Here is a 41,771-nt window from a genome sequence, read left to right as displayed (position 1 = left end):
ATTTTTTTTATTTTGAGAGTTATTATTTAAAGCCGGCTGTTTGAGCAGTTGATATAACAGAAAAGTCGGCTGGATAGCTATTGAAAGTTCCGGCCGACTTTTGTTGAAAAAATATCGCGTCTGGTCTTATTGCAATTTCTCACTGATCTTTTCCATTATCTTTTTCAGTGCGCCTGCATTTTCGCGCACGTAGGTGTAGGCCGATTTTCCGGTTTCTTTGAGAAACTCCTTGTTCGTTATCAGTCTGTCTGCAAGTTCCTTGAAATCTTCCTTGTCGTGGATTTCAAATCCCCCTTCACAAGCTAAAAGTCCCAGGGCTTCCCTGAATTTTCTGTTGTTGGGGCCGAAAACAACGGGCATGCCATATACAGCCGCCTCCAGCACATTGTGTATGCCAACGCCGAATCCTCCTCCGATATAGGCGATTTCTCCGTACCGGTAGATGGAAGAAAGCAGTCCGAAACAATCGATTATGAGGCAGTCTGCTTCGGCGATTGTTTTTTCATCGGCCTGCGTGTATCTGACAACTTTGCGTGTTATTTTTTCTGTGATTGACTTCAAGTGGCTCTCGTCTATCACATGAGGTGCGATGATGAGCTTTAGTTCAGGATGCGAGTTGAAATAGGGTATGAAGATGTTTTCGTCCGGTTCCCATGAGCTTCCGGCAATCAGCGTGAAAGCATCGCTCTTGAATTTTTCGACTAGAGGCAATTCTTTTGCCCGTTTATAGATTTCGATTACGCGGTCGAAACGAGTGTCGCCAACGATGGTTGTATTGTTCACGCCGATTTTTTTGAGCAGTTCTACCGATATCCGGTTCTGGACAAACAGGTGGGTGAATGTATGCAGCACTTTGCTGTATTTTCTGCCATACCATTTGAAGAATATCTGATCTTCGCGGAAGATAGAAGAAACGCTGTATGTTGGAATGTGCCGGCGGTGAAGCTCGTTCAGATAATTAGTCCAGAACTCATACTTTATGAAAAAAGCCATATAAGGCTGTGCCAGTTCGATGAACCGTCTGGCATTGTGAGGCGTGTCAAGAGGGAGGTAGCAGGTGATGTCGGCCCCTTTGTAGTTCTTTCTCACTTCGTAGCCTGATGGAGAGAAGAAAGTCTGAAGAACCTTATATTGCGGGTAGTTCCGCTTGATTTCTTCTATCAGCGGCCGTCCCTGCTCGAATTCTCCCAGCGAGGCCGCATGAAACCAAAGATACTTTTCCCCCTTTATGATATTTTTTTCCAGAATGGCGAAAGCTTCCTTTTCTCCTTTTTGCATCAAGGAAACTTTTTTGTTGAAGGGTGCAGCCATTCTGACTGCACCTGCATATATGTGTATAGCTAAATTATAAATCATGTCGTCCGGATTATTTGAGCACCTCAATGGCACGGCGCATGCGCTGTATCGTTTCTTCTTTGCCCAGTACTGCTGAGATGTCAAACATGTGCGGTCCTTTTCCTTCTCCTACCAGCGTTAGCCGGAAAGCGTTCATGATATTTCCCAGGTGGTAGCCTTTGTCTTCAATCCATTTCATGACCACTTCTTCCTGATGGGCCAGCGAGAAATCGTCAAGTGATTCGAGCAGGTCTGCCAGTTCGGTCATTCTTTCGGCAGAATCCTCTTTCCAGCGTTTCTTTACTGTCTTTTCATCATAGGCTGCAGGTGCTACGAAAAAGAACTTGCATGTGTCCCAAAGCTCGTTGATGAAGCTTACCCGTCCTTTCATCAGTCCGACAACTGTCACCACCTTGTCCATCGGCGCATGAATGCCGTGTTCTTCGAGAACAGGTGCGAACATGGATGCAACTTCCTCGTTGCTTTTCATCAGGATATATTCGTGGTTGAACCATTTGGCCTTTTCATAGTCGAAGCGCGCTCCGGCCTTGCTGCACCGGTGCAGGTCGAATTGTTTCACCAGCTCGTCCATCGACATGATTTCCTGGTCGTTTCCCGGATTCCATCCCAGAAGTGCGAGGAAGTTGATGACAGCTTCCGGCAGGTAGCCCGATTCGCGGTATCCTGAAGAAACCTCTCCGGTTTTCGGGTCGTGCCATTCGAGCGGGAATACCGGAAATCCCAGCCGGTCGCCGTCGCGTTTGCTCAGTTTCCCGTTTCCTTCGGGCTTCAGTAGCAGCGGAAGATGGGCGAACCGGGGCATAGTGTCTTCCCATCCGAACGCACGGTATAGCAATACGTGCAGCGGTGCCGACGGAAGCCATTCTTCTCCGCGTATGACGTGTGAAATCTCCATCAGGTGGTCGTCTACGATATTTGCCAGATGATAGGTCGGCAGTTCGTCGGCTGATTTGTAGAGCACCTTGTCGTCCAGGATTGACGAATTGATGACCACGTCGCCGCGGATGATGTCGTTTACATGAACTTCTTCGTCCGGTTCGATCTTGAAGCGCACGACGTATTGTTTGCCTTCGGCTATCAGCCGGTTCACTTCATCTTCTGGCAGCGTGAGCGAGTTGCGCATGGCGTTGCGCGTAGAAGCGTCGTACTGGAAGTTCGGGATTTCCTTCCGTTTGGCTTCCAGCTCTTCCGGCGTGTCGAAAGCAATGTAGGCTTTTCCGTTGTCGAGCAAGACCTTCACATATTTCTTGTAGATCTCGCGTCGTTCCGACTGACGGTAAGGGCCGCAGTTTCCTCCAAAGCTGACGCCTTCGTCAAATTCGATTCCCAGCCATTTGAATGATTCAAGTATATATTCTTCCGCTCCCGGAACGAAGCGGTTTGAATCGGTATCTTCTATGCGGAAAACCAGATCTCCGCCATGTTGTCTTGCAAACAAATAGTTATACAGAGCGGTGCGTACACCGCCGATGTGCAGTGCGCCAGTCGGACTGGGCGCAAAACGGACTCTTACTCTTCTTTCTGACATAATGGACTTTTCTAAAAATACATCGCAAAAATAATCTAAATTTCCCGTTTTTTTCCTTATTTTGCGGTAAAATATCCTTGCCGATGAAAACTTTATCGTCAGAAAAAAACTTCTCTTACCGGGAGTTTCTTTATAAATGTGTCATATTTGCTGTCACATTGTCGGTTATCGTTTACTTTTTGCCGCGTGAAGGCAAATTCAATTATCAATTTGACATCAACAAGCCATGGAAGTATGGCTTGCTTCAGGCGTCGTTCGATTTCCCGATATATAAGCCTGATACTGAGATGCAGAAGGAGCAGGACAGTATCATGAAGCGGTATGTCCCTTATTTCCAGCTGGACAAGAGCGTTGGCGAGTCGATGATTGCCAAGTTCAGAAAGGATTATGCCGAGAATCTGAAGACGATCATTCCCCATCCGGCTTATGAGCGGCATATTGAAAATGCGCTGAAGAACATTTATTCGGCGGGGGTCATCGCTTCGAACGACCTGGCGCTGCTGGACAGGGATTCGGTTGCAAAGATACAGGTGATAGACCGAAACATGTCGAAGCAGGAGGCGGTGTCGGACGTGTTTACTTTCAAGCAGGCTTATGAAAAGCTGATCGGGGCAGATACGGTGCGTTACCGGAAATCGCTTTTGCAGAAATGCAATCTGAACGATTATATCACGCCCAATCTCACGTATGACGCCGAACGGTCTGAAACGGCGAAGCAGGAGCTGTTCCGCGAGCTTTCGTGGGCAAACGGATTCGTCATGAACGGCCAGAAAATCATTGACCGCGGCGAGATTGTGGATGAAAACACCTACAACATCCTTAAGTCGCTTGAAAAAGAGTGGGACAAAAGAAGCGAAACCGTCACAGAAAAGCGGCTGACGCTGCTGGGGCAGCTGCTGTTTGTCGCCATACTTGTGGGATGCTTCATGACATACCTGGAACTGTTCCGCCACGATTATTACAGCAAGCACCGGTGTCTTGCACTGCTGTTCATTATCATTACGGTTTTTCCGGTCATCACTTCCTTGATGATGGAACAGTCGTTGCTGAGCATCTATGTCGTTCCGTTTGCCATGATTCCGATGATTATCCGTATATTTCTGGATTCGAGGACGGCGTTTATGGCGCATGTGATTACGGTTCTTTTATGCTCTGTCTGCCTGCGCTCGCCCCATGAGTTTATCTTGTTGCAGACGCTGGCCGGCATGGTGGGAATATACAGCCTGCGCGAGCTTTCGCAGCGTTCCCAGCTGCTGCGCAGTGCGGTTCTGGTTGCCTTTTCGTATGCGGTGATGTATCTGGCTCTTGATCTGATCCATGTCAGCGAATGGGAGCAGCTGAACACGCGCATGTATGTCAATTTCTTGCTCAACGGCGCGCTGCTGCTGTTCACCTACCCGCTGCTGTTCATCCTGGAGAAACTTTTCGGATTCACTTCGAATGTAACGTTGGTAGAGCTTTCAAACATAAACAACAAGCTGATGAGGGAGATGTCGGAGGTTGCTCCCGGAACTTTCCAGCATTCGTTGCAGTTGGCCAATCTCACGGCAGCGGCAGCTAACCGTATCGGAGCCGACAGCCAGCTGGTGCGTACGGGAGCCATGTATCATGACATCGGGAAAATGCTGAATCCCGTCTTCTTTACGGAAAACCAGTCGGGAGTGAACCCCCACGACCAGCTGAGCTACAAGCAGAGCGCGCAGATCGTGATTAACCATGTGACAGACGGCATGAAGCTGGCAGACAAGAACAATCTGCCTCAGGTGATAAAGGATTTCATACGGACGCACCACGGGAAAGGGCTGACGAAATATTTCTACATTTCTTATAAGAACGAACATCCGGATGAGGATGTGGACATGTCGGTGTTCCGCTATCCCGGACCGAATCCCTTTACCAAGGAGCAGGCCATATTGATGATGGCTGATTCGGTGGAAGCGGCTTCAAGAAGCCTGCCTTCGTACACCGAAGACAGCATATCCTCGCTGGTCGACAAAATTGTAGATGCCCAGGTGCAGGAGGGCTACTTCAAGGACTGCCCGATAACGTTCAGGGATATTGAAACGGTGAAGACGGTGTTCAAGGAAAAGCTGAAGACAATGTATCATACGCGCATCCAATATCCGGAACTGAAGAAATAGGCCGGTCTGCAAGACCCGTATTCCCGCCTCTTCGGGTATTGAAGGCAAGAATCGAAATGCAAAAGAATATGCCGCAACAGCTTCCACAGCACAAAGCTTTTATGCTTTCGGATTTTGGAGTGCGTCTTCGCAGAATCGCTCCTCCGCAGACCGGCAGCGGACCTGTGGCTTATGCCCATCAGGACGACTATTATATTGTCGGTCTGGTGGAAAAAGGGACGGGGCGCGGCATCATAGATTTCAAGGAATGCAGCTTTGCCCAAGGCGAAGTGTTTCTCATACAGCCGGGGCAAGTGCACCGTTTCATCGGTTCGGAAGATGCAGAAGGATGGATGCTTTTTGCTGACAGCAGCTTTGTCGGAAGCGAGGAAAAGAATATCTTCGACAATTTCCTTCTGTTCGCTCCGGCGGTGAAGATCGACGGGAGGCGGATGGGCGAACTGAAGCAGCTTGCAGGCATCCTTGCGGGCAGAGTGGACTGCATCACGGGTGAGCAGGCCAAAGCAACGGCAAGGCGGCTGGCGGAAACTTTTATCGGCATTGTGGCAGAAGCCGTGCAGGAGGCCGGTTTGAATCGGGCGAGGCATAGCCGCAGGCATGTTGAAATCGTCTTGTCGTTCCGCAGCCTGCTTGCCGGACACCTTGCCGCAAACCGCTATCCCTCGTATTATGCCTCGATGCTGAACATTTCGCCTGTATATCTGAATGAGGTGGTGAAAGAAGTCACGGGGATGAGTGCCAGCTCATATATCCGCAATGAAATGGTATTGCAGGCCAAACGGATGCTTGTCTACACCGGCCTTTCTGTCAAGGAAATATCCAACCGCCTCGGCATCGAAGACTGTGCCTATTTTTCCCGCCTGTTCACACGGACAACTGGCCTGCCTCCAAGCCTCTTCAGGCAAAAGAACCTTGAATAGTCCAAGTGCTTCCTCGCTCTGTCTATCTTCCTTTTGCGCTGGTCTGCCTAATTTGGCAGCAAAAAAGGAGGTGAGATGAAAAGAACGGAAACAAAGTATGTCGCGATGGATCCATGCCGCTGTGTGGCATGCTGGAAGTGTGTGGATCAATGTCCGCGGAATGTGATCGGCAAGGCCGGCTTTTTATGGCACAGGCATGTGGCATTTGAAAATGCGGATGGCTGTATCGGTTGCGGCAAATGTGTGAAGACCTGTCCTAACGGTGTGTTTTTCAGGCCGGATGAAGCGGATCCTGTCCGTCGGGAGAGCAGGAGCGTGTTGTTCCGCATGGAGCGGTTGCAGCCATTAGCTTTTCTGGCATCAGCCGTAACCGGCATCGGGCTGCATGTAGCCGGACATGGAGCCGGGCATGAGTTGTGGCACAATTGGGGAGTGGCGCATGTGCTGGCCAGCCTTCTTTGGCTTTTGTCTGCGGGGATTCATCTCAGGCGGCACGGGGACTGGTATAAAAAGCTTGTTTTACGGGGCATCGCTAAAAAAGAGTGGGCAACTCTTGTCTTGTCGGCTGTTTTTCCGGCGGTGACGGTTACAGGTGTCGTACTTTTATGCTGTGTCGACGGACCGGATTCTGCTGCTGGCTTGTGGCACTATCAGCTCGGCATCCTGTTGCTGCTTTTTTCTTTGTTTCATGCTTTCCGCCGGAGATAGCGGGAGTGCATTTCTTTGCAGAGAGGCATCAGCTTGTCGGTGCGGTGTCTGAATGAATGTGTCCGGATGTCTTAAGAATGCCGGAAGAATTCGTCAGAAACTGTATTCCACATCGTGGAATGTAGAAACGGCACTGTGGAATGTGCAAACCACGGTGTGGAATATAGAAACCGAAGTGTGGACTAAAGTTTTTTGCCGGTATCAGACTTCTTTGTCAGGGATTTCCGGCTTTGGCGCAGTGGTTCGCGGCTTATTCTTTCGCGCACTTATAGATGAAAAGAGTGGGGCCGCTTTGAAAAGATTGCAGTCCTTTCATGAGCGGCCTCACTTTGCTGTTTGTCGGTGAGCTTTTAGGAACGTAGCCTTACAGCTTGACCAGCTTGTATTTCGGTACAAACGCTTTCATTACGCACCACGCCAGCAGATAGGCTACGGCGCAGATGCAGAAAATGATGAAGTAGCCTGCCTCTTTGCCTTCAAATCCCATGAATGTCAGATGCGTCTTTGCCGCATAGTCAAACAGCATCCCCGATCCCATGTTGATGAGAAACGAACTGACTCCGCCCGCCATGCCGTTGATTCCGGTAATGGTGGCCATGGCATTTTTAGGGAACATGTCGCTTCCCACCGAATAGAGGTTGGCCGACCATGACTGGTGTGCAGCTCCGGCTATGCCGATGATGATGATCGGGAACCAGCAGGAGATGCTTCCGAGGGGCTGTGCAAAGAGTGCGAGCACCGGGAACACTGCAAAAATCAGCATGGCCTGCATACGTGCCGCATACGGGTTTTTCCCCGTCCTGTTGATGATGATGCTCGGAAGTTTCCCTCCGAAGATTGAAAGCATGGTGATGGCGTAGAGTACAAATATGAGCATTTGTGCCATGCTGCTGTCCGACGAGTAGCCGTATACGTCGGAAATGTAGGCGGGAGTCCAGAAGAGGAAGAACCACCATACGCCGTCGGTCATGAATTTTCCCAGGGTTATGGCCCATGTCTGCCGGTAGGTGAAGCATTTCCATAGCGACAGTTTCGGTCCGTTTTCGCCGGTCTGCGGCGATTCTTGTGCAGGTTCGCTGTCTTTGTCCTGCTGTATGTATGCCAGTTCGGCAGCATTCACGTGCGGATTGTTTTCGGGCTTCTTGTATACGAACACCCAAAGCCCCATCCAGATGAATCCCAGTCCTCCGATTATGACGAATGCCATTTCCCAGCCGTTGCCGACACCGATTCCCTGGAAGTAGCTGGCCAGCGTGGGAATGCTGACAGGAGCTATCAAGGCTCCCACCACGGCTCCTGCATTGAATATTGCTGTCGGGAACGCCCGGTCTTTCTTTGGGAAGTATTCTGCCGTAACCTTGACCGCAGACGGAAAGTTGCCCGCTTCTCCTATGGCCAGTATGATGCGTGCTGCTATGAAATAATACACGCTGGTGATTGCTATGGTCGATGCGATCCCTCCCGAAGCGGCGATCATGCCTGTCACGTCGCTTATGCCGAGTGACATTTCGGTAGCCCATCCGCACAGGGCGTGCAGGCATGCGCCCACAGACCAGATGGCGATGGCCCATAAATATCCTTTCCGGCTTCCCAGCCAGTCGATGAAACGTCCGGCAAAGAGGTTGGCGATGGCATAGACCAGGGAAAATACGGCCGCTATTGTTCCGTAGTTTGTGTCAGTCCAGTGAAATTCGGGTGCGATAAAGTCTTTCCAGGTGAGAGAAAGTACCTGTCTGTCAAGGTAATTGACTGTTGTTGCGAAAAAGAGCATGAAACAGATTATCCATCTGTAGTTCGTCTTTTTCCCGTCTGTTCTTTCGAGTGCATTCATGATAAAAGATATTGGTTGTGTATTCTTCTGTTCCAGATTGCGTCTGGTCGGCAAAGGTTGTCCGGACATGCAGGTTTGGATGGGGCATTCAAAAAAGAGAATCTCTGAAGATTCTCCTCAAAGATTCTCTTTTTGTTTATGCAAGTATCCTTCCGTTACCTGCATGGCTGCATTATCTCATTTCTGTGTAAGGGATCTTGTCCATGTCATTGTAGTCCAGGTTCTCTCCGGCCATACCCCAGATAAACATGTAGTTGCTTGTTCCGGCTGCTGCGTGGATTGACCATTCCGGCGACATGATAGCCTGTTCGTTGGCCATCCATACCAGGCGTTCTTCCTGGGGCTGTCCCATCAGGTGGCAGATCATGTTTCCTGCGGGCACGTTGAAGTAGAAGTATGCTTCGATGCGGCGGCTGTGAGTGTGAGCCGGCATGGTGTTCCATACGCTTCCCGGCTTCAGTTCGGTCAGTCCCATTTGCAGTTGGCACGGGCCTTCTTCAAGCACGTTGTTTACAATCAGCTGGTTGATTACGCGGTCGTTGCTTTCTTCCATTTTTCCTGCAGGGAAAGAGTTGGCCTTCAGCGAGCCTTTGCGTCCGTCGATGGTGATCAGCTGAGTCTTGTAGGCTTTATGCGCAAGTGCAGAGTTGATGTAGAATTTTGCAGGCTTGCTGGCGTCCTTGCTCTTGAATGTAACTTTCTGGTTGCCGCGTCCTACATACAGGGCTTCCTTGAATCCCAGCTGGTATTCTTTGCCGTCTACGGTAACGATGCCTTCGCCGCCGACGTTGATTACGCCCAGCTCGCGGTTATATAAGAAATAAGGAGCTTTCAGTGCGTCGAATGTATCGAGCGACAGCTCTTTTGTTGCCGGAACAGCTCCTCCGAAGATGAAGCGGTCGTACATGGAATAAGTCAGGTTGATCTGGTCGGCAACCATCACTTTTTCCATCAGGAAGCTGCTGCGCAGTCTTTGAGTATCATACGTTTTTACATCAAGCGGATGACATGCGGTCTGCATGCGTACATTAACTTGAGCGTTTGCTGCAAGAGCGGCTACGCCCAGCATCATTGCGATTGCAAATTTTTTCATAAGCTTTTTATTGTTATTGTTGGTTAGTTTTCATTCGTTGTCAAGATGCTTTGCTTCTTTGATGATACGGGTGCGGTTGTAGATTGCCATGCCGAGCGCAAGGATGACGAGGACGGCTGAACCTACCCATTTGAAGCTGTATACCGCGTGGAAGATAAGCCATGAGAAGAGGCTTGAGGCGAAGTCGAGGGCACCGCCGTGGAATCCGTCAGGAATCTGTACGGCAGCGTCGCCTGTTCTTACAAACACATCCTGGGCGGCCTGAGTGAAGAAAGGAGCCAGGTCTGTCACGAAGTACAGTCCCACTACCAGTCCTACCAGTCCGATGATGAATGTTTTCAGCACATTGCCTTTTGTTATAGGCAGAACGGCAGGGAACAGATAGAACATGCCGGCCAAAGAAGCCAAAGGAAGGAACTGGTTGCCCGGGAGCACGACAGAGAGGAACAGTGCAACGGGTATCAGGAGCAGCGATACGACCAGTGTGGTCGGGTGTCCGATAACCAGTGCCGGACTCATGCCGATGTTCAGGTTCGCGCTGTTCTTGAATTTGCGGGCCACAAGTTCGCGTGTAGCGTCTGAGATGGGACGCAATCCTTCGATGAACAGTGATGTGATGCGTGGAATCAGCTCCATAACGGCTCCCATCTTGATGCCCAGTCCCAGAATGGCAGGGATTCCGTCAACGAGTTCGTCTGTGTTTTTGCATGCCAGTGCTCCAATGGCGCAGCCCACAATCACTCCCAGAAAGAGCGGGTCGCCCATGATGCCGAACTTGCGCTTCATGCCTTCCGCGTCAATGTTCAGCTTGTCAAATCCCGGAATCTTGTCCAGCACCTTGTTGATGACCAGCGCAAAGGGCACGAATCCCTGGCAGAAAGGCTGCGGAATGGAGATTCCGTCCATCTTGTCATAATATGACTGGAATTGCTTGCAGGTCAGGTCGGCCATCACCAGTGTTATGATGTAGCAGATGATAGCGGCAAAGAATCCCCACCAGATGTTGTCGGACGCGAAGTAAACCACCGCTCCGATGAAGGCGAAATGCCAATAGTTCCAAAGGTCGATGTTGACTGTTTTTGTGGTTTTTGTCAGAAGCATCAGGATGTTTATCCCCAGGCAGACAGGAATGATGAATGCTCCCACCGAAGTGTTATATGCCACCGAAGCTGCTGCCGGCCATCCCATGTCAAAGATTTGAAGGCTCAAGCCGTAAATTTCCGTCACTTTCTTCAACGGTTCCCCCAAGCTGCTTGTAAGCAGTGCCGTAACAACAGAAAGTCCGACGAATCCGACTCCAACAAGAAGACCGCTTTTCAGCGCTTTCCCGAATTTGATTCCAATACATACCCCCAGAATAGTAAACAAAATAGGCATCATTACGGCAGCTCCCAGCCCAATGATATAACTAAATACTTGTTCCATCTTTTCCTTTTTTCTTTTTTAATTTATGGATTTTAAGTTAATGATATTTTCATGCACTGCCAAAAATAGTGCCTTTTATTCAAATATGCAATTGAAAGTCAAATTATTTCAAAACTTTACCTATTAAATAACATTATTTTGTTATCGCACACGGAAAATGAGATTCGCCAAATAAAAAAGGATTACTGCTCACGCGGTAATCCTTTTTTTATTTGAGTTAGTAAATCAAATAGAGAGAATTGAAACTTCACAGCCTCGTTTGGTGTTTTAATTAATTTTTATAAGCACTAACTGTTTATATAAAAGCAAATGAAAAATGTTCGTCTATTGCTTGTGCTCCCGTTCCACCTTCGGTTTGCTGGCGGTGCCGGGAATGATGGATTTCAGCGAATCGCCTTCGTAAGCGACCTGAGGGTTGTCCGAGCGGTTGTCAAACTGGTCATAGATGTAGACAATCTCGTTCGAATCGCTGTAGGCCGCATATTTTACCAGCCCTCCCAGTGTGAGCAGCAGGCACAGCATGGCGGCTGCCTTGAACAGAGGCATGAACCGTGTATAAAGTGTCAGATGGCGTGCCTTGACTACCGGACGTTCAATCTCTTGCAGAATCCGCTGGTCGAAGTCCTCTCCCAACTTCACGTCTTCAGCCTTTTTCTGGTAGGAGAACAGGGGCTGATAGGTACGCAGGTGCAACGGTATTTCTTTCTGTTGAAAGAAAATGCGCAGAATCTGTTCTTCTTCAGCCGAAGTTTCGCAGTTCCAGTAGCGTTCCAGAAGTTGTTCAATGTACTTATAATCCATAATTGTTTATTTCTGTCATTTTACTTTTGATATGCTGGCGGGCTCTGAAGAGGTTCACTTTTACCTGCTCTTCGCTTATTTCCAGTATATCGGCTATTTCCTTATAGCTTTTGCCTTCAATGTCCCTGAGCTGGATGATTGTCCGCTGCTTTTCGGGAAGTCCGTTTATCAGCCGGTGCACGAGCCGGAGCTGCTCATCGCGCTCAAGTTCTTTCTCAGGAGTCAGTGCATCGGGCATTTCCTGCGTTTCGGATGTCAGCTCAACGCTCCGTGCTTCCATCTTCTGGCTTCGGTCGATGGCCAGATTGCGTGCGATTGTCAGGCAATACGCTTCAGCCGAATCTACGTTGGCCCATTCATCACGTTTGTTCCATACCCTGATCAATGTGTCCTGAACAATGTCTTCCGCCTCAGCTCTGTCGAGCGTGATGCGTAATGCCAGCCTGAAGATTTTGTCTTTCAGCGGCAATATATCGTTTCGGAAACTGATCTCATGCATTGCTTTCTATAATGAAGACGGGTGAGTGGCAGAAAAGTTACACTCACCCGTTGTTTTTTTTGAATTATTTTTTGACGGTAGTTCCGCCGTTCTGTCCGATTGCTTTTGCAGAAGTGATTATAACCTCTGTTACTCCGGCATTTATGGCTTCGAAGGCATTCTCAAGCTTGGGTATCATTCCTTCTTTGATGACTCCTTCTTTTACGTATTGCCGGAAAAGGTCGGGAGTCAGTACGGGAATGACGCTGTTGTCGTCGCTTTCATCGCTGAGGACGCCCCTTTTTTCGAAACAGTACACAAGCGTTACGTCAAAAAAGCCTGCCAGCGCCTTGGCTGTTTCTCCGGCAATGGTGTCGGCGTTGGTGTTGAGAATCTGTCCTTTGCCGTCGTGTGTGAGCGGAGCCATCACCGGTATCACATTTTTCCGGATAAGTCCGGCCAGCGCTTCGCCATCCACCTTCTTCACGTCGCCTGCATATCCGTAGTCAATGTCCTTTACCGGGCGTTTGACAGAACGGATGACATCCATATCCGCTCCTGTCAGTCCGATGGCATTCACGCCTCTGGCCTGTAGTCCGGCTACGATGGTTTTGTTTACCAGTCCGCCGTACACCATTGTGACCACTTTCAGCGTTTCGGCATCGGTTATCCGCCTTCCGTTGACCATTTTGCTTTCAATTCCCAGCTGCGCTGCGATCTGTGTTGCGGAACGTCCGCCTCCGTGTACCAGCAGCTTGTGTCCGGGAAGCAGGGAGAAGTCATTCAGCAGTTGGCTGAGCGTATCGGCCTCTTCGACGATTTTTCCGCCTACTTTTATGACAGTCAGTTTTTCTTTCATTGTCGTATGCACCTTTATGTTATTCCAGATAGGTATATCCGTACAGTCCCGAGCGGTAGTTGGCAAGGAACTCTTTTCCTTCTTCCAGCGAGATTTTGCCTTCTTTCACCGACTTGGTGACCCATGTTTCAAGCGTGCGTACCAGTTTCTTCGGGTTATACTGCACGTAATCGAGCACTTCCGCCACCGTTTCGCCGTCGATCACCTGATCGATGGTATAGCCTTTTTCGTTTACGCTGACGTGCACTGCATTCGTGTCGCCGAACAGGTTGTGCATGTCGCCCAGAATTTCCTGATAGGCTCCTACGAGGAAGACTCCGATGTAGTATGATTCCTTGGCCTTGATCGAGTGAACCGGCAGGTCGTGCGACACGTTGCGTGTGGACACGAAGTTCGCTATTTTGCCGTCAGAGTCGCATGTGATGTCCTGCAGTGTCGCCGTACGGTCCGGACGTTCGTCAAGCCGCTGTATCGGCATGATGGGAAATATCTGGTCGATGGCCCATGAGTCCGGCAGGGACTGGAACAGCGAGAAGTTGCAGAAATACTTGTCGGCAAGCAGCTTGTCGAGATTCCGGAACTCGTCGGGAGCATGTTTCAGTCCCGATGCGATCTGGTTAATTTCCCGCGTTACCGACCAGTACATCCGTTCGATCTGGGCGCGTGTCTTCAGGTCTACGATGCCGTGGCTGAACAGGTCGAGGCTTTCCTCCCGAATCTGCTGGGCATCGTGCCAGGCTTCCAGCATCCGGCTTTGATTGAGGTTGTCCCAGATTTCATACAGCTCATGCACCAGTTCGTGGTCGTCGGGGCTTACTTCAAAGTCTTCGTCCATTGAAGGGAGCGAAGCCGTTTCCAGCACTTCGAATATCAGCACAGAATGGTGCGCTGTCAATGAACGTCCGCTTTCCGTGATGATGTTCGGGTGAGGTATTCCGTTCTTGTTGCTTGCGTCTACCATGATGGAGATCGAGTCGTTCACATATTCCTGAATCGAATAGTTTACGCTGCTTTCGCTGTTGGAAGAGCGTGTCCCGTCATAATCCACTCCCAGTCCTCCGCCGATGTCTACGAACTCCACGGGGAATCCCATGCGGTATAGCTGCACATAAAACTGCGAAGCCTCTCGCAGTGCAGTCTTTATGCGCCGTATCTTTGTCACCTGGCTGCCTATGTGGAAGTGAATCAGCTTCAGGCAGTCCTGCATTTTCTTTTCTTCGATGAAGTCAAGCGCTTCCAGCAGTTCGCTTGACGTCAGTCCGAACTTGCTTGCATCTCCTCCGCTTTCTTCCCATTTTCCGCTGCCTGAGGATGCCAGCTTGATCCGGATGCCTATGTTGGGCCGCACGTTCAGCTGCTTTGCCATTTTTGCGATCAGGCGCAGCTCGTTCAGCTTTTCTACAACGAGAAAGATCCGTTTCCCCATCTTCTGTGCAAGCAGAGCCAGCTCGATGTAGCTTTCGTCTTTATATCCGTTGCAGATGATGAGAGAGTCAGAATCTGTATTGATGGCAATCACTGCGTGCAGTTCGGGCTTCGAGCCGGCCTCCAGTCCCAGATTGAATTTTTTCCCGTGGCTGATGATTTCTTCGACTACCGGCCGCATCTGGTTTACTTTGATGGGGTAGATGATGAAGTTTTCTGCATTGTAGCCGTATTCCTCCGCTGCCAGTTTGAAGCAGTTGGATATCTTTTCGATACGGTTGTCAAGAATGTCAGGGAAGCGTACCAGCATGGGGGCGGTTACATCCCGGAGCTGGAGTTCATCGACCAGTTCCTTCAGGTCGACGGCTACTCCGTCTTTTCTTGGTGTTACCACTACATGACCTTTGTCATTGATACTAAAGTACGAAACGCCCCACCCCGTGATGTTGTAGAGCTCTTCTGAATCTTCAATACGCCATTTTCTCATTTCACAACATAGTCTATATTTATACTGTATCTTAAATTGTTTGGTTGTTAAGCAGCTGGTCTAAAAGTTTTACAGACCTTTCAATCTGCCGGTGACTTTCAAGCTGTTCTGCATTGAAATGGTATTTAGCCTGCAGGTAATAGGGCAGACGTTGGCTGAGTGCCGAATTTATCGTTTCGGTCAGTTCGTCGTCTGTCTTGTCTGCCAGCAGCGGACGTTTCATTTTCGCGATTTTAAGCCGGCGGAACAGGACTTCCGGGTCTACGTCCAGAAATACGGTTGTTCCGACGCTGTTCATGTACGGCATGTTGTCGAAGAAGCATGGAGTCCCTCCTCCGCAGGCGATAACTACGTTTTCAAACTCTCCGACCTCATGCAGCATGGCCCGTTCGATTTCGCGGAAGCCTTGTTCCCCCTTTTCCGCAAACAGTTCGTTGATTGTCTTGTGCATCCGTCCTTCCACGTACCAGTCGAGGTCGATGAACTCCAGGCCGCAAGCTTGGGAATAAGCCTTTCCGAGCGTGGTTTTTCCCGACCCCATATAGCCGATTAAAAAGATTCTTTTCATTTCTTTTTGGCTTTGGCGCTTTTGGCTTTCCTGTTTTCCGCCTTCTGATTCTGAAGCTCGATCACCTTGAAGCATGATTCGATGCTCAGGTAAGCAGGATCGATGTTTTCCGGAATCTTGTAGTTCTTTTTCTGGTAAGAGATGTAAGGGCCGTAGCGTCCGTTCAAGATCTGCAGGTCCGGATTTTCATCGAACGTCTTGATGACCCGTTTGGCTTCGGCTTCCTGTTTCTCTTTCAGCAGTTCCTGTGCATCCTCCAGTGTGATGCCCATCGGATCCATCGTTTTGGGGATGGATACATATTTGTTGTCATACCGGATGTAGGGTCCGAATCTTCCTACTCCCACCGTCACTTCTTTGCCTTCGATTTCTCCGAGCGAACGGGGCAGTTTGAACAGGTCGAGCGCTTCTTCCAGCGTGATGGTTTCGAGCGAGTGCTCCTTGTTCAGCTGTGCGAATCTCGGCTTTTCTTCGTCTTCCGAGGTGCCTATCTGTGCAACGGGTCCGAATTTCCCGATCTTGACCGACACCTGTTTCCCGCTGGCGGGATCGGTTCCAAGTATCCGTTCGCCCACTTTATGCTCGCTTTTTGTAGCGAGGGTATTTTCTACATAAGGATGGAACTTCGTATAGAATGTATCCAGCATGTCTGTCCATGGCTTTTCCCCTTCGGCCACTTCGTCGAATTCCTTTTCAACCTTGGCTGTAAAGTTGTAGTCCATGATTTGCGGGAAATACTGCAGCAGAAAGTCATTGACCACGCATCCCACATCGGTTGGGATGAGCTTTGACTTTTCGCTGCCGGTGGTTTCTGTCTGGCTGGTTTCGCGGATGGAGTTCTTGACAAGGCTCAATACCTGGTATGGACGTCTGACTCCTTCTTTGCTTCCCTTTTCCACATAGCCTCTCTGCTGGATTGTAGAGATTGTCGGGGCATAAGTTGAGGGGCGTCCGATGCCCAGCTCTTCCAGCTTGCGCACAAGGCTGGCTTCTGTGTACCGTGCCGGCGGCTGCGTGAACCTTTCTACCGCTGAAATTTCTTTCTGCGCTACTTCCTGTCCTTTCTTCAGGGCGGGCAGAAGACGGCTTTCGTCTTCCTGTTCGTTGTCATCGTCGTACGATTCTTTGTATACGCGCAGGAATCCGTCGAATTCTACGGTTTCTCCCGTAGCCACAAACTTGTCGTTGTTGTTGGATATACTGATGGTTGCCGTTGTCTTCAGAAGTTCTGCATCCGCCATCTGCGAGGCCAGCGTCCGTTTCCATATGAGTTCGTAAAGACGCTGCTCCTGGCTGGTTCCGTCGATTGTTTCGTTCTGCATATAGGTCGGCCGGATGGCTTCGTGCGCTTCCTGCGCCCCTTTGGTCTTGGTTGCGTACTGGCGCGTGTGCACGTATTTTTCGCCCATGAGCGAAATGACGGTTTCGCGGCTTGTGCCCAATGCCAGTTCCGAAAGGTTGACAGAGTCGGTACGCATATACGTTATCAGTCCGCTTTCATACAGCCGCTGGGCCAGCCTCATGGTCTGCGCCACGGTGTAGCCCAGTTTCCGGGCTGCCTCCTGCTGGAGCGTAGAAGTTGTGAAAGGCGGAGCCGGCGATTTCTTTACGGGTCTTGTCACGATGTCTTCGATCGAGAATTTCGCTTCCTTGCATTTTTCGAGAAAGGCGCGCGCTTCGTCTTTTGTCTTGAAGCGCTGGTTCAGGGTAGCGCGGATTTCCGCTCCTTCCGCATTCTGGAAAACGGCGATCACCTTATAGGATGCTTCGCTGACAAAGGCGTGTATTTCCCGTTCGCGCTCGACGATGAGCCGGACGGCTACAGACTGCACGCGTCCGGCCGACAATGCCGGCTTTATTTTCCTCCACAGCACGGGCGAAAGTTCGAAGCCCACGATGCGGTCGAGCACGCGCCGTGCCTGCTGGGCATTTACGAGATTGATGTCTATGTTCCGGGGATGCTCGATTGCTTTCAGAATCGCGGATTTGGTAATTTCATGGAATACAATTCGTCTGGTCTTTTCCGGATTCAGTTTCAACACCTCATACAAATGCCATGATATGGCTTCCCCTTCGCGGTCTTCATCGGATGCAAGCCATACCATGTCGGCTTTTTTTGCTTCGCTTTTCAGTTCTGCCACAACTTTTTTCTTGTCATCCGGTATGACATAAATCGGTTTGAAGTGATCGTTGATGTCGATACTGAATGCCTTTTGCTTCAAGTCGCGTATATGTCCGTAACTTGACATAACTTTGTAGCCTGCTCCCAAGAATTTCTCAATTGTTTTGGCTTTTGCCGGGGACTCTACTATAACTAAATTGTTTTGCATGATGTTTTTTGTACTCCATTATGATTTGGGGACAAATGTAGGAAAAAATTTAGAACATCTGTGAAAACGGGTCCCGAAAATAACTTTTCTTCGGATAACTGCGGCCTGCCGGACTGGGGGAGGGATGCCTTGGAGAACCGCTGCTGCGTGTTCCATAAGACTGGCCGATCTGCGTGGAGAGGCATGGCTTCGTTCGCAAAAACTTTATCTCCAGCCTGAAGATCTGTATCCTCAGGCTGGAGATATATATCTTTAGGCTGGAGATTCATATCTCCAGGTTAGAAGTATGGGCTTATTCTGCGCCGGTCCGTTTTTTCTGCGGACTGAAAAAAGTTGGACTCCATTTCGGCGGAAGCCGGATCAGTCTTGGAAATAGACTCGTTTCACCCGGTTTGATACGCTTGTAAGAATTTCGTAGGGAATCGTGTCCAGAATATCTGACAAGACGGTGACAGGCAGTTCATTGCCGAAGATGACAGCTTTGTCACCCTCTTTGCAGTCGATGTCCGTTACGTCAATCATGCACACGTCCATGCAGATGTTTCCCACATACGGCGCTTTCTTGCCGTTGACGATGCAGTAGGCGTTTCCGTTGCCCAAGTGGCGGTTCAGCCCGTCTGCATAGCCGATCGGTATGGCGGCGATGCGCGAATCCCGTTTCAGTATCCCTTTGCGGCTGTAGCCTACGGTTTCTTCCGCCGGCACATCATGTATTTGCAGGATGGTTGTTTTCAGCGTGGTGACATTGTGGAGGATGTTGTTGGTGTAAGGGTCTACTCCATAAAGTCCGATGCCCAGGCGGACCATGTCGAATTGCGCTCCGGGGTAGCGTTCTATTCCGGCAGTATTGCAGATATGGCGCAGTATCTTGTGTCTGAATCCGTCCTGCAAGATTTGTGAAGCCTTTTCAAACGTTTCGATCTGCTGTCGCGTGAACGGGTCGAACTTTTGCGAATCGCTCCCTACAAGGTGTGAGAATACAGACCGCGGAATCACTGCCGTCTGCTTGTGGAGCCGTTCGACCAGTTGGGGGATTTCTTCGGGGGAAAATCCCAGCCGGTGCATTCCCGTGTCGATCTTGATGTGGATCGGGAAGTTGGTAACCCCTTCTCTTTCGGCGGCCTTGATCAGTTCTTCGAGCAGGTGGAAGCTGTAAACCTCCGGCTCCAGCCTGTAGTCGAACATGGTCTTGAAGGCTGTCAGTTCCGGATTCATTATCATGATGGCGCTGCTTATGCCCGCCTTGCGCAGGTCGGCGCCTTCATCGGCCACTGCAACGGCCAGATAGTCCACGCGCTGGTCTTCGAGTGTTTTCGCCACTTCAAACGAGCCGGCTCCGTAGGCTGAGGCTTTTACCATGCATACAATTTTTGTTTCCGGATTCAGCTTGTTGCGGTAATGGTTGAGGTTTTCAACGAGGGCGCTGAGGTTGATTTCCAGAATCGTTTCATGCACCTTCAGCTCCAGCTGGTCGGTTATTTTGTCGAAATGGAAGATGCGCGCCCCCTTGATCAGCACGACTTCGTTCCGCAGGCTGTTCAGCAGCCCGGAATCGAGCAGTTCGGCTGTTGTCTGGAAAAAGTTCTTTTCGATGTCAAAGCGTCCGGACGCCGCTGATATTTCCTTGCCCACTCCGATGATATGGTCCACCTTCCTGCTGTGCACCAGATCGGCAATCTGCCTGTAGAGCAGCTTGCTGGTTTGTCCGCTTTCGAGCATGTCCGACAGGATGAGTGTGCGCTTGCGTCCTTTGTCTTCAGAACGCCGGGCCATGAAATCGAGTGCAATATCAAGCGAAGCGAAGTCCGAATTGTAGCTGTCGTTGATCAGGATGCAGTTGTTTTTCCCCTCCTTCACCTCAAGGCGCATGGCTATCGGCTCGAGGTGAAGCATCCGTCTGGCTATTTCGTCGGGCTGCACCATCAGATAGAGGGCTGCAGCCAGGCAGTGCAGCGAATTTTCAATGGATGCCTCGTCGATGAAAGGTATTCTGTATTCCTTGAAGAAGCCCAGGTATCTGTATTTTATTGTCGTTCCCGTATCGTCTTTCAGAATCTTCTCGATGAAAAGCGGGCGTTCCACGTCTTTGGTAGACCAGGCTATCTCGCGGGCCGTGAAAAGAGATTTTGCCACACAGTTGCTTATCAGTTCGTTGTCGCCGTTGTAGATGATCACGTCGCAATCCTTGAAAAGCTGCAGTTTCTCCATGCATTTGTCCTGGAGTGACGGGAAGTTTTCCTGATGGGCGCCTCCGATATTGGTCAGGATTCCTATTGTAGGCTGGATGATGGGCCTTAGCGTTTCCATTTCGCCCATTTCAGAGATGCCTGCCTCGAAGATTCCCACCTCTGTGTGCTCGTTCATCAGCCATACAGACAGCGGAACTCCGATTTGTGAATTATAGCTGCGCGGTGAACGGGTGACCACTTTGTCCGGGCTGAGGAGCTGGTAGAGCCATTCTTTGACCACCGTTTTCCCGTTGCTTCCTGTGATTCCTATTGTGGGGATCTGGAATTTCTCGCGGTGCCTGGCGGCAAGTTTCTGCAACGCTTTTAGCGGATTCGCTACTTTCAGAAAGTTGGAGTCTGCGAATTTGCCGGCGGTTTCTTCCGGCTGTTCGCTCACTACAAAGTTGCGCACTCCCCGCCGATGCAGGTCGGCTATGTATTTGTGTCCATCGTTGCGCTTGGTTTTCAGTGCGAAGAAAAGGGTTTCTTCAGGGAAACACAATGAGCGGCTGTCGGTAAGTATCCAGTCGATTGTAGCCGGTCTGTCACCGATGCGTTCTGCTCCGATGGCTGCGATTATTTCTTCAATAGAGCTTGACATGTTTGTTCTTCATTTTGGACATCTAAGTACGGAAATTTTTCTTTTAGATCTCTTATCTTTAACAGTATTTGACTAACAAATTTGCGGTAAGTGTCCGATTGGGGATTGAACGGGCGGTGGTCAAGGCCTTTACGGATGCTTTCCCATTGTTTGATGAATGACAGTGCGGGGCCGCTCAAATAAGTTCCGGAGAATTGCTCCCAGATATAGTCGGTTGCCAGCTGGCTGGGATGGAGCATGTCGTCGGCGTAGAAGCGGTAGTCCCTCAGTTCGTCCATCATGATTTCGTAGGAAGGGAAATAGTAGCAGAACGGCAGCCGTGCGCAAAGTTCGTTGATGGCAAGCAGCAAGGTGGCTTTGCTGAGCTGGTTGCCGTGCATCCCGTCTTTGGCATGGCGGATCGGGCTGACGGTAAACAGCATTTTCATGTTGGGGCTGTCCGCATGCAGGCTGTTCAGCAGGTCTTCGTAGACTGTGACGATTTCGTCGGTGGCAAGCAGCCTGCGCGAGAACATCCGCTCAGGGAGTTTGTGGCAATTCCCAACAATCTCTCCGTTTTCATTCCATGAATAGACTCTGGCTGTTCCCCATGTGAAAATGAGCCAGGATGCCTGTTCCAGGTATTCCATGCCCTTTTCTATCCGTGTGTTTATGTTCTGAAGGCATTGTTCCCGGTCGGGCGAATTGAACGAGCTGTGGTGCATGAGGCTGAACCAGACGTCTTTTTCATGCATCAGGTCGTCGGGCGTATAGCGTTTTCTGCAAATCAGCTGCTTGACGGCTTTTGCTATCGAGAGCGGGTTGTAAAGAACCCCGAAAGGATTGGTGTCGCACTGGAATTTGTTGTCGAGCAATCGCTTCCCTATATTTTCTGCAAAACAAGACCCCCATACCATCAGCTTGTCCGAATGGGCAATCTGCGGGTGGTCGGAGGGCATTTCAACTGTCGTCCTGAACTCCATAGATAGAAAATTTGGTGCAAATGTAATATTTAATATATATTTATGTTATTTTTGTGCGATAAAAGTTTAATGAATTTGGAATGGAACAACAAGTATCGCACGATTTGTTGAAGAGAATAGACAGTCCCGGTGATCTGAGGGAGCTGCCGGTCAGCCTGTTGCCTGAAGTGTGCAGTGAACTGAGGGATATGATTATAGATGAACTGTCGCGTAATCCGGGACATCTGGGCTCCAATTTAGGTTCCATCGAACTGACTGTGGCCGTTCATTATGTCTTCAATACACCGTATGACCGTATCGTCTGGGATGTAGGGCATCAGGCCTACAGCCATAAGATACTGACGGGACGGCGTGACCGCTTCTGCACGAACCGCAAGCTGAACGGACTTTGTCCTTTCCCTTCTCCTGCCGAAAGCGAATACGACACGTTTACGTGCGGACATGCGTCCAACTCCATCTCCGCGGCATTGGGCATGGCTGTGGCTGCTGCCGGAAAAGGGGAGGACGACCGCCATGTGGTGGCAGTGATAGGCGACGGCTCGATGAGCGGCGGACTGGCTTTTGAAGGGCTTAACAACGTGTCTTCTATCCCGAATAATCTGCTGATCATTCTCAATGACAACAACATGGCCATCGACAGAAGCGTGGGCGGCATGAAACAGTATCTGCTGAACCTGCACACGTCGGAAGGCTACAACCGTTTCCGTAACCTGTTGTCGCGCAAGCTTTACAATTGGGGTGTGCTCAATGAGGAACGGCGGAAAAGCCTGATACGTTTCAACAACAGCTTGAAATCGATGCTCATGCAGCAGCAAAATATATTTGAAGGGCTGAACATCCGCTACTTCGGTATCGTGGACGGACATGATGTGGGGGCGCTGGTAAGGGTGCTTAAGGAAATAAAGGATATGAAGGGGCCTAAACTTCTGCATGTGCATACCCGGAAAGGAAAAGGATACGGGCCTGCGGAAGAGTCGGCAACTGTTTGGCATGCTCCCGGACTCTTTGACAAGGAAACGGGCGAGCGGATTGTAAAGGATACGGAGGGGCAGCCTCCCTTGTTTCAGGAGGTTTTCGGAAATACGCTGCTGGAACTGGCGCGCCAAAACGACAAGATAGTCGGGGTTACTCCTGCTATGCCTACAGGCTGTTCGATGAATATCCTGATGAAGGAAATGCCCGGGCGTGCTTTCGACGTGGGAATTGCAGAGGGACATGCGGTGACGTTTTCCGGAGGCATGGCGAAAGAAGGACTGCTTCCTTTCTGCAATATCTATTCCTCGTTTATGCAGCGGGCATATGACAATGTCATACATGACGTGGCCATACAGAAGCTGAACGTCGTGCTTTGTCTTGACAGGGCGGGGCTTGTGGGTGAAGACGGTCCTACGCATCATGGGGTGTTCGACCTGGCTTATCTGCGTCCTGTTCCGAATCTGACAATAGCTTCGCCTTATGACGAACACGAATTGCGGAAGCTGATGTATACGGCACAGCTTCCCGGCAAAGGTCCGTTCGTCATCCGCTATCCGAAAGGACGCGGTGTGCTTGTTGACTGGGAGTGTCCGCTGGAAAAGATTGAAGTGGGACGGGGGCGCAAGATGAAGGACGGGACGGATCTGGCCGTGATTACGCTCGGGCCAGTTGGAAACGATGCTGCCAGGGCGTTGGCACGTGCTGAACAGGATACGGGACTCAGCGTGGCGCATTATGACCTCCGCTTCCTGAAGCCTTTGGACCAGGATATGCTTCATGAGATCGGACGGAACTTCAAGCGGATCGTTACGGTTGAGGACGGAGTGCTGATGGGAGGCATGGGAAGCGCTGTGCTTGAGTTCATGTCAGACAACGGATATGCTCCGAATGTGAAACGCCTGGGCATCCCGGACTGCTTCGTGCAGCACGGAACGGTGCAGGAGCTTCGGAAAATTTGCGGGATTGACGAAACTGGAATATATAACGCGATAATTCAGATGTTGGATCAATGAAAATCATTATAGCCGGGGCAGGGGCGGTGGGAACTCACCTTGCCAAACTTTTATCGGGAGAGAAGCAGGACATTATTCTGATGGACGAAGATGAAAGGAAGCTGGATGCGTCGGGAGGAAACCTTGACCTGATGACTGTCAACGCTTCGCCTACATCCATCAGCGGACTGAAAGAGGCTGACGCGGCGGGTGCCGACCTGTTTATCGGGGTAATGCCCGACGAAAGCCGCAACATGACGGCTTGTATGCTGGCTGCCAGTATGGGAGCAAAGAAGACCGTGGCCCGGATAGACAACTACGAATATCTCTTGCCCAAGCACAAGGAGTTTTTTGCGAAACTGGGAGTGCATTCGCTGATTTATCCCGAAATGCTGGCGGCGCGCGACATTGTTGACGCTGTGAAGATGAGCTGGATCAGGCAATGGTGGGAGTTTGCCGGAGGAGCATTGGTGCTGATCGGCACACGGATGGGCGAGGCGGCAGAAATACTGAACGTGCCTTTGCATGAGCTGGGAGGAAGAAACATTCCTTTCCATATCGTTGCTGTCAAACGGGGGGCGGATACGATTATTCCCCGCGGTGACGACATGATCAAGCTGAATGATATCGTTTATTTTACCACCACCAAGAAATACATTCCTTATATACGGAAGATTGCGGGCAAGGAAAACGAGGCCGATGTGAGAAATGTCATGATTATGGGCGGAAGCCGCATCGCCGTGCGTACCTGCCAGTATCTTCCCGACTATATGCGCACGAAGATCATCGAGAGCGATCTGAACCGTTGCAACCGTTTGACAGAGCTGGTGGACGACGGGGTGATGGTGATAAACGGCGACGGACGGGATATCGGCCTGCTGCAGGAAGAAGGGATACGCAATACGGAAGCTTTCGTCGCTTTGACGGGAAACTCTGAAACCAACATCCTGGCTTGTCTTGCCGCCAAGCGTCTTGGGGTTGTCAAGACGGTGGCGGAGGTGGAGAATGTGGATTATATCGGCATGGCTGAAAGTCTGGATATCGGTACGGTCATCAACAAGAAATTCATTGCGGCCAGCCATATCTACCAGATGATGCTTGATGCGGATGTGTCAAATGTGAAGTGTCTGACAGTCGCAAATGCCGATGTTGCCGAGTTTACGGTCAAGGCCGGATCGAGAATAACAAAGGCGCCGGTCAAGGATCTTGGCCTTCCCAAAGGTGCTACCATCGGCGGACTGATCCGGAATGGAGAAGGTGTATTGGTTACGGGAAATACGATGATCCGGGAGAACGACCATGTGGTTGTCTTCTGCCTGGGCATGATGATCAAGAAGTTGGAGAAGTATTTCTGAAATGTATGATTCGGGGGCTGGCCGCATACCGGCTCCCGGCAAGCAAAACTTTGCCGGATAAGTGTACGGCTTGGCGTCCTTAGCGTTTCTTCTAGAAAAAAGTCTTATGAAACAGCTATGTAGTTTGCTTTTCGCGGCATTCGGGACGCTTTGCCTTCTGGGCGGCTGCGGAGGCTATCAGCCGGAAGATGGCAGTGAAGGTTCGCAGTCCGGCAATTGTCTTGTGAATCTGGAATTGGGGAATGCTGAAATTTTCCCGTCAGTCTATCCGCTGGATATCTATCTTTTTGATTCGCGGAACCAGTGTGTGTATGATCGCACGGTATCGTCCGTATCTGAAATTCCGGTGTTTGACCTGTCTGCCGGAAGTTATCAGTTGTCTGTGTTTTCCGGACTGTCGTCCGGTGAATATGTGCTTCCGCTGGAAGTGCATCCCCGCCAGTACCTGACTTTTGCCAAGGACTGCTGTGCGGATGTTCCTCTGATTGCAGGGAGGAGCCGTCTTCTGCTGGAGAAAGACACCGGTGTTTCGGTGACGCTTTCCTATGCGGTCGCAGCCCTTTATTTTTCGTTCCCTTTCTTTCCTTCTGATGTATCGGAGGTTACGCTGCACATATCTCCGGTCAGTTCGGGCATTTCCTTGGGCGGAGATCTCAGCAACGACTACAGTCTGGCTGCTGTCGCTTGTGAGAAGAAGGGCGGCTCCTGGATTGCAGGACCTGTCTATGTGTTTCCTGCCGACGCTTCGCGTGTACACTTGTCGGTCAAATTGAAGCAGGGAGGTGCTGAAAAGATTTACGGCTATGATTACAACTCGTCCTTTGAGTCCGGCAAGGTCTATCGTTTCGCCGGAAAAGAAGACGGAAAAATCGAGATCGGGGGAGAGTCGCCTGTGGAATCATGGGAAACGGGTGTGGACGTGGAACTGGACTTGGGGGACTTTGAGATTGAATCGGAAGAGGACTGGGAGAAGCCGGAAGATGGGGAGGATGATGGCGGACAGCAGAAACCGGATTCGGGTGACGGAACGGTCCTTTACTCGGAAGTGCTTCCTGAAGCAGAGGCTGTGTGGGGGCCTTTTTACGCTTGGAAAGTCGTTCCGCTGTCTGCAAATAGCGTGGAGGCCACATTGCTTGCTCCCCGCCAGTGGTTGGCCAGGACTGATGATGCCCGTTCAATCTGCGGAAGTTATGAAGAAGACGGGATAGGGGGATGGAGGCCCTTTACCTTGGATGAGGCAGAAGCGTTTCGCGATCAGTACTCGGCGACGCTTCTCGAGTTGAGCGACTTTCTGGAGGATCAGGGATTTGATCCTTTCAACAAGTATGATCTGAGGTATTTGTGTGCTGATTTCAGCAAGACGTTCAGCTTTGAGAACACACGGATCTTAAATGCCGGGAAAACGGTCAAGTACGGGCTGAGGCTTGTAAAGGTCGTGCGTGTGGAAAAAGCGAAGAAAGAGGCCGCCCGTTGATGAACGAAGGTTCGCCGGGCTCCTCTTTCCGGAAGGTGGCTGTTCTGCTATTTCAGATAGCGTGTGATTTGTCCGCTGAGCTGCAGCAGAGATATTTCACACATTTTGGTATCGTACTCGGCCGAAAGGATACGTTCTTCCGCATCCAGCAGACTCTTTTGGGCTTCGCGCATCTCAATGCCAGACAGATCCCCCAGCAAGTAGCGTTCTTTCGCTATTTCGTGGTTCTCTTTGGCCGAGATGAGATTCTGTCGTTCCAGGTTGAGCAGACGGATATTGTTTCTGTATGCCTGCCAGAGATTGCTCAGGTCAGCGCGCAGCCCCTGTTCCAGCTCGTCGCGGGCGAGCTGCGCGTTACGGATTGCCAGACTGGCGTTCTTTTTCTCTCTGCGGCGGTTCCCGTCGAATATGTTGAATCCTACGGTAATTCCTCCGCTGAATCCCCAGTTACTCCGTTGGCGTGTAGCGTTTACGTCGTATTTGTTCAGTGTATATCCGTATCCTGCGTTCAGGCGCACATAAGGATAGTTCCGCGACAGGACTTTCTTGTAGTCCAGTTGGGCGATGGTTGTATTCTGGTCGGCCTGCAGCAAGCTGGCGTTAGCGTTGAGTGTTCCGTTCCATAATTCATTGAATTCCAGATGTTCGTTTACGTCAATCAGCGAGTCTTTCACTTTGATCGGACGGTCCATGTCTTTGGCGGCCATCAGTTCGTTCAGATTGATGCGCGAAGTGTGCACCAGTTCCCGCTGCTTGATGTATTGGGCGCGGTCGGCATTGAAGTCTACCGTTGCCTGCTGATAGTCCAGCCGTGAGAAATTTCCGATATGATACCGTTCTTCCACAATGCGGAGGCGTTCCCTTGAGAGGGTCACGGCGTACCGGAAGTTTTTCAGGCGTATTTCCTGCTGGATGTAATTGTAGTATTCTGCCGTAAGGTTCGCGATGAAGTCTTCGATAGCGATGCGCGTATTGGTTTTTCCCAAACGCTCCATTTCTTTCAACTGCTTGTAAGTTGTGCTGATGTTGAATCCGTCGAAGATGGTCCAGTTCAAGTCAATGCCCGCGTCCAAAGTCTGGTCGTAGACTCCCCGCACTTTCGTTGTTTCGCCGGTGCTTCGTGACTCCGAGTTGCTGTTGTCGTTGCTTCCGGTGTATCCTGCGGTCAGGTCGATGGTGGGCAGGTATCCCGCATTCCCCAGCGTGGCGTTGTTCTTGCTGACCAGCTCTTCATTGCGTGTGATGCGCAGCGAATAGTTGTTGGCAAGTCCTTCTTCCAGGCATTGCCTGAGGGTGTATGTGTATTGTGCCCGGGCAGACAGGCCCATGCCTGCCAGTGCTGCTAATATATACAGATGCTTTTTCATGCTTTCTTCTTTTTAGATCGGTCTGTTGAGATGTATGAATAGATTGCCGGTACGATATACATGGTCAGGAATGTCGATACGAGCATACCTCCCACAACGGCTGTACCCATGGCAATGCGCTGGTTGGCTCCTTCTCCCGTTGCGAATGCCAGCGGAATCAGTCCCAGCACGGTGGCTGCGCTGGTCATCAGGATCGGGCGTAGCCGTTGCAGGGCCGCATCGCGGATGGCATGCATCTTGTCTTCTCCCGCTTCCTGCTTCTGGTTGGCAAATTCCACGATCAGGATACCGTTTTTTGCTACCAGACCGATCAGCATGATGATGCCTATCTGACTGAATATATTCATCGTTATATCTCCGAAATACATGAATATCAGTGCTCCGGCAATGGCCAGCGGAACGGTGAGCATGATGACGAGCGGATCTTTGAAACTTTCGAACTGCGCCGAAAGAATCAGGTAGATCAGCACCAGGGCAAAGATGAAGGCAAACATCAGGCTCGACGAACTCTCGCGGTAGTCTTTCGAGTCGCCCGACAGAGCCGTGCGGAAGGTTTCGTCAAGCACCTTCTCTGCAATCTTGTCCATTTCGTCCAGTCCGTCGCCGATGGTCTTCCCTTCGGCCAGTCCCGCAGAGATGGTGGCCGACACGAAACGGTTGTAGTGGTAAAGTTTCGGCGGCGCCACGGTTTCGGCAAAGTCCACCAGGTTGTCCATCTGGATCATTTCTCCCTTGTCGTTGCGGATGTAGATGGATTTCACGCTGGCAGGCTGGTTGCGCTGCTGGCGGTTGATCTGTCCGAGAATCTCGTACTGCTTTCCGTTCATGTAGAAATATCCCATGCGCTGTCCGCTCAGCCCGTACTGCAGGGCCTCGCCGATATCGCGCACGTTTACTCCCATTGTTCCCGCCTTGTCGCGGTTGATGTTTACGTGCATCTCGGGACTGCTGAATTTCAGGTCAACGTCAGCCATCTGGAAAGTGGGGTTGTCGTATACTTCCGCGAGAAATTCGGGCAGCACTTCCTGAAGCTTTTCCAGACTGACTGCCTGAAGCACATACTGCACCGGCATACTGCTTTTCCGTCCTCCGAATGACGACTGCTGGCGGACGAACGACCGCGCTTTCGTATGCTTCTGGACGGCTTTCGATATTTCTTCCGCCACTTCCATCTGTGTATAGTCGCGTTCTTTGATGTCTTTCAGGGTTATCTGGATGTTTCCGCTTCCGCTTGATACGCGTGCGGTGACAAATGCCGCGTCCGGGATGACAGAATCCACCAGCGCGTTTATTTCTTCGGTATAATCGCGGATATATTCGTAGCTGGCGCCTTCAGCCGCGCGCGTGTTGATGGTGATTTGCGAGCGGTCTTCCAGCGGTGCCATTTCCGAAGGAATCTGTCCCCAGAGTATGCCGATAAGCGCCATTGTGACGATGACGATGGGGATAGCTACGGCTCTTCTTTTCAGAAAGCTTCTGAGCGAGCGCGAGTAAAGGTTGTTCATGCCTTCGAAGAAAGGTTCCGTTTTCCGGTAGAACCAGTTTTTCTTTTCCTGATATTTCAGCATTTTGGTGGCGAGCATCGGTGTGAAGGTGAGTGCCGCAAAGGCAGAGATGATGACCGAACCTGCCACGACAAAGCTGAACTCGCGGAAGAGCCGTCCGCTGGTTCCCTCCATAAAGACGATGGGGAGGAACACCGCCGCCAGTGTGATAGTGGTGGACACTACGGCGAAGAAGATTTCCTTGGCCCCTTCGATGCCTGCCTCAAACGGTTTCATCCCCCGTTCGATGCGGATGTAGATATTTTCGGTCATTACAATCGCATCGTCTACCACAAGTCCCACCGAGAGCACGACTGCCAGCATGGTCAGCACGTTGATGGAGAATCCGGCGACATACATCACGAAGAAAGCTCCGATGAGCGATACCGGAATCACAATGCACGGTATCAGGGTGACGCGCCAGTCGCGCAGGAACAGGAATATGATGATGATTACCAGCACGAATGCCTCATATACGGTGCTTTCCACTTCGGCGATGGAGGCGCGGATAAACCGCGTATTGTCGAATCCGTAGGTATACGTCACGTCTTCGGGCAGGTCTTTCTCCATCTGCTTCATGCGTTCGTATACAGCATCGGCGATCTCTATGTGGTTGGCTCCCGGCTGGGGAATCACTACAACACCCACCATCGGCACCCCGTTCATCTTCATGTAGCTCTTCAGGTCGGCAGGTCCCAGTTCGGCGTAACCGATGTCGCTGAACCGGATGATGCGCCCGTTGTCTTCTTTCAGAATCACGTTGTTGAACTCCTTTGCAGTGTGCATCAGTCCCATGGTGCGCAGCGTCAGTTCCACTGTGTTTCCTTCGATGCTTCCGGACGGCAGCTCCAGGTTCTGTTCGTCGACCGCGTTCTTCACGTCGACGGGCGTAATTCCGTATCCTGCCATTTTCACAGGATCGAGCCACAGACGCATGGAGTAGCGTTTTTCTCCCCAGATGGATACGCTGCTCACGTCAGGAATGGTCTGGAGCTGCTCCTTGACGGTCAGGTCGGCGATTTCGCTCAGTTCGAGCAGCGAGCGTGTGTTGCTCTGGATGGCCACCATCAGGATGGGGCTGGCATCGGCATCAGCCTTTGAAACCGTGGGCGGGTCGCAGTCGCGGGGCAGATAGCGCTGGGCGCGAGATACCTTGTCGCGCACGTCGTTGGCAGCCGTTTCCAGATCGACGGAAAGCTCAAACTCTACTGTGATGCGTGACTGTCCCTGCTGGCTGGTACTCGAAAGGGAACGGATGCCCGGGATACCGTTGATGTTCTGTTCCAGCGGCTCTGTGATCTGGTTTTCAATTACTTCGGCATTTGCTCCCGGATAACTGCATGTAACGGATATGATCGGGTTGTCTACAGACGGATATTCGCGTACTCCCAGTGTGGTGTATCCTATCAGGCCGAACAGCAGGATAATCACGGTAAGCACGGTTGCCAGCACCGGCCGTCTGATACTAAGTTCGGATATGTTCATGGATGTAGGGAATTAGAGTTATTCAATACGGTCGATAATGACCGGCATTCCTGTGCGCAGCTGCAAGGTTCCCGAAGTAAGTATTGTGTCGCCGGTAGCCAGGCCCTTGATAACCTGTATTTCAGCTTCCGTGCGTATGCCTGTCGTCACGTCTACGGGATAAGCTTTCCCTGCGCGGTAGACAAACACCTTGTTCTTCCCCATTTCCGGAACGATGGCTTCCGAAGGAATGGCCAGCGCCTCTTTGATTTCCTCCTGCTTCAGGCTGATGTCGGCATATCGTCCGGGCAATAGTTCGCCGTTCCTGTTCGGGTAGAGCGCGCGCACGGTAAGCGTGTGCGTTTCGTCGTCTATGCGCGATTCGGTGGCATATACCTGTGAATTGAATTCATTCAGGAAGCCTTCTATCTTGAACGTCAGGTTTGTTCCCTTCTTCACCTGGCGGGCATAGCGTTCCGGCACGGCGAATTCCACTTTCAGCGGAGTGATTTTGGTGAGTTTGGCGATGACTGTAGTCGGCGAGGCGTATGCACCCGTGCTGACCTGCCTCAGGCCGATGATGCCGTCGAAAGGAGCGCGCAGCTCCGTCATGGCGATGTTTGCCTTGACGTTTTCGATGTCGGCGTTCAGGGTGGCCAGTTCGGTCTTCACCTGCTCGTAGGCTTCCTTGCTGACAGCATCGCGCTGCAGAAGTGCATTCTGCCGGAACACCCGGTCTTCAGCCAGCGGCATCTGTGCCTCCAGCCGTTTCAGCTGCGCCTGAAGCTGGCTGTCGTTCACTTTGGCCAGCAGCTGTCCTTTGGTCACGAAGGTTCCCTCCGTAAAGTTGATGTCGATGATTTTTCCGGAGGTTTCGAACGAAAGGTCCACTTCTTCGTCGGGCACCAGTTTTCCGCTGACAAAAAGTTCATCGGTCAGCAGGTGCGGTTTTACGATCTTTGCGTTGACATTCAGTGCTTTCTGGCTCTTTTGTCTGGGCGTGTCTTCCGTTTCGGCCAGTTCTTCATTTTCTTTCGGCGTGAATGTGTGGATGCCGGCGGCAACCAGTCCGCCGGTGATGATTACGATAATTCCCCATTTGATTCGTTTGTCCATAAGATGATGTGTTTTCAGGTAAAAGGATGTGTCAGTAGGCGGCCCGGTATTTCCCCTCCTCTCTGTCTTCCAGTATGTTCAGGTACGACAGGTAGCGGGACTCGCTTATGTAGTGTTTTTCAACGGCTTCCCGTACGGCGCATCCGGGTTCGTTCCGGTGCGTGCAGTTGCCGTATTTGCAGTTGGCTGAGAATTCAAAAATCTCCTTGAAGTAATGCCCCACCTCTTCGTCTTTCATGTCAAAGGTTCCAAAGCCCTTTATCCCCGGCGTGTCTATGATGTATCCTCCCTCGTCAAGGGGATACATCTCAGAGAAGGTCGTTGTATGCGTTCCCTTGTTGTGAACGGCGGATATTTCCCCCGTCTTCAGGTTCTGGCCGGGCAGAATGGCATTGATGAGCGTTGATTTCCCCACTCCCGAGTTGCCGGACAGCAGCGTGATTTTTCCGGCAAGCATTTTTTTTATTTCCCCAATTCCGGTTTCGTTCAGTGCGGAGATGCAGAAACACGGATAGCCTATGTGTGTATAGAGGTTGGTCAGGCCTTCCAGCAGCCGTTTCTCGTCGTCCGAGTAGATGTCGGTCTTGTTGAATATCAAAGCCACCGGCACACCGTACGCTTCGGCCGATGCCAGAAAGCGGTCGATGAAAATGGTCGATGTTTCCGGGTGGTTGACCGTGGCGATGAGCATGCACTGGTCTACGTTTGCCGCAATGATGTGCAGTTGTTTGGAAAGGTTGGATGCCCGGCGGACGATATAGTTTTTCCTGTCTTCTATTTCGGTGATGAAGGCCGTACCTTCCGTGTTCAACGTGATGTGCACCCGGTCGCCCACAGCTATCGGGTTGGTGCTTTTGAATCCTTTCAGGCGGAAACTGCCTTTGATCTTGCAGTCCACCAGTTGTCCGCTGTCAGTCTTGACCTGATACCAGCTCCCTGTACTTCTTATTACCAGTCCTTTCTCCAAGTTCTTCAGATAGTTGATTGTTGGCCGTTGGCGGCTGGGAGGAGCGCCTGTTCCGGCCTTCCCTCCAGCCGCTTCAGCCGTGTTATACGGTCATGATTTCTTTGTCTTTTGCGGCCAGCAAGTCGTCAATCTGTTTGATGAACTTGTCGTGGATTTTCTGCAGTTTGGCTTCCGAATTTTTCTGTTCGTCTTCCGGCATGCCTTCTTTCACAGCCTTTTTCAGCGAGTCGATAGCGTCGCGGCGGGCGTTGCGCACACTCACCTTGGCCGTTTCTCCTTCGCCCTTGCATTGTTTTGCAAGCTGCTTGCGCCGTTCTTCGGTCAGAGGAGGGATGCCGATGCGTATGATTTCGCCGTTGTTTTCAGGCATGATGCCCAGTTCGGAATCGATGATTGCCTTTTCGATGATGCGGAACATGCTTTTATCCCACGGCTTGATGGCGATGCTTCTCGCATCGGGGGTGGTTACGGCTGCCACGTTGTTGATTGGCACCATGCTTCCGTAGGAGTCTACCCGGATGCCGTCGAGCAGGCGTACATCCGCTTTTCCTGCACGGATGTGGGCCAGCGCTTCGTCCAGATACATGATTGCCATATTCATTTTCTCTTCAGCTTCGCTGATAATTGCTTTTGAATCTGCCATATTACTTACAGTTTAAATAGATATTATTCTCAGAACAATGTTTTGTGAACAAAAGTAAGCTATTTTTTAGTCTTTTGCAATAGGTGGGCGAAATATTCGGGCGAACTTTCTGATTTTCATTTCGCCCGATTTTGTCCGTTGGGGTTTTGTTGCTACATTTGCCCCGCAAATGACAATTTGCCGTGAATGTCTGCTTTTTGCCGGTCGGGAACAGACGGACATTTATCTGTTTTTGTATATTCTTACTTATAAAATATGACTACACTTTATTTGGCTCGCCACGGGCAGACGGAAGAGAATCTGAAACGCATTTTTCAAGGGCATTTGCCCGGGATACTGACCGAAGAGGGGAAACGTCAGGCCGCAGAGCTGGGAGAAGCATTGGAGGAAATTGAACTGGACGCTGTGGTGAGCAGCGATCTTCAACGGGTGGTTGACACTGTCAGGATTGCGCTGGGAGAACGCCGGCTGCCATGGGAAACGACTCCTTTGCTCCGTGAGATAGACTGGGGAAGCTGGACCGGACTTTATCTGAGTGCCGTAGACAGGAACGACCCTCCGGCTGATGTGGAAACATGGGAGATGCTTTACCGGCGTGCCGGCAAGTTTCTTGATTATATCCGCCGGAATTATGACGGAAAGCGGGTGCTGGCGGTCGGTCACGGGCAGATCAACCGTGCTGTTCAGGCTTGGCTGGAACAGATTCCGGCAGAAGGCATGAATGTAATTCCGCTGATGCGGAACGGTGAGGTCAGAGAGTTTGCCCTGGACTGACGGTTTTTGCGGGAACACGGGCATGGAGCTTTCACCGCAGAGCCGGCAGAGGCGCACGCTCTTGCGCTTCCTTCTGTGGCGTTCCGTGCCTCTGCGGTGAATGCTGATTTAGTTGTGTACCAGCGTTCCGATGTTTTCTCCGCCGATGACTTTCTTCAGGTTGCCTGCCGTGTCCATGTCGAAGACGATGATGGGCAGGTTGTTTTCCTTGCACATGCAGGTGGCGGTCAGATCCATCACTTTCAGTCCGCGCGCCAGCACTTCGTCGTAGGTGATGTCGTCAAACTTGGTTGCTGTCGGATCTTTTTCCGGGTCTGCCGTATAGATGCCGTCCACACGTGTGCCCTTCAGCATCACGTCCGCCTCTATTTCGATGCCTCTTAATGAAGATCCGGTGTCGGTCGTGAAGAACGGGTTTCCGGTTCCTCCCGACATGATGACCACTTCGCCGTTTTCCAAGGCTTCGATGGCTTTCCATTTGGAATAGAACTCGCCGATCGGTTCCATGCGGATTGCTGTCAGGACACGCGCCCTTACTCCTTCTGCCGCCAGAGCGGAGCTAAGTCCCAGGCTGTTGATTACCGTGGCCAGCATGCCCATCTGGTCGCCTTTCACGCGGTCAAACCCTTTTCCCGCGCCTGTGAGCCCGCGAAAGATGTTTCCCCCTCCGATAACGATTCCTATCTGTACGCCCATCTCATGGATCTCTTTGATTTGCCGGGCATATTCGCCCAGGCGTTTTTCATCGATGCCGTACTTTTTTTCTCCCATCAGGCTTTCCCCGCTGAGCTTTAATAAGATGCGTTTGAATTTTGCCATGGCTGTATGTTTTTTATTGATTATTCGCAAAGGTAGAAAAAAATCCTTGACTGAGCAATTTTCGGCTCAGCAAGGCCTGCATTATTCCGCGCAACCCCAGGTAGGAAATGAAGGCCAGCCAGAGCGCATGGTTCCCCATTGTGCCGTGGAGCCCGTAATAGAGCAGAAAGAAGCAGGCTGATGCGATGAAAATGGCGCGCAGCATAATCCGGGTGGCGGTGGCTCCGATGCAGATTCCGTCGAGAAGAAAGGCCGAAAAGCCTGCGGCGGGGATGGCAAGTACCCATGCGAAATAGTCGCCTGAGGCGCTGATCACCTCCGTGTCATTGGTCAGCAGACTTAGGAAGTCTTTTCCTCCGATGCCGTACAGCAGCGTGAAGCCTGCCGCCAGCGCGGTGCCCCAATAGAAAAGATGGCGGACGGTTTGCCGGAATGCAGTGCGGTTTCCGGCTCCGGCGTATTTTCCCGACAGCGCCTCTCCGGCGTATGCAAATCCGTCCATGACGTAAGAAAACAGCGTAAACAGTTGCATGAGCAGCGTGTTCACAGCCAGTACGACATCACCGTATGCCGCTCCCGTGGAAGTGAAGAATACGGTTACGGCCACAATGCACAGCGTGCGGAAAAATATATCCCTGTTTACGTTGAAGAAGCGTTTCATCGCCTGCCTTTCAAACAGTTTGTGTCTTCGGACGTAGGGGCGGAGGCTTTTGTATTTGTGCCGGCACAGCAGGCACGCCATCAGCAGTCCGGCATATTGGGCGATAAGCGTTCCCAATGCGACGCCTGCCACTTTCATGTCGAGGGCTAATACGAAAAACAGGCTTGCGGCTATGTTGACGACGTTTTGCGTGATGGCGATGAACATGGGGTATCTTGAATTCTGCATTCCGATGAACCAGCCGATGAAGCTGTAGAGTCCGAGGGTGGCAGGAGCTCCCCAAATGCATATATGGAAATAGCGTGTGGCCATGTCCTGCACTTCCGGGCTGGCATCGATGAAGAAGAAGGCGAGGTGTCGGATGGGATATTGCAGGATGAGCAGGGCGGCGGCAAGCAAAAAGCTGACCGAAAGGGAGCGCAGCAGAATCCGGGTGATTTCCGCCTCGTTCCGTTGTCCGAAGGCCTGCGCCGTCAGTCCCCCTGTTCCCATGCGGAGAAATCCGAACACCCAGTAGATCATATTGAACAGCATGCCTCCCACGGCTATGGCGCCGATATATGCCGCCGACCCCAAATGGCCGACAATGGTCACGTCAACCAGTCCCAGCAATGGAACGGTGATGTTCGATACGATGGAGGGTACGGCGATGTGCAGTATCTGTTTATCTGTCTGGTTCATCTTATGGTGCTGTTGTGTTGCTGTTTTTGTTGAGTCCGGTAAGGGTGGGGGATGGAAGCACGTATTCCACTTCCTTGAACATGTATTTTCTGATGGCTCCGTCTTCGTCTTCCAGCACGAGCTTTCCGCTCGGCTCAATGTCTTTGAAGGATGCCATGAACTCTCCCCCCTTATCTTTGTATTTGTGGAGTCCGTCTTTTCTGTACAGACATTGTTTGTATCGTGTCGTCAGCACGCCGGTCTGTTCCGTTTCCAGCAGTCCGAAATAATGTGCGGTCCGCTCAAGAATCTGGAGGAGCATATCCTTCGGGCAATACGTGTGTCCGGTGATTTGTTTCAGCGATACCGGATTGGGGGCGTTGCTTGCGAATCTTTCCTGATTCAGATTCACCCCCGTCCCCGATATGGAACGGCTTATGTGTGTGCCTGTCAGGTCGTTTTCGATCAGTGTCCCGCAAAGCTTCCTGTCTTTCCAGTAAATGTCGTTGGGCCACTTGATGCGGATATTGTCGGCAAACTGCGACAGCGTTTCCTTTAGAGCCAGCGCGGTTATCTGTGAAAGCAGGAACTGGCGTCCCGCTTCCAGGCGGCTGGGATAGACGACGAAGCTGAACAGGAGGTTCTTTCCTTTTTCCGATTCCCAGCTGTTTCCCCGCTGCCCCCTTCCTGCCGACTGGAAGGAAGTGTATACGCAAGTCAGGTCTTCCTGTCTGGTACGGTCGCATAATGCCTGCAGATACAGGTTGGTAGAAACCGTTTCCTCCAGAAAAACGGGCTCCGGGAAGTTTATCGTTCGTTTAAATAGTTCATTTACCATATGGGCGGCAAGAAAGCGTTTTCAATATGTTCTATGTCGAAAGGAGGCCTTTCTCCGATCAGTGTGATGATGTCGAACCTGACAGGCAGATCAATCTCAAACCGGTTGAGGTATGAGTCTGTTGATGATACGATATGGCGGATTTTGCGGTCGGTTACGGCTTCTTGCGGCTGGCCGTACTTGTCGTTCCTTCTGGTTTTGACCTCTATCACAATGAGCGTATGGTCCTTTTCGGCCACGATGTCGAGGTCTTTTTTTCCGTCGTGCCAGTCTGTGTGCCTGATGAGATACCCTTTTTTCTGCAGGAAAGAAACTGCCGCTGTTTCGCCTTCCTTTCCGAGTTCATTATGTGCTGCCATATTTTTCTTTTCGGCAAAAATACGTATTTTTGTGCAATGAATCAAAAGGATGATCTGTTTTATATGAAGCAGGCACTTCTTGAAGCCCGGAGGGCAGCCGATTGCGGAGAAGTGCCGGTGGGAGCTGTTGTGGTCTGCCGTGGTGTCGTTCTGGCCAGAGCGCATAACCTGACAGAGGCTTTGAACGATGTGACGGCCCATGCGGAGATGCAGGCCATTACTGCCGCGGCGAATGCGCTTGGAGCCAAGTATCTGACCGACTGTACGCTTTATGTGACGGTGGAGCCATGTGTGATGTGTGCCGGAGCGATTGCCTGGGCACAGACGGGAAGGCTTGTGTTCGGAGCGGCTGACGAGAAAAGGGGATACCGGAAATATGCGCCCGATGCCTTGCATCCCAAGACGGAAGTCGTGGACGGAGTGATGGCTGAAGAATGTGCTGCTTTGGTGAAAGACTTCTTCAGGAAAAGACGTTGAGGGCAGGCTGGAGCTTGGATGGTTCCTCTGCCCGGATAGAAGGTTACGGTTCTTTGATTTCTTCAAAGTCTACGTATTCGCCTTCGTCATCGTCAAAAACTTTCTTCTTCTTCTTGGACGTTTTCTGCTTTTGCGCAGCATTTGAATAATCGGCTGTGCCGGCTGTTTGCGAGCGTTTTTCGCGGCTGAAGTCCTGTCCCGTCATCTTTTTGCCTATGGAAAAGAACCCCTTTACGACACGCAGCAGGATGACTGCCCCGATTATCAGAACAAACAGGAAGATAAATACTATGATTCCTAACAGATGCAGCATGAAAAATTATTTGTTGTTTTTTTTATAAGTCAGCAGCGAGAGCAGGATATACCATACAATCACAGCCGCGAATCCGCTCAGGCGGAAAACGACAAGCAGGGGGATGCTTGCGATAAGGAATATGTAGCGCACCTTGTTGTGTCCCCATGACAGGTCCTTGAACTTCAGCGAAAACATCGGAAGTTCCGCAACCAGAAGCAGCGACATGACAATAACCAGAACAAGCAGGTAAATGGCGTTGAAATGGGTCGAAACCAGAAATTCATGCCCTCCAACAACCAGCGATCCCCAAAACAGCGCGTTTGCCGGAGTCGGCATTCCGATGAATGAACTGGTCTGCCGTTCGTCAAGGTTGAACTTCGCCAGCCGCAAGGCTGAAAAGACGGCGATCAGAAAAGCGGCGTAAGGAAGCATTCCGGCCATTGGCAGAAGAAAGTCGGGATAGTGCATTTCCTTAAAAAGCGAAAACGCGATGGCTGCCGGAGCCAGTCCGAAAGTCACGTCGTCGGCCAGCGAGTCCAGCTCCTTTCCGATGGGAGAGGATACGCGCAGCAGCCGTGCCGACATTCCGTCAAAGAAATCGAATACAGCTCCTGTCACAATGAACAGGAGGGCTAGCTCATAATTGCTGTGAAATGCCATGTAGCACGCGATGCATCCGCTGAACAGGTTGCAACTGGTAATGGCATTCGGTATGTTTCTTACAATTGCGTTTGGCATATCTTATTTCAATCTGGCTATAACCGTTTCATTGCCCGTGGTTGCCTGCCCCATTTTTACGCAGACTTCTGTCCCTAGAGGCAGATAAACGTCCACTCTCGATCCGAACTTGATGAATCCCATGTGCTCGTCGATGTAGCAGTCATCTCCCGGCTCGGCGTAAGTGACGATTCTTCTTGCCACCGCTCCCGCTATCTGCCGCGCCATTACGGTTTGTCCGTCCGGAGTTTCTATAATGACGGTAGAGCGTTCGTTTTCGGTGCTGGCCTTCGGCAGCCATGCTTTCATGAAGCGTCCGTTGTGGTGGGTCACTTGTTTCACCACTCCGTCCACGGGATACCAGTTGGCATGTACGTTGGTGATTCCCATGAAGATGGAAATCATCAGCCGTTTGTCATGAAAATATTCATGTTCTTCCACTTCCTCTATGACAACGATCCGGCCGTCTGCCGGTGCCACCACAACCTTTTCTGTATCTCCTTTGAAGATTCTGATAGGGCATCGGAAGAAGTTTACCATCAGTCCGTAAAGGATTATGCTGGCAAGCAATACGATATAAAAAGGTATCTTCCATGCCAGTCCCCAGTACAGCAGTCCGTTAGCGGCAGCCAGCAGCAGTGCTGCTATCAGCAGGATATGGGTTCCTTCATGGTGAATACGGATTTTCTTTAGTTTCTTTTTTATCTTATTCATTCGGATTCCGGTAAAAAGATCACTTTAATGATGCAAAAATAGATTTTATTTGAAAACTCTCCAAATAATGGGGATGAAAAAGCAAATAAATTCGAATGAATTGTTGCGAATCCCCGTCCGCCCAAATGCTTGCATAAATGGACTGTATGTGTCCGTAATGCGTTGTTCCAGACTTTTAGATGTAATGCGGCACTCCTATATTCAAAGCCTTTCGACGGCTTCCGCATCGAGTCCGGTGGCTTCGGCGATGGACGCAGCGTCAAGCCCCATCTGCTTGAGGTTTCTCGCTACGGACAGCCTGCCTTCGGCAATGCCTTCTGCCCGTCCTTTTTCGATGCCTTCCTTGATGCCTTTCTCGATTCCTTTTTCAATGCCTTTGCGCATTCCGCTGTTGTAGAGGGTCTTCTCCACGCTGATCGTGTCCCAGAACCTTTCGTAGGCCGCCAGCTGTCCGTCGCTGAACGCGGATTCTTCGAGCGCGTCCACTGCCTTCTTCAGTTCGGGGTTTTCCAGCAGCTCCTCCGGCACCTTGCGCGTCCGCTCGTCTATCTCGGTGAGGTACCTGAGCCACAGCACCTGCATCCTCTTCTCGCTGTAGGTGTGGGGGTTGAACTTCGGGAGTTCGACGAACACCAGGTGCAGCCCGTCTATCACCTTCTCCGTATGCTCGACGTGTACAAGGCGGTAGTAGTGGTAGAATTCCCTGAGCTCGGGCTCGAATACTTCGTTTACGAGGTTCAGGGAGTATACGGGCTGGAGGAGGGAATAGTCGTTTCCCTTTTCGATCTGCCTCACGTACGCTTTCGACGCGTTGAACAGGACGCGCTGGCGGAATTCCTGCGACCATACCATCTGCATCTCCACGATGAAGTGCCTTCCCCTGTTGTCCCGGCACCGGACGTCCACGATGCTGTTCTTCCGGAGGGGATTGTCGGGAACCATTTCTGCCGGGAGGTATTCAAGTTCCGTGATCTCCTCTCCCTCCTCAAGCGGGAGCAGTGCGTTCAGGAGGCTCATCACCAGGTCGGGATGTTCTCCGAACACTTTCTTGAATGTCGGGTCGGCTTTTGGGTTCAGGTACTTCATGGGCTTCTGGGTTTGCTGTTCTTCTGCGGATGTTCTCATGGCTGTGATTCTTTTCTGTTAAGGTTGCGGGCAAAGATAGTGAATGGCGGTCGCAAAGGCAAATGAAACGCGAAGTTTTTGATTCTGCGTTCAATCTTCGTGGGGTAAAGGAGCGGAAAAGGCAGGAATCTGTATCTTTCCGTATGGCTCTGTCGACAGCTCTGCGTATTTCATCGACGGATTGGCATATAAAGACGATGCTTGGGAATGATGCGGACGGCTTTTCCGTTTTGCTGTATCTGTTTTCGTATGTGTTGGACAGTTTTTCAGTCGTTGCATGATGAAGCCAGGCATCTTCTATGTTTGTTCACTACTGTCCACTAAAAATGGACAAGGTTAAAAATTAAATAAATTCGGTTCACATGAATCATATCGGTCTTTGACATTTTTGAAATTCGATTTGTCAAACAAGTCACAGAGATGTGTTTTGTCGGTTAGAGAAATTCCGAGGATTTGGAGAACTTCATAGATGCTGCGTTCTAATTTCATATCGTGTTGGACTATTGCTACCAAGCAGTAAGTGATTATCGCACAATAGATTTGTATGCGTACAGCATTTTCCGATGTTCCCCAGAACCTCTTAATCCTGAGATGTTGTTTTATCCATTTGAAGAACAGTTCAACACTCCATCTGTTTCGATAAAGCGATGATATTAACTCCGCAGATGCGTCAAGATTATTCGTTAGGAAGATG

General features: G+C 50.9%; 36 protein-coding genes. 9 read left to right on the top strand and 27 right to left on the bottom strand.

Translation table 11 applies throughout. From position 1 onward, the window contains the following. Window positions 1-126: 126 nt before the first annotated feature. Both QUW60_RS11825 and gltX read right to left on the bottom strand, forming a co-directional pair. Entirely contained in the window at window positions 127-1,356 is a 1,230-nt protein-coding gene (locus QUW60_RS11825; protein ID WP_289560718.1) for a 3-deoxy-D-manno-octulosonic acid transferase, read from the bottom strand. A 10-nt stretch (window positions 1,357-1,366) separates the two neighbouring features. After that, window positions 1,367-2,884: a glutamate--tRNA ligase gene (gltX, locus tag QUW60_RS11820; protein ID WP_258338939.1), complete on the bottom strand. Its 1,518-nt coding sequence runs from the start codon at window positions 2,882-2,884 to the stop codon at window positions 1,367-1,369. 83 nt (window positions 2,885-2,967) lie between these two features. On the opposite strand from gltX, the gene QUW60_RS11815 reads away from it, so the two are divergent. The 3 genes from QUW60_RS11815 (at window position 2,968) to QUW60_RS11805 (ending at window position 6,653) form a co-directional block, all read left to right on the top strand. Continuing rightward, a complete protein-coding gene (locus QUW60_RS11815) occupies window positions 2,968-5,025 on the top strand; it encodes an HD family phosphohydrolase (protein ID WP_258338938.1) in 2,058 nt (685 codons plus the stop codon). A 56-nt stretch (window positions 5,026-5,081) separates the two neighbouring features. Further along, on the top strand, window positions 5,082-5,945 hold the full coding sequence (locus QUW60_RS11810) for a helix-turn-helix domain-containing protein (protein ID WP_289560716.1): 864 nt from the start codon (window positions 5,082-5,084) through the stop codon (window positions 5,943-5,945). Window positions 5,946-6,020: 75 nt separating this feature from the next. Then, window positions 6,021-6,653 carry a DUF362 domain-containing protein gene (locus tag QUW60_RS11805; RefSeq protein WP_289560714.1) on the top strand — a complete coding sequence of 211 codons (633 nt, stop codon included), beginning with the start codon at window positions 6,021-6,023 and terminating at the stop codon, window positions 6,651-6,653. A 364-nt stretch (window positions 6,654-7,017) separates the two neighbouring features. Here the strand turns inward: QUW60_RS11805 and QUW60_RS11800 are convergent, their stop codons facing one another. From QUW60_RS11800 to QUW60_RS11750, 11 genes are all read right to left on the bottom strand, one after another. Continuing rightward, a complete protein-coding gene (locus QUW60_RS11800) occupies window positions 7,018-8,484 on the bottom strand; it encodes an MFS transporter (RefSeq protein WP_258338935.1) in 1,467 nt (488 codons plus the stop codon). 172 nt (window positions 8,485-8,656) lie between these two features. Then, window positions 8,657-9,577: a 5-dehydro-4-deoxy-D-glucuronate isomerase gene (gene kduI / locus QUW60_RS11795; RefSeq protein ID WP_289560710.1), complete on the bottom strand. Its 921-nt coding sequence runs from the start codon at window positions 9,575-9,577 to the stop codon at window positions 8,657-8,659. A gap of 30 nt (window positions 9,578-9,607) precedes the next feature. Then, a complete protein-coding gene (locus tag QUW60_RS11790; RefSeq protein ID WP_258338933.1) occupies window positions 9,608-11,002 on the bottom strand; it encodes a PTS galactitol transporter subunit IIC in 1,395 nt (464 codons plus the stop codon). Window positions 11,003-11,326: 324 nt separating this feature from the next. Continuing rightward, entirely contained in the window at window positions 11,327-11,803 is a 477-nt protein-coding gene (locus QUW60_RS11785; RefSeq protein ID WP_258338932.1) for a PG0215 family putative anti-sigma factor, read from the bottom strand. Further along, the gene (locus tag QUW60_RS11780; protein WP_289560707.1) at window positions 11,793-12,302 is read right to left on the bottom strand and encodes a GFO_1088 family ECF-type sigma factor; all 510 of its coding nucleotides are present in this window, start codon (window positions 12,300-12,302) and stop codon (window positions 11,793-11,795) included. The genes QUW60_RS11785 and QUW60_RS11780 overlap by 11 nt, the downstream gene beginning before the upstream one ends. Before the next feature lie 64 nt (window positions 12,303-12,366). Then, the gene (gene argB, locus QUW60_RS11775; protein WP_289560705.1) at window positions 12,367-13,140 is read right to left on the bottom strand and encodes an acetylglutamate kinase; all 774 of its coding nucleotides are present in this window, start codon (window positions 13,138-13,140) and stop codon (window positions 12,367-12,369) included. Window positions 13,141-13,159: 19 nt separating this feature from the next. Then, a complete protein-coding gene (speA, locus tag QUW60_RS11770) occupies window positions 13,160-15,052 on the bottom strand; it encodes a biosynthetic arginine decarboxylase (RefSeq protein WP_289560703.1) in 1,893 nt (630 codons plus the stop codon). A 31-nt stretch (window positions 15,053-15,083) separates the two neighbouring features. After that, window positions 15,084-15,620 (bottom strand): shikimate kinase, encoded by a 537-nt coding sequence (locus QUW60_RS11765; protein ID WP_289560701.1) that lies wholly within the window; start codon window positions 15,618-15,620, stop codon window positions 15,084-15,086. Then, complete coding sequence (topA, locus tag QUW60_RS11760) at window positions 15,617-17,950, bottom strand: type I DNA topoisomerase (RefSeq protein WP_258338928.1); 2,334 nt, start codon at window positions 17,948-17,950, stop codon at window positions 15,617-15,619. Before topA ends, QUW60_RS11765 begins: the two co-directional genes overlap by 4 nt. 360 nt (window positions 17,951-18,310) lie before the next feature. Beyond that, entirely contained in the window at window positions 18,311-20,779 is a 2,469-nt protein-coding gene (locus tag QUW60_RS11755) for a bifunctional UDP-N-acetylmuramoyl-tripeptide:D-alanyl-D-alanine ligase/alanine racemase (RefSeq protein WP_289560698.1), read from the bottom strand. Further along, the gene (locus QUW60_RS11750) at window positions 20,755-21,741 is read right to left on the bottom strand and encodes a GSCFA domain-containing protein (protein WP_258338926.1); all 987 of its coding nucleotides are present in this window, start codon (window positions 21,739-21,741) and stop codon (window positions 20,755-20,757) included. The genes QUW60_RS11755 and QUW60_RS11750 overlap by 25 nt, the downstream gene beginning before the upstream one ends. 80 nt (window positions 21,742-21,821) lie before the next feature. Between QUW60_RS11750 and dxs the strand changes: the two genes are divergently transcribed. From dxs to QUW60_RS11735, 3 genes are all read left to right on the top strand, one after another. Then, complete coding sequence (gene dxs / locus QUW60_RS11745; RefSeq protein WP_289560695.1) at window positions 21,822-23,729, top strand: 1-deoxy-D-xylulose-5-phosphate synthase; 1,908 nt, start codon at window positions 21,822-21,824, stop codon at window positions 23,727-23,729. After that, on the top strand, window positions 23,726-25,063 hold the full coding sequence (gene trkA, locus QUW60_RS11740) for a Trk system potassium transporter TrkA (protein ID WP_258338924.1): 1,338 nt from the start codon (window positions 23,726-23,728) through the stop codon (window positions 25,061-25,063). Before dxs ends, trkA begins: the two co-directional genes overlap by 4 nt. Window positions 25,064-25,169: 106 nt before the next feature. After that, window positions 25,170-26,537, top strand: a complete 1,368-nt coding sequence (locus tag QUW60_RS11735) for a FimB/Mfa2 family fimbrial subunit (RefSeq protein WP_258338923.1) — start codon at window positions 25,170-25,172, stop codon at window positions 26,535-26,537. Window positions 26,538-26,584: 47 nt separating this feature from the next. Here QUW60_RS11735 and QUW60_RS11730 read toward each other — a convergent pair whose 3' ends face one another. The 5 genes from QUW60_RS11730 to frr form a co-directional block, all read right to left on the bottom strand. Beyond that, complete coding sequence (locus QUW60_RS11730) at window positions 26,585-27,904, bottom strand: TolC family protein (protein ID WP_258338922.1); 1,320 nt, start codon at window positions 27,902-27,904, stop codon at window positions 26,585-26,587. Further along, entirely contained in the window at window positions 27,901-30,933 is a 3,033-nt protein-coding gene (locus tag QUW60_RS11725) for an efflux RND transporter permease subunit (RefSeq protein WP_289560694.1), read from the bottom strand. Before QUW60_RS11725 ends, QUW60_RS11730 begins: the two co-directional genes overlap by 4 nt. Before the next feature lie 18 nt (window positions 30,934-30,951). After that, window positions 30,952-32,028, bottom strand: a complete 1,077-nt coding sequence (locus QUW60_RS11720) for an efflux RND transporter periplasmic adaptor subunit (protein ID WP_289560693.1) — start codon at window positions 32,026-32,028, stop codon at window positions 30,952-30,954. Between the two features lie 31 nt (window positions 32,029-32,059). After that, window positions 32,060-32,995, bottom strand: a complete 936-nt coding sequence (rsgA, locus tag QUW60_RS11715) for a ribosome small subunit-dependent GTPase A (RefSeq protein WP_258338919.1) — start codon at window positions 32,993-32,995, stop codon at window positions 32,060-32,062. A gap of 82 nt (window positions 32,996-33,077) precedes the next feature. Continuing rightward, window positions 33,078-33,638, bottom strand: coding sequence for a ribosome recycling factor (gene frr / locus QUW60_RS11710; protein ID WP_258338918.1), 561 nt, complete (start codon window positions 33,636-33,638; stop codon window positions 33,078-33,080). Between the two features lie 255 nt (window positions 33,639-33,893). On the opposite strand from frr, the gene QUW60_RS11705 reads away from it, so the two are divergent. Further along, on the top strand, window positions 33,894-34,412 hold the full coding sequence (locus QUW60_RS11705) for a histidine phosphatase family protein (protein ID WP_258338917.1): 519 nt from the start codon (window positions 33,894-33,896) through the stop codon (window positions 34,410-34,412). Between the two features lie 108 nt (window positions 34,413-34,520). On the opposite strand, the gene pyrH is transcribed toward QUW60_RS11705, so the two are convergent. Genes pyrH through QUW60_RS11685 form a run of 4 tightly spaced genes read right to left on the bottom strand, consistent with a single transcriptional unit; the run spans window position 34,521 to window position 37,749 of the window. Next, the gene (gene pyrH, locus QUW60_RS11700; RefSeq protein WP_258338916.1) at window positions 34,521-35,231 is read right to left on the bottom strand and encodes a UMP kinase; all 711 of its coding nucleotides are present in this window, start codon (window positions 35,229-35,231) and stop codon (window positions 34,521-34,523) included. A 13-nt stretch (window positions 35,232-35,244) separates the two neighbouring features. Next, on the bottom strand, window positions 35,245-36,573 hold the full coding sequence (locus QUW60_RS11695) for an MATE family efflux transporter (protein WP_289560688.1): 1,329 nt from the start codon (window positions 36,571-36,573) through the stop codon (window positions 35,245-35,247). 1 nt (window position 36,574) lies between these two features. Further along, complete coding sequence (locus QUW60_RS11690; RefSeq protein WP_289560686.1) at window positions 36,575-37,390, bottom strand: biotin--[acetyl-CoA-carboxylase] ligase; 816 nt, start codon at window positions 37,388-37,390, stop codon at window positions 36,575-36,577. Continuing rightward, the gene (locus tag QUW60_RS11685; RefSeq protein ID WP_289560683.1) at window positions 37,384-37,749 is read right to left on the bottom strand and encodes a YraN family protein; all 366 of its coding nucleotides are present in this window, start codon (window positions 37,747-37,749) and stop codon (window positions 37,384-37,386) included. Before QUW60_RS11685 ends, QUW60_RS11690 begins: the two co-directional genes overlap by 7 nt. Window positions 37,750-37,785: 36 nt before the next feature. Between QUW60_RS11685 and QUW60_RS11680 the strand changes: the two genes are divergently transcribed. After that, entirely contained in the window at window positions 37,786-38,226 is a 441-nt protein-coding gene (locus tag QUW60_RS11680) for a nucleoside deaminase (RefSeq protein ID WP_289560681.1), read from the top strand. 43 nt (window positions 38,227-38,269) lie between these two features. Here the strand turns inward: QUW60_RS11680 and QUW60_RS11675 are convergent, their stop codons facing one another. The 4 genes from QUW60_RS11675 to QUW60_RS11660 all read right to left on the bottom strand — a co-directional run bounded on the left by QUW60_RS11675 (window position 38,270) and on the right by QUW60_RS11660 (window position 41,038). Next, on the bottom strand, window positions 38,270-38,539 hold the full coding sequence (locus QUW60_RS11675) for a DUF4834 family protein (protein ID WP_289560679.1): 270 nt from the start codon (window positions 38,537-38,539) through the stop codon (window positions 38,270-38,272). 6 nt (window positions 38,540-38,545) lie between these two features. Continuing rightward, complete coding sequence (gene pssA, locus QUW60_RS11670; RefSeq protein WP_289560677.1) at window positions 38,546-39,259, bottom strand: CDP-diacylglycerol--serine O-phosphatidyltransferase; 714 nt, start codon at window positions 39,257-39,259, stop codon at window positions 38,546-38,548. Window positions 39,260-39,262: 3 nt separating this feature from the next. Further along, window positions 39,263-39,952, bottom strand: coding sequence for a phosphatidylserine decarboxylase family protein (locus tag QUW60_RS11665; protein WP_258338909.1), 690 nt, complete (start codon window positions 39,950-39,952; stop codon window positions 39,263-39,265). A 201-nt stretch (window positions 39,953-40,153) separates the two neighbouring features. Continuing rightward, the gene (locus QUW60_RS11660; RefSeq protein ID WP_289560674.1) at window positions 40,154-41,038 is read right to left on the bottom strand and encodes an Rpn family recombination-promoting nuclease/putative transposase; all 885 of its coding nucleotides are present in this window, start codon (window positions 41,036-41,038) and stop codon (window positions 40,154-40,156) included. A gap of 101 nt (window positions 41,039-41,139) precedes the next feature. On the opposite strand from QUW60_RS11660, the gene QUW60_RS11655 reads away from it, so the two are divergent. Beyond that, the gene (locus QUW60_RS11655) at window positions 41,140-41,358 is read left to right on the top strand and encodes a hypothetical protein (protein WP_289560672.1); all 219 of its coding nucleotides are present in this window, start codon (window positions 41,140-41,142) and stop codon (window positions 41,356-41,358) included. Window positions 41,359-41,413: 55 nt separating this feature from the next. Here the strand turns inward: QUW60_RS11655 and QUW60_RS11650 are convergent. Continuing rightward, window positions 41,414-41,771, bottom strand: a 358-nt coding sequence (locus QUW60_RS11650) for a transposase (RefSeq protein ID WP_289560670.1), incomplete at its 5' end; no start/stop codon positions are given.

Origin of the sequence: Bacteroides gallinaceum, from assembly GCF_030373775.1 — a bacterium.
GTDB lineage: Bacteria > Bacteroidota > Bacteroidia > Bacteroidales > Bacteroidaceae > Phocaeicola > Phocaeicola excrementipullorum.
This window is presented reverse-complemented; position numbering and strand designations above follow the sequence as displayed.

What these genes read in the sequence shown, in the direction of transcription:
- QUW60_RS11825 (WP_289560718.1), bottom strand. Translation starts at nt 1,356, where the DNA reads ATGATTTATAATTTAGCTATACACATATATGCAGGTGCAGTCAGAATG.
- gltX (WP_258338939.1), bottom strand. Translation starts at nt 2,884, where the DNA reads ATGTCAGAAAGAAGAGTAAGAGTCCGTTTTGCGCCCAGTCCGACTGGC.
- QUW60_RS11815 (WP_258338938.1), top strand. Translation starts at nt 2,968, where the DNA reads ATGAAAACTTTATCGTCAGAAAAAAACTTCTCTTACCGGGAGTTTCTT.
- QUW60_RS11810 (WP_289560716.1), top strand. Translation starts at nt 5,082, where the DNA reads ATGCAAAAGAATATGCCGCAACAGCTTCCACAGCACAAAGCTTTTATG.
- QUW60_RS11805 (WP_289560714.1), top strand. Translation starts at nt 6,021, where the DNA reads ATGAAAAGAACGGAAACAAAGTATGTCGCGATGGATCCATGCCGCTGT.
- QUW60_RS11800 (WP_258338935.1), bottom strand. Translation starts at nt 8,484, where the DNA reads ATGAATGCACTCGAAAGAACAGACGGGAAAAAGACGAACTACAGATGG.
- kduI (WP_289560710.1), bottom strand. Translation starts at nt 9,577, where the DNA reads ATGAAAAAATTTGCAATCGCAATGATGCTGGGCGTAGCCGCTCTTGCA.
- QUW60_RS11790 (WP_258338933.1), bottom strand. Translation starts at nt 11,002, where the DNA reads ATGGAACAAGTATTTAGTTATATCATTGGGCTGGGAGCTGCCGTAATG.
- QUW60_RS11785 (WP_258338932.1), bottom strand. Translation starts at nt 11,803, where the DNA reads ATGGATTATAAGTACATTGAACAACTTCTGGAACGCTACTGGAACTGC.
- QUW60_RS11780 (WP_289560707.1), bottom strand. Translation starts at nt 12,302, where the DNA reads ATGCATGAGATCAGTTTCCGAAACGATATATTGCCGCTGAAAGACAAA.
- argB (WP_289560705.1), bottom strand. Translation starts at nt 13,140, where the DNA reads ATGAAAGAAAAACTGACTGTCATAAAAGTAGGCGGAAAAATCGTCGAA.
- speA (WP_289560703.1), bottom strand. Translation starts at nt 15,052, where the DNA reads ATGAGAAAATGGCGTATTGAAGATTCAGAAGAGCTCTACAACATCACG.
- QUW60_RS11765 (WP_289560701.1), bottom strand. Translation starts at nt 15,620, where the DNA reads ATGAAAAGAATCTTTTTAATCGGCTATATGGGGTCGGGAAAAACCACG.
- topA (WP_258338928.1), bottom strand. Translation starts at nt 17,950, where the DNA reads ATGCAAAACAATTTAGTTATAGTAGAGTCCCCGGCAAAAGCCAAAACA.
- QUW60_RS11755 (WP_289560698.1), bottom strand. Translation starts at nt 20,779, where the DNA reads ATGTCAAGCTCTATTGAAGAAATAATCGCAGCCATCGGAGCAGAACGC.
- QUW60_RS11750 (WP_258338926.1), bottom strand. Translation starts at nt 21,741, where the DNA reads ATGGAGTTCAGGACGACAGTTGAAATGCCCTCCGACCACCCGCAGATT.
- dxs (WP_289560695.1), top strand. Translation starts at nt 21,822, where the DNA reads ATGGAACAACAAGTATCGCACGATTTGTTGAAGAGAATAGACAGTCCC.
- trkA (WP_258338924.1), top strand. Translation starts at nt 23,726, where the DNA reads ATGAAAATCATTATAGCCGGGGCAGGGGCGGTGGGAACTCACCTTGCC.
- QUW60_RS11735 (WP_258338923.1), top strand. Translation starts at nt 25,170, where the DNA reads ATGAAACAGCTATGTAGTTTGCTTTTCGCGGCATTCGGGACGCTTTGC.
- QUW60_RS11730 (WP_258338922.1), bottom strand. Translation starts at nt 27,904, where the DNA reads ATGAAAAAGCATCTGTATATATTAGCAGCACTGGCAGGCATGGGCCTG.
- QUW60_RS11725 (WP_289560694.1), bottom strand. Translation starts at nt 30,933, where the DNA reads ATGAACATATCCGAACTTAGTATCAGACGGCCGGTGCTGGCAACCGTG.
- QUW60_RS11720 (WP_289560693.1), bottom strand. Translation starts at nt 32,028, where the DNA reads ATGGACAAACGAATCAAATGGGGAATTATCGTAATCATCACCGGCGGA.
- frr (WP_258338918.1), bottom strand. Translation starts at nt 33,638, where the DNA reads ATGGCAGATTCAAAAGCAATTATCAGCGAAGCTGAAGAGAAAATGAAT.
- QUW60_RS11705 (WP_258338917.1), top strand. Translation starts at nt 33,894, where the DNA reads ATGACTACACTTTATTTGGCTCGCCACGGGCAGACGGAAGAGAATCTG.
- pyrH (WP_258338916.1), bottom strand. Translation starts at nt 35,231, where the DNA reads ATGGCAAAATTCAAACGCATCTTATTAAAGCTCAGCGGGGAAAGCCTG.
- QUW60_RS11695 (WP_289560688.1), bottom strand. Translation starts at nt 36,573, where the DNA reads ATGAACCAGACAGATAAACAGATACTGCACATCGCCGTACCCTCCATC.
- QUW60_RS11690 (WP_289560686.1), bottom strand. Translation starts at nt 37,390, where the DNA reads ATGGTAAATGAACTATTTAAACGAACGATAAACTTCCCGGAGCCCGTT.
- QUW60_RS11685 (WP_289560683.1), bottom strand. Translation starts at nt 37,749, where the DNA reads ATGGCAGCACATAATGAACTCGGAAAGGAAGGCGAAACAGCGGCAGTT.
- QUW60_RS11680 (WP_289560681.1), top strand. Translation starts at nt 37,786, where the DNA reads ATGAATCAAAAGGATGATCTGTTTTATATGAAGCAGGCACTTCTTGAA.
- QUW60_RS11675 (WP_289560679.1), bottom strand. Translation starts at nt 38,539, where the DNA reads ATGCTGCATCTGTTAGGAATCATAGTATTTATCTTCCTGTTTGTTCTG.
- pssA (WP_289560677.1), bottom strand. Translation starts at nt 39,259, where the DNA reads ATGCCAAACGCAATTGTAAGAAACATACCGAATGCCATTACCAGTTGC.
- QUW60_RS11665 (WP_258338909.1), bottom strand. Translation starts at nt 39,952, where the DNA reads ATGAATAAGATAAAAAAGAAACTAAAGAAAATCCGTATTCACCATGAA.
- QUW60_RS11660 (WP_289560674.1), bottom strand. Translation starts at nt 41,038, where the DNA reads ATGAAGTACCTGAACCCAAAAGCCGACCCGACATTCAAGAAAGTGTTC.
- QUW60_RS11655 (WP_289560672.1), top strand. Translation starts at nt 41,140, where the DNA reads ATGAAACGCGAAGTTTTTGATTCTGCGTTCAATCTTCGTGGGGTAAAG.